A 56,481-nucleotide genomic window follows, 5' to 3' on the forward strand; every position below is an offset into this window, starting at 1 on the left:
ACCCGCTCATGCAGGGCGTCTTCCTGATCATCACGCTCTCCGTGCTCGCCGCGAACCTGCTGGCCGACATGGCCTACGCCCTCCTCGACCCCCGCACTCGTAAGGAGGCATGACGACCGTGTCCGTCACCGCCACCGACGTCGCCGTACTGGACGACCCGCCCGCCCCCGCCGCCGCGGGCCGGGTCAGGTTCCGCTTCCTGCGCGGGGGGAAGACCCGCACCGGCCTTCTGATCCTCGCGTTCTTCGTGGTCCTCGCCGTGGCGGGCCCCTGGCTCGCCCCGTACGACCCGGACGCGATGAGCGACCAGCTGCTGCGACCGCCGTCCTCCGAGCACTGGTTCGGGACCACCCAGACCGGGCAGGACGTCCTCTCCCAGATCCTGGTCGGCACCCGCGGGGTGCTGCTCGTCGGATTCCTCGCCGGCATCCTGGCGACCGTGCTGTCCGTGCTCATCGGGGTCAGCGCGGGGTTCCTCGGCGGAGCCGCCGACGAGATCCTCTCGATGCTCTCCAACGTCTTCCTCGTCATCCCGGGCCTGCCGCTGATCATCATCATCGCGAGTTTCGTCGAGGACACCGGGGACCTGCTGATAGCCGCCGTCATCGCCCTCACCTCATGGGCCTGGGGGGCGCGCGTGCTGCGCGCCCAGACCCTGTCGCTCCGGCGCCGCGACTACGTGGAGGCGGCCCGCGCCACCGGTGAGTCAACCTGGCGGATCATCCTGTTCGAGGTCATGCCGAACCTCACCGCCGTCATCGCGTCCGGCTTCGTCGGCACCGTCATCTTCGCGGTCCTCTCGGAGATCACCCTCGCCTTCATCGGCGTGGCCGACATCTCCCACTGGAACTGGGGGACGGTGCTCTTCTGGGCGCAGTCCAACCAGGCCCTGGCCCAGGGTGCGTGGTGGTGGTTCGTCCCGGCCGGCCTGTGCATCGCCCTGCTGGGCACCGCGCTCTCCCTCATCAACTTCGGCATCGACGAGTTCGTCAACCCGCGCCTGCGCACCGCGACCGGCTCCTCCCGGAAGGTCCGGATGCGGGTCGGCTTCACCCCCGTGGTCCGCACCGCCGGGCCCCTGTCGCCCGGTGCGTCCGAGCCGCCCGCGTTCACCCCGGTGGTCCGCGACGGCGCGACCCGGCCGCCCGCGCCGGCACCGCCCGGCGCCGCGGCGCCCGACGCCCCCGATTCGCCGGGCACAGCCAGCAAGGAGCACAGCGCATGACCGCCGAGCCGATCCTCACCATCAGCGGCCTGAACGTCGACTACGGCACCGGCGCGGCCGGCGTCCACGCGCTGCGGGACATCGACCTCACCCTGCACCGCGGGGAGGTCCTCGGCCTGGCGGGCGAGTCGGGCTCGGGCAAGTCCACCCTGGCGTACGCCGTCACCCGGCTGCTCTCCCCTCCCGGGGTGATCACCGGGGGCGACGTCCACTACCACCGGCCGGGCGGTGACGCCGTCGACATCCTCGCCCTGAGCCCGGACGAGCTGCGCGCCTTCCGCTGGCAGGAGCTGTCGATCGTGTTCCAGGGTGCGATGAACTCGCTGAACCCGGTGCACACCGTCCACAGCCAGCTCACCGACGTGCTCACCGCGCACCGCCCCGGCATGCGGGCCGCCGAGCGGACCGCGCGGGCGGAGGAGCTGCTGCACCTCGTCGGCATCTCCACCGACCGGCTCGCCGCCTACCCGCACCAGCTCTCCGGCGGCATGCGCCAGCGTGTGATGATCGCGATGGCGCTCGCGCTCGAACCCGAGATCGTCATCATGGACGAACCGACCACCGCACTCGATGTGGTGATGCAGCGTCAGATCCTGCGCCGGCTCGTCCAGCTGCGGGAGGAACTCTCCTTCTCCGTCGTGTTCATCACCCACGACATCTCGCTGCTGATCGAGTTCTCCGACCGCATCGCCATCATGTACGGCGGCCGCATCGTGGAGCAGGCGGACGCCGCCGAGATCTACCGCGACCCCCGCCACCCCTACAGCGCCGGCCTGCTGCACTCCTTCCCCGCGCTGCACGGCCCCCGCCGCGAACTCACGGGCATCCCCGGCTCGCCCCCGCACCTGTCCGCGATGCCCGCCGGCTGCGCCTTCCACCCCCGCTGCGGCAAGGCCTTCGAGCCGTGTGCCGAGCGGGTGCCGGTCCTGGCCCCGCCGGCCGCCGCCCAGGACCGCGAGGTCGCCTGCTGGCTGCACCACTGACCCGATCCGCCCCTCGTCCACCGCCCCCACGGCACACCGGAGTTACGGAGACCCATGAACCTCGCCACGCCCCGCAGCAGCCTGCAGCCCGTCGCCGTCCAGGGACTCCCCGCCGGCTTCCGCTGGGGCGTCGCCACCTCCGCGTACCAGATCGAGGGCGCCGCCTCGGAGGACGGCCGGACCCCGTCGATCTGGGACACCTTCTGCCGGGTCCCGGGTGCGGTGCACCACGCGGAGCACGGAGACGTGGCGTGCGACCACTACCACCGGATGCCCGAGGACGTGGAGCTGATCGCCGGGCTCGGCGTCGACACCTACCGCTTCTCGCTCGCCTGGCCGCGCATCCAGCCGGGCGGCCGTGGCCCCGCCAACGCCAAGGGCCTCGACTTCTACAAGCGGCTGGCCGACGAGCTCAGGAGCCGGGGCATCACGCCCTGGGTCACGCTCTACCACTGGGACCTGCCGCAGGAACTGGAGGACGCGGGCGGCTGGCCGGCCCGCGACACCGCCCTGCGCTTCGCCGATTACGCCATGCTCGCCCACGAGGCACTGGGGGACCGCGTCGAGCACTGGACCACCCTCAACGAGCCCTGGTGCTCGGCGATGCTCGGATACGCCTACGGGGTGCACGCCCCCGGCCGCAGCGACATGGGCGACGCCATGGCGGCCGTGCACCACCTGCTCCTGGGCCACGGCCTCGCCGCCCGGCGGATGCGCGAGGCGGCGGGGAGCCGCCCGCTGGAGCTCGGCATCACGCTCAACCTCGGCACCGCCACCCCGGAGACCGGCAGCGAGGCCGACCGGGAGGCCTGCCGCCGGGCCGACGGCATGGGCACCCGCCTCTACCTCGACCCGGTCGTCCACGGCCGCTATCCCGGGGACGTCGTGGACGACCTCGCGGCGCAGGGCATCGAACTGCCCGTCAGGGACGGCGACCTGGAGGCCATCGCGACGCCCCTCGACGTCCTCGGCGTCAACTTCTACCGCGGTGCCCTGTTCTCCGGAGTGACCGAGGACGGGTCGCCGACCGACGCCGAAGGACTCCCCGTCGTACGCGGCGTCGAACGCGACCTGCCCCGCACCGCCATGGACTGGGAGATCACCCCCACCGAGCTCACCGACCTGCTGCTGCGGCTCCAGCGCGACTACGCGCTGCCGACCGTCATCACCGAGAACGGGGCCGCCTTCGACGACACCGTCGCCGCCGACGGCTCCGTACCCGACACCGACCGCACCGCCTATCTCGCCGACCACATCGCGGCGGTGTCCGAGGCCCGTACGCGGGGGGCCGACGTCCGGGGCTACTTCGCCTGGTCGCTGATGGACAACTTCGAGTGGGCCTACGGCTACGACAAGCGGTTCGGCATCGTCCGCGTCGACTACGACACCCAGCGGCGGACGCTCAAGGACAGCGCCAAGTGGTACCGCGACACGATCCGGCTCACCCGGAACGCCCGCACCGACTGACGTCACCGCACCGACCCGTCACCGGACCAGAGAAGAGCCCCACATGCCCAGCACGCCGCACCACCGCCCACGCCACCGCGCGAGACCGGTCACGGCCGCGCTCGCCGCCGCCACCGTGCTCGCCTCCCTGCTCGCCGGGGCCGTCCCCAGCGCGGCGGCCGACGCCGACGAGCCCGCACCGGTCCTCGTCGACCGCTTCGAGGGCGAGGTCCCCCTCGGCAACCCGCCCGCCGACTCCCTGTTCACCTGGGGCGGCGACGCCGACGACCACCCCGCCCTGACGTTCGAGGAGCGCGCCGACGCCCCCGAGGGCGACAAGGTCCTCCAGGGCACCTACGACATCAGCGCCTGGGGCGGACTCAGCCACGAGTTCGCCGTCGACCAGCCCCCGAAGGACTGGACCGCGCACAAGGGCATCCGCTTCTGGTGGTACGGGCAGAACACCGCGCCCCTGCCGCCCGGTTCGGGCAAGCGGATCAACTTCGAGATCAAGGACGGCGGGGCCAACGGCGGCGCCTCCGAGCTGTGGACCACGTCCTTCACCGACGACTGGGAGGGCTGGCACCAGGTCGAGATCCCCTTCGCGGACTTCGTCTACCGGACCGACTACCAGCCCGTCGGCGGCATCGACCAGGTCCTCGGCCTGAACGAGATGTGGGGTTACGCCGTCACCCTCCCGACCGGCGCCCCCGGTTCCTTCGCCATGGACGCGGTCGAGCTCTACGGGAAGGCCGACCCGGCCCTGAAGTCGAGCGTCGCCGTCGACTCCGCCGTCCACCCCGTCAAGGAGGGCGGCCGGGCGGACGTCAGGATCTCCGTCGCCACCACCGGCTCCCTGCCCACCGAGGAGCCCGTCACCGTCGCCTGGGCCACCAGGGGCGGCAGCGCGGAACCCGGCAAGGACTACACGCCGGCCACCGGCACGCACACCTTCCCCGCCGGCACCGCCTCCGGCACCGCGCACACCGTCACCGTGGTCACCACCAAGGACCGGGGAGCCGAGCCGGCGGAGACGATCCCGCTGGAGCTCACCGTCACCGGCGCCAAGGCGCCGAAGGAGAACCCGCAGGTCGTCATCGACGCCCACGGGCTGCCCTACCAGGACGCGAAGCTCCCCGTGAAGAAGCGCGTGGCGGACCTGCTGTCCCGCATGTCCCCGGCCGAGAAGGCCGGGCAGATGACCCAGGCCGAGCGCAACGCGCTGAAGGCGCAGGGCGACATCGCCACGTACGACCTCGGCTCGCTGCTCTCCGGCGGAGGCTCCGTGCCGACCCCGAACACGGCGGCGGCCTGGGCGAAGATGGTCGACGCCTACCAGTTGCGGGCGCAGGCGACCCGCTTCCAGATCCCGCTGATCTACGGCGTGGACGCCGTGCATGGCCACAACAACGTGGTCGGGTCGACGATCATGCCGCACAACATCGGCATCGGCGCGGGCCGCGACCCGGAGCTGGCCGGGAGGACGGGCGCCGTCACCGCGAACGAGGTACGCGCCACCGGCATCCCGTGGGACTTCGCCCCCTGCGTCTGCGTCACCCGTGACGAGCGCTGGGGCCGTTCCTACGAGGCGTACGGCGAGGACCCCGCCCTGGTCGAGGCCATGGAGACGGTCATCACCGGCATGCAGGGCAGCCCGTCGGGCAAGGACCTCGCCCGCAACGACAAGGTCCTGGCCAGCGCCAAGCACTTCGTCGGCGACGGCGGTACGGAGTTCGGCTCGTCCACCACCGGCTCGTACACCATCGACCAGGGGATCACCAAGGTCACCCGCCAGGAACTGGAGGCCGTGCACCTCGCGCCCTTCGCCGAGTCGGTGAAGCGCGGCGTCGGAACGGTCATGCCGTCCTACTCCTCGCTGGACGTCATCGGCGACGACGCCGGCCCGGGCAAGATGCACGCCAACGCCGAGATGATCAACGGTGTGCTCAAGGACCGGATGGGCTTCGAGGGCTTCGTCATCAGCGACTGGCAGGCCATCGACCAGATACCCGGTGACTACGCGAGCGACGTCCGCACCTCCGTCAACGCCGGTCTCGACATGATCATGGTCCCGACCGCGTACCAGGACTTCACCAGGACGCTCCAGGACGAGGTCGCCGCCGGACGGATCGGCCAGACCCGGATCGACGACGCGGTCTCCCGGATCCTCACCCAGAAGTTCCGCCTCGGCCTCTTCGAGAAGCCGTACGCGGACACGTCGAACCTGGACGACGTCGGCTCCGCCGCACACCGCGCGGTCGCCCGGGAGGCGGCGGCGAAGTCCCAGGTGCTCCTGAAGAACGACGGCGCGGTGCTCCCGCTCAAGGCCTCGCAGAAGGTGTACGTCGCCGGCTCCAACGCCGACGACCTCGGCAACCAGGCCGGCGGCTGGACCGTCAGCTGGCAGGGCGCCTCCGGCGCGACCACCACGGGCACCACGATCCTCAAGGGCATCGAGAAGAACACCTCCTCGGCCACCTTCTCCAAGGACGCCTCCGCCCCGACCGAGGGCTACGACGCCGGAGTCGTCGTCGTCGGCGAGAAGCCCTACGCCGAGGGCATCGGCGACGTCGGCAACGGACACGACCTGGAACTCACCGACGCCGACAAGAAGGCCGTCGACACGGTCTGCGCCGCGATGAAGTGCGCCGTCCTCGTCGTCTCCGGCCGCCCCCAGCTCATCGGGGACCGGCTCGGGGACATCGACGCCCTGGTCGCGTCCTGGCTGCCCGGGACCGAGGGCGACGGCGTCGCCGACGTCCTCTACGGCAAGCGCGCCTTCACCGGGCAGCTGCCCGTGACCTGGCCGAAGTCCGAGTCGCAGCTGCCGGTGAACGTCGGCGACGCGACGTACGACCCGCAGTTCCCCTACGGCTGGGGACTGACCACCCTGCGGAAGGTGCCGTCCGGCGGCGAGGCGACGCTCACCGCGCTCGCCGTCGCCGCGCAGATCGCCGAGCACGCGGGCCTCGGGAAGACCCCGGCGGGCAAGGCGATCGTGGACCGGGCGAGGCTGCTGGTCCAGCAGAGGGCCGGCGGAAGGCCGGCAGCGGCGGTGTCCAAGCCGTTCGCCGAGGCCGACCACCTGCTGCTCACCGGTGACCTGACCGGCGCCGTGGCGAAGCTCCGCACGGCGTACCGCGCCGCGTAACCGCACGAGGGCGACCCGGGCGGGCGACGCATTCGTCGCCCGTTCGGGTTACTTTCGGAGTATGCGGAAGAGGCTGTTCGCCCCCTTGTGGGCCGTCCTGCTGCTGTTGCTCTCAGCGGCCGTGCTGGCCCTGTCCCCGGCCGCCCAGGCCGCCACCTCCACCATCGACGACGCGGCCCGCGCGCTGCGCCAGGGCCCCGTCTACGTGGACCCGGCGGCGGCGAGCCAGCTGTCGGCCTCGCAGGAGGCCGCCCTGGAGAAGAAGATCAAGGACGCCGACAAGCCGGTCTTCGTGGCCGTGCTGCCCGCGACGTCCCAGTTCCCGCCCGACAACCTCCTGCGGAACCTGCGCAGCGACACCGGGATCACCGGTGTCTACGCCGTCCGCCTCGGCGACGGGTTCAGCGCGGGCGCCGACCCCCAGGTGATGCCGACCCGGGCGGTGCAGAACCTCACCACGGCCGTGAAGGCCCCCGGGACGGACACCGACGCCGCGACCCAGTTGAACGCCTTCGTCGACAGCGCGATCGACCAGGCCCGGGGCAGCGCCCCCGCCTCCTGGTCCGGCGGCGGTGCCGGGGACGGCGCGGCGAGCGGAGCTCCGGCGGCCGGCCTGATCGTCCTCGGCGGTGTCGTCGTGGCAGGCGGGGCCATCGCGTTCACGGTCGTCCGCCGGAACCGCAAGCGCAAGGAGGAAGAGGAGCGGGTCGCTCTCGAAAGGCTCCGGGTCGTCGTGGACGAGGACATCACCGCGTACGGCGAGACGCTCGACCGGCTGGACTTCAAGCCGGGGGAGCCCGGCGCCGACGACGCGATGCGCGCCGACTACGAACGCGCGCTGGACTCCTACGAGGACGCCAAGTCCCGCATGGGCAACGCCCGCCACCCCTCCGACGTGCGCGGAGTCACCAAGGCCCTGGAGGACGGGCGGTTCTCCCTCGCCGTCCTGGACGCCCGGCGCACACACCGTGAACTGCCGGCCCGCCGGCCGCCCTGCTTCTTCGACCCGCGCCACGGCCCCTCGGTCGCCGACGTCATGTGGACGCCCGCCGGCGGTGCGGCGCGCGAGGTGCCGGTCTGCGGCGCGGACCGGACGCGGCTGCGGGAGGGCGACGACCCGATGAGCCGCACGGTCGACGTCGGCGACGGCCGCCGCCGTCCGTACTGGGAGGCCGGCCCGGCCTACGGCCCCTGGGCCGGCGGCTACTTCGGCGGCGGCCTGCTGCCCGGCCTCCTGATCGGGACCGTGCTGGGCTCCGCCCTCTCCACCCCGGCCTACGCGGCCGAATACGGCGGAGGCGACTTCGGCGGCGGTGACTGGAGCGGCGGAGACGTGTCCGGGTCCGACTTCGACTCCTCCGGCTTCGGCGGGTTCGGAGACGGCGGCGGCTTCGGTGACGGCGGAGGTTTCGGCGGAGGCGGCGGCTTCGACGGCGGCGGCGGGTTCTGAAGGCGGCCCGCCCGCGCTCCCCGGGGCCGCCCCGCTCTGTCCCCGGGGGGCAGCTCACCGAGAGGCGGCTTTCCGGGCGGGCCGCTCCTCCCACGTCTCGGGCGACCACACGCCCGAACGCTTGAGCGATGCCGGGCAGTGCAGGTATATCTCGTCGATGTCCACGACCAGGGCGAGGTCGGGGCGCCGGCCCTTGACCTTCATCTCGTCGAAGACCGGGGCGTCCGTGAGGATCCGGGCCCGGCCGTTGATCCGCAGCACCGTCATGGCGCCCGGTATCAGGTACAGCAGGCCCACGTGCGGGTTGGCCAGGATGTTGTGGAAGCTGTCCCCGCGCCGGTTGCCCGGCAGGTCGGGCATGACGATCGTCCGCGCGTCCAGGACCCGGGTGAAACCGGCCTCACCGCCGCGCGGGGAGGTGTCGCAGTTCCCGTCGGCGTCCGAGGTGGACACGGCGCAGAACGGCGAGCGGGCCAGCAGGTCGACATCGGCCTCGGTCAGCGCGTCATGGACCTTCTCGATCACGATGGGCCACGGTTCGCCCATGATCTCGCGCAACTGCTCGGCGGACTCCAGGGGTACGGCTCCGGCCAGTGGGTCCGTGGTGCCGGCGGGGGCGGCCGGGATGGTCTCGGTCGCGGCGTTCGACAAGGGATTCTCCGTACCTCGTGAGGGCGCGGCAGCGGGGCGCTGACCTGGCATTGTTAGGCTCACCTTACTTGTGCTCACCGGTGCGTCCGGTCCCGGGGGTGTGCCCGCCGCGGCCCGTGCGCCGCCCCGGCATCACCTGGTGGCGCACGGCGCGATCGGGTGACAGGCTTGACCGGTGGACCGTGACCGGGTGGAGAAGCAGCTGCTGGACGGCCTGACCGTCGACACGAGCAGGCCGGAACAGCCCGTCCTGCTCGACGACGCGGGCAGGCCGATAAGGACCTGGCGCGAGAACTACCCCTACGACCGCAGGATCCGGCGCAAGGAGTACGAGCGCACCAAGCGCATCCTGCAGATCGAGCTGCTGAAGCTCCAGCGGTGGACCAAGGACACCGGCGCCCGGGTCGTCGTGGTGTGCGAGGGGCGTGACGCGGCCGGCAAGGGCGGCACCATCCAGCGGTTCACCGAGCGCCTCAACCCGCGTGGCGCACGCATCGTGGCCCTGGACAAGCCCACGGACCGCGAGCGGGGGCAGTGGTACTTCCAGCGCTACGTGGCGCACCTGCCGGGCCCCGGCGAGCTCGTGTTCTTCGACCGCTCCTGGTACAACCGGGCCGGAGTCGAACGCGTCATGGGCTTCTGCACCCAGCCCGAGTACGAACTCTTCCTGGAGCAGTGCCCGGCGTTCGAGAAGATGCTCGTCGACGACGGGGTCATCGTCGTGAAGTTCTGGTTCTCCGTCTCCCGCGCGGAACAGCGCACCCGCTTCGCCATCCGGCAGGTCGACCCCGTGCGCCAGTGGAAGCTGTCACCCACGGACATCGACTCGCTCGACCGGTGGGACGACTACACGACGGCGAAGATCGACATGTTCCGGGCGACCGACACCGTGCACGCACCGTGGACCGTCGTCAAGAGCAACGACAAGCGCCGGGCCCGCCTCGAAGCCATGCGCAGCCTCCTGGCCCGTGTCGACTACGCGGCGAAGGACTCCGACGTCGTCGGCAAGCCGGACCCCCTCGTCGTGGGCGCCGCCGCCACCCTCCTGGAACCGGGCGAGGAGGACACCGCTCTCTCGCCCACACGGCTCGCGCCCCACGCCGACGGCCCGGGGCAGCACCCCTAGGAGGGCCCGGCGGGCACGGCGTCGTGGAACGGCCCGGAGGTTCGTCTACCCGGCGGTGAGGCCGGCGAGGACGAGGTCGATGCCGGCGAGGAACTGCTCGTGGTCGTCGTGGTCACGCAGTCCGCTCGCGGCGGCCCGGGTGAACGGGTAGTCCTCGGGGTCGAGTTCCTCCCACGCCCTCGCCACGCTGTCGAGGAACTCGGGCCGGTCCACGCCGGGTCCGAGCGCGCGGCCGCTCGCGATGTTCGCGGCGTTCTGGCCGGCGGCGCCGAGAATGTAGTGCACCAGCACCGAGGTCGCCGTGAACCAGCCGGCCTCGGGCACGCCCAGCGCGCGGACGTGCCGGCCGATGCTCTCGAAGATCCGCGGCGTCACCCGCCCCCAGGGGCTCCGGGCGAGCTGGGTGGCGAGCTGGGCGGCGAGCCACGGATGCTTCCCGACCGCGTCGAACAGGCCGAGCCCGACGGCACGGATCCCGTCCTGCGGCGACTCCGCGGACGCGCGGGAGTCGGGGGAGTCGGCGGCCGTCTCGGAGGGGGCGAGGGCCAGGGCGGCGGCGAGGACCCCCTCCGTCGCGGCTCCCAGCAGCTCCTCCTTGTTCGCCACGTGCCAGTAGATCGCCCCTGGTCCGGTGGCGAGCCGTTCCGTCAGGGCTCGGAAGGTGAGCCCGCCCTCGCCGACCGTGTCGAGCAGCTCGACGGCGGCGTCGACGATCCGCTCCCGGGAGAGGGCCTCCGTGCGCCGTGACGACCGGCGGGTGCTCGTTGCCATGACGCCATTTTGACATATCTGGAGCGCCGTTCCAGCATGGATGGAACAACATTCCAGAGCGGGCGGTCCCGGCTCGGCCCGAGCCGGGACCGCCCCGTTGCGAAGGAGCGTCGATGCACACCCCCGTCACGATCATCGGAGCCGGACTCGGCGGGCTCACCCTCGCCCGGGTCCTGCACGTCCATGGCGTCCCCGCGACGGTCTACGAGGCCGAGCCCTCGGCCCGGGCCCGCACGCAGGGCGGTCAGCTCGACATCCACGAGAACAACGGGCAGGCGGCGCTCGAAGCGGCCGGTCTCGCCGACGCCTTCCGCGCGATCGTCCACGAGGGTGGTGAGGCCCTTCGGGTACTCAGCCCGGACGGCGCCGTCCTGTTCGACGCGCCCGACGACGGTGCGGGCGGACGCCCGGAGGTGCTGCGCGGCGACCTGCGCCGCGTCCTGCTCGACTCCCTTCCGGACGGCACCGTCCGCTGGGGCCGCAAGGTCACCGGCGTCCGGTCCCTCGGCGACGGCCGCCACGAGGTGTCCTTCGCCGGCGAGCCGGCCGTGACCACCGGCCTGCTCGTCGGCGCGGACGGTGCGTGGTCGAAGGTCAGGCCGCTGCTGTCCGACGCCCGGCCCGCGTACGTCGGCACCTCGTACGTCGAGACCTACCTGTACGACGGCGACACCCGGCACCCCGCCTCCGCGAAGGCAGTGGGCAGCGGCTCACTCTTCGCGCTCGCGCGGGGGAAGGGGATCCAGGCGCACCGCGAGAGTGGCGGCACCCTCCACACCTACGTCGCGCTCTCCAAACCCCAGGACTGGTTCGCGGGCATCGACTTCACCGACTCCGCCGCCGCCACGGCGCGCATCGCCGAGGAGTTCGACGGCTGGGCGCCCGAGCTCACCGCGCTGATCACCGACGGGGAGACCGCGCCGGTGCTGCGTCCGCTCCACACCCTGCCGGACGACCACCGCTGGGACCGGGTGCCGGGGGTGACCCTGCTGGGCGACGCCGCCCACCTCATGATCCCGTCCGGTGAGGGCGCCAACCTGGCCATGTACGACGGCGCGGAACTGGGCCGGGCCATCGCGGCGCGCCCCGACGACATCGAGGCCGCGCTCACGGCCTACGAGGAGGCCATGTTCCGTCGCAGCTCCGAGGAGGCCGGCGAGGCCGTCCTCCTGCACGAGCGCATGTTCGGCGCCGACGCACCCCACGGCCTGATCGGCATGTTCACCGGGTGAGCGGGAGGGGTACGGGGGTGCCGGTTACGCCGGGAAGCGGCCGGCGATGCTCAGGAACGCGGCCCAGGCGGCCGGAGGCACGGTGAGCTCGGGGCCGTCGGAAACCTTGGAGTCGCGGATGTGCACGGCGGCGGGATGGGCGGAGACCTCGACGCAGGTGCCGCCCTGATCGCTGCTGTAGCTGGGCTTGTGCCAGTCGTAGGCGACTTCGAGGCAGGCGCCACCCTGGTCGCTGCTGTGGCTGGACTTGAACCACGAGAGATGTGTGCCGTGTGCCACGCGAGTCATGACGCTCCAAGCAGGTCGTCCAGTAGGCGCGCACTGTTCTCGACGGAAAGCGCCTGCGAACGCAGCATCCCATATTTCTGGTGGAGGACACTTACGGTGTCCGGATCGTCATGGAGCACGCTGGTCAACTGCGCTTCCACGTAAGCCAGATGATCGTGATCCGGTGTCTCCAGCAGGACCACCGGTCCGGCCAGACCGGCGTGTTTGGGGAGCTTCATGGGCATGATCTGCAGTCCCAGGAAGGGCAGTTCCATGCTCTCGCGCAGGCGTCGGATCTGGTTCTGCCGCATGGCGGGGGGTCCGATCTCGCTGCGCAGGACGCTCTCCTCCAGGATGAAGTGGAGCATGGGGCGCGGCCTGCGTTCGAGGAGTCGCTGCCGGTCGATCCGGGCGACGACCCACTCCTCGCGTTGCTCCTCTTCGAGTGGCGGATAGAGGCAGGAGAACAAGAAGCGCGCGTAGTCCTCCGTCTGGAGAAGCCCCGGAACGACCTGGTTCTCGTACCACAGCAGCGTCACCGCCTCCTGCTCGTACTCCACGAAGTCCTGCACGAACGCCGGGAACCGCTCCTTCTGCGGCACCTTCGACACGGCGACCCGCAACACGCCCTTGGTGTCCAGCAGTTCGTCCAGCTGTGCCGCGAAGTCCGCCTGGAGCGCCCGTCGCCCCTGCTCGATCGAGGCGATCGTGTCCTCGCCGACACAGAACCGGTCGGCCAGCGACGTCTGCGTGTGCCCGGCCGCCCGGCGGAAGGCGGCGAGCTGCGCGCCGATGAGGTGCCAGGACGTGACCCGCTTGTTCTTCTTCGCCGAGTGCATGAAGTGCCTCTCCCCGTACGTGAACCCCGCCGGACCCGTCAGCGCCCGTACAGAAGCGGTGTACGACCTGACGCGGTGACCCACAGTAGTGACGTTCTGTGACAGTCGTCCCGTGAATCAATCAACGCAACCCGTCCCCTTCCGCGAGGCGTTCTACCGCCGTGAGCGCAGGTCCGTCCCCCTCGCGCGCCAGTTCGTCCGTGAAGCCCTGGCCGACTGGGCGTGCGGGGTGGATCCCGACGACGTGCTGCTCTGTGTGAGCGAACTCGCCACCAACGCGCTGGTCCACGGCGTCCCGCCAGGGAGGGGGTTCCGCGTGCAGCTGACCTGGAAGGACGCGCTCCGGATCGAGGTCCACGACAGCGGGGGCGGCGAGGTCCGCGAGGAGCCCGGCCCCGCCCCCTGCGCGGAGTACGGACGTGGCCTGCTGCTCGTCGGAGCGCTCGCCGACGCCTGGGGGGTGGGGGAGCGGAGTCCGGGCAAGACGGTCTGGTGCGAGTTTGCCGGATCGGCAAGCAAGTTTGTCGGATCGGGACGCCGGGCGCACCATCTCCCGTAACAGGAGGTGATTCGCATGAGCGAGACGAAACAGCGGTACGACGTCGTGGTCGTCGGCGGCGGGGCCGCCGGGCTGAGCGGAGCCCTGGCCCTGGCCCGGGCGAGACGCTCCGTGCTCGTGATCGACTCGGGCAGCCCGCGCAACGCCCCCGCGTCCCACGTGCACAACTACCTGGGCCGGGAGGGCACCCCGCCCTCGGAGCTGCTGGCCATCGGCCGGACCGAGGCGGCGGAGTACGGCGCCGGGATCGTCCGGGGCGAGGTCGTCTCGGCCGAGAGGCTGCCGGGCGGCGGATTCCGTGTCGTGCGGGCGGACGGGGAAGCCGTCGAGGCCCGTCGTCTGCTGGTGACCACGGGGATCGTCGACGAGCTGCCGCCGGTGGAGGGCCTCGCCGAGCGCTGGGGCGACGAGGTGCTGCACTGCCCGTACTGCCACGGCTGGGAGGTGCGGGACCGGCCGGTCGGCGTGCTGGCGCTCAGCCCCATGGCCGTCCACCAGGCCCTGCTCTGGCGGCAGTGGACCGACGACGTGGTGCTGTTCCGCCACGAGCGGCCCGACTTCACCGACGAGGAGTACGAGCAGCTCGCCGCCCGGGGTGTTGCGGTGGTGGAGGGCGCGGTGGCCGGTCTTGAGGTGACCGACGGCCGGCTCACCGGTGTGCGGCTGGCCGGAGGCGCGGTGATCCCCCGGGAGGCGGTCGTCGTCCAGCCCCGGTTCACCGCGCGGTCGGCGGTCCTGGAGAGCCTCGGGCTGGTGCCCACCGACATGCTGATGGGCGACCACGTCGTCGGCAGCTACATCGCGGCCGACCCCTCCGGAGCCACCGATGAGCCCGGGGTATGGGTGGCCGGTAACGTCGCCAACCTCATGGAACAGGTCGTCGGCGCGGCCGCAGCCGGGCTCAAGGCCGCATCGATGATCAACATGGACCTCGTCACCGACGACACCGCCCGCGCGGTCGAGGCACGCCGCACCCCCTTCTCGGCCGAGGCCGAGCGCCAGGTCACCGAGCGTGTGCTCGGGGACCGCCGTCACGGACTGCAGGAGACGCGATGACCACCGACAGCACCAGGACCGACGCCGAGATGTGGGACGACCGGTACCGCGAGAGCGACCGGATCTGGAGCGGGAAGCCCAACACCGTCCTGGTCCGTGAGGTCGAGGACCTGAAGCCGGGACGCGCCCTCGACCTCGGCTGCGGCGAGGGGGCCGACGCGGTCTGGCTCGCGCGGGGCGGCTGGCAGGTCACCGCGACCGACATCTCACGCGTCGCGCTGGAGCGGGCGGCGGTGCACGCGGCCGACGCCGGTGTCACGGACCGGGTCGACTGGCAGTGGCACGACCTGGGGGCCACGTTCCCGGCGGGGGAGTACGACCTGGTCTCCGCGCAGTTCCTGCACTCCATGGGGGACCTGCCGCGCGAACGGATCCTGCGGCAGGCCGCGGCGGCCGTCGCACCCGGTGGCGTGCTCCTGATCGTCGGGCACGCGGGCTTCCCCTCCTGGGACCACGGCCACGCGGACATGGAGCTGCCCACGACGGACGAGGTGCTCGCCTCCCTCGAACTCCCGGACGGGGAGTGGGAGGTGCTGCTCAGCGGGGAGCACGAGCGGGTCCAGAACGACCCGGACGGCAACCCCACCACGCGCACGGACAACGCGCTGAAGGTCCGCCGCGCGGGGTGAGTCCCCGCCGGCCGGGCGCGTGATCCGGCCGTCGTCGTCCCGTGCACGCCGAGCGCCCGCCGTCCTCCCCCGGAGGGGAGGGCCGGCGGGCGCGCTCGGTTCGGACGGATCAGGCCTGCGGGGCGGCCTTGATGGCGGAGATGTCGAAGTTCAGCTTCACCTTGTCGCTGACCATGACACCACCGGTCTCCAGGGCGGCGTTCCAGGTCAGGCCCCAGTCGGACCGCAGGATGTCGGCGCTGCCCTCGAAGCCGACGCGCTCGTTGCCGTAGACGTCGGTGGCGGACCCGTTGAACTCCAGGTCGATGGAGAGCGGACGGGTGACGTCCTTGATCGTCAGGTCGCCGGTGATCCGGTAGGAGTCGCCGCCGAGCTGCTCGGCGTGCGTGGAGCGGAAGCTCATGAGCGGGAACTTCTCGGCCTCGAAGAAGTCGCCGCTGACCAGGTGGCCGTCACGGTCGGCGATGCCGGTGTCGACGCTGGAGATCTGGACGTCGATGGAGGCGGAGGAGGCGGCCGGGTTCGCGCCGTCCAGGGTGAGGGTGCCCTCGTGCTCACCGAAGGAGCCCCGCACGTTCGTGACCATGGCGTGGCGCACGGTGAAGCCGATGCTGCTGTGGCTGGGGTCGATCGTGTAGGTGCCGGTCAGTGCGGCCAGCGCGGGGTCCACGGCGAGGGTGGCGGTGGTGGACGGGGCGGCGCTCTTGCGGTTGAACAGGGCCATGGCTTCTCCTCGGGGCGGTTTCCGACGTGTTCGGTACGACAAACCGTCGACGGTTCGGTCGATCCGGTTTGGTTTAACCTTCAACGAGATTGACTGTAGCGGCTTTTTGTTCAATGTTCAACATCAAGGGTCCAGGCCGGTCCGAAAGTCGCTGGTCCGTGTCGCGAACCCGCCCCTGCCCCCTGGCGGACGCGCGTAGAGCTCGGGCACTATCTCCCTGCCCCGATAATTGTCATGAGCAGGAGGATCCCCCCATGCTGACCCGTCCCAGACTCCGCTCGGCCCTGACCGCCCTGGCCCTCGTCCTCGGCGCCCTCTTCGCGCCCGGCGTCGGCGTGCTCGGCGGCGGTGCGACCGAGGCGCACGCGGCCACGAAGCTCACCCACTCCCAGGCGACCTCCCGCTTCAGCTCCTCCGGCATCACGTGGTCGTCCTCGGGCGGGTGCTCCAACCGGAACGTCTCCACCTGCACGTCCTTCGACCAGCTCAACCTCGCCACGGCCCAGGGCGCCCAGACCCTCAAGAGCGCCACGGGCTGCGCACTCAACATCACCGGGGGCACCGAGACCGGCCACGCCGGCGGCACCTACTCGCACTGGAACGGCTACAAGCTCGACTTCGGCAAGACCACCTGCCTGACGAACTACGTGAAGGGCGTGTTCAGCTACATCGGCCTGCGCGGCGACGGAGCACCCCAGTACAAGTCCGGTTCGGGCAACATCTACGCGGACGAGGGCAACCACTGGGACGTGACGTACTACAACTGCGGCGGCTGCTGACGCACTCCCGCACGACGGCGCCCCCGCTCCGGCCCGGTGGCCGGGGCCGGGGCTGCGCCGGTTCCGGCCGTCCGGTGCCCGGGCGGCCGGGGGTCAGCCCAGGAGCGCGGGGAGGAGACCCGTGCCGAGGACACCGGCCCGGTCGACGGCGATCCGGCCCTCCTTCACGACCGCGAGGATGTGGGACGGCTCGCCCAGTGCCGCGATGTCGGTCAGGGGGTCGACGTCCGTGACCACCAGATCGGCGGCCTTGCCCGCCTCCAGCGTGCCGGTCAGCGCGTCGACCCCGCACAGCCGGGCGGCGTCACCCGTCGCCGAGACGATCGCCGCCATCGGGGTCAGCCCTCCGAGGTCCACCAGAAGCGCCAGTTCCCCGAGGTTCCGGCCGTGCCCCACCGCCAGGCCGCTGTCCGTACCCATCGCGATGCGGACGCCCGCCGCGGCCGACCGTGCCACCGACTCCTGGGCGATCCGGTGCCAGCGCACCCCCTTCTCGTACGCCGAGGGAGAGGTGCGCGCCGGGTCGAGATCCTGCGTCGTCTCCAGCAGGGTCGGCACGAGGTACTGGCCCCGGTCCACCATCTCCGCCCGCAGCTCGTCGTCCAGGGCGTAACCGTGCTCGATGCTGGTGACCCCCGAGCGCACGGCCGCCTCGATGCCGGGACGCCCGATGGCGTGCGCGGCGACCGGGAGGCCGCCGTAGGCCCGCGCCTCCTCGACCGCCGCCCTGATCATCTCCGGCCGCAGGCCCAGCCAGTCGGGCTGGTCGTGGGGCGAGGTGACGCCACCGCTGGTGGCGAGCTTGACGCAGTCGGCGCCCGCCGCGACGAGGTCGCGGACCCTGGCCCGCATGTCGTCGACGGACCCGACCAGGCTGGGCGGCGTCTCCGGGAAGCTGACGGCGACCGCCAGTCCGTCGATCCCCGAGGCGAGGGTGAAGTCGGCGTGACCGGCCCGCTGGCTGAGCATGGTGACGGACACCAGCAGCCGGGGCCCGGCGATCATCCGCTCCGCGACGGCCTGCCGGAACCCGGCGTCCAGACCCATCAGGTCCCGCGCGGTCGTCACCCCGTTCTCCAGGGTGACGCGCAGCCGGTCCAGCACCTTCAGCGTGCGGTAGGTCGGCAGCTCGTACAGGCCCTGGAGGGGATTGCCGGCAGGACCCGGCAGGGCGAAGTGCACATGGGTGTCGATGAAGCCGGGACACACGGTCCGCCCGCCCAGGCCCAGCCGCCGGGCCGGCGCCGGGTCCGCCGGCAGCAGCGCGGCGGGGCCGGCCCACCGGACCGTCGCCCCCTCGATCAGCAGCGCGGCATCCGGTACGGGCGCGGCCCCCGTTCCGTCGATCAGGCGCAGGTCCCGGAGGAGCACCAGGTCACGGGTGTCACCGGGGGGCGGTTCGGCGGGTGAGGGCATCTCACCACGATCCGCCCCGCGGTCCGGCCCCGCAGGCCGGACTGGGCCGCACGGGTGCCGGACACGGCCGGGGGGCGGGGTGCCGCGGATGCGCGGCGCCCCGCCCCCGGCGTCACGTGGCCGGTCAGGAGCCGACGCTCACCGTGAAGCGGCGCGGGTTCCCGTCGTGCGCGGCACCCGAGACGTCCGGCTCACCGTCGGGGCGCACGTCGTCGTAGGGGAACGCGTATCCGATGGGGGAGTTCGCGTGGACGACGCGTGACCAGTGGTTCGTCACGCCGCCCTTGTAGTAGTCCGCGACCGTGGTCCCGTTCGGCTGCTGCGGGTGACTGAGCATGATCGACCGGTTGAAGCCGGCCGCGATCCTGGCGAGCAGGGCCTTCTTGTCGTCGGAGTCACCCGGGTTGTTCGTGAAGGGCCCGTGGTTGCAGGTGAAGACGTCCTTGGACGTCGGCTTCACGAAGGTGTGCCCGCCCTCGAAGGTCAGCGTGTCGCCGCTGACCCGGCCCGCCAGGGTCCCCCGGCCGCCCTGCAGGTCGATCCGCAGATCCGTGGAGCGGTACTTCTCCCAGACCTGGTCGATCTGCGCGGTGAACAGGTCGCGGAAGGGCATCTGGTCGGGCCGGTCGAAGAACGGCGCCATCAGGTTCTGCGGGGAGACGACCCGCAGCACCTTGCCGTCCTGGCCCCGGGTCACCAGCTTGTCCCACGGCTGCCCGTCGGCCGCCGCCTGTGCCGTCAGGTCGTCCGCGATGCGCTGGACCGCGCCGTCCGGGAGCGGGGCCACGGTGTGCGTGGCGTCACCCTCCAGGGTCAGGCCGATCGGCAGCGCCGTCACCAGGTCGACGTAGCTGATGTTGGCGTAGAGCTGCTGGGGGTTGAAGGTGAACTCGCAGAACGACCAGGTGCGCCCGTAGTTGGGGTCCGTCGCCGTCGCGAAGGCGGGCTCGACCAGGGACGGGCCGGGGTTCAGGTAGAAGTCCAGCTTGTCGTCCCGCACGAAGTAGACCCGTGCCCCGTACATCTGCGGCAGCGTCAGGACGACCGGTCCGGCGCCCGCGGCCTTCAGCGGGATGGAGCAGTCGACCGGCAGGGGCGTCTGCGGGGCGCCGGGGGAGTCGGGGCGGTAGACGCCGCCGTCCGGGCGGAGCAGCACCCAGCGGTCGGTGCCCTGTTCGTGGCCGGTGACGTACGCACGCACGTTGCCGGGCAACGAGCGGTTCTCCAGGACCAGTTCGCAGGTCGCCGGAGCGGCCGACGTGCGCGGGCTGAGGGCGCTGCCCCAGACCGGATAGGTGAGCGCGGTCGCGGATGCGGCGGCGCCCGTCAGGAACATTCTGCGTGAAATCACGAGGGAACTCCCGGGATGTGGGGGGCCGCAGACAGGGCTGTGGGGGGTGGAGCGGGGGAAGCGGCCGTGGTTCGTCTGCGGTGCGCACTACTTTCGCGACGCCTCCCGCAAGCGTCAAGAGTTATGACTGAGAGCGCTCTCAAGAACGAGCCTTTCTTTACAACTCGACGTCTCCGAACGGGATTTCGCGACTCCTGGTCCTGGTTCGGATGCGTATGGTGAACAGGATCCGAACGCGCACCCGGTACGCCGACGGGACGTGGCGGCGGGCTCGACGGCGCGTCGGCGGGCGCGGATGCCGGGGGCGTGCGCCGGTGGGCGGGCCGCGCGGCGGGCGCAGGGGCACCCGGGCGGGCCGGCGTCGAGGGGCGGCTGGGGGCGGCCCATGGGTGGGACCCGTGGCCCGCCGTGCGCCCCGCGCCGACGATGCGGGACGTCACCTGTTCGAGGGGTGGCGCGCCGGACCCGCACCGGGTCGGGCCTCTGCCATTCTGGTGTCACCGGTCGGCCGCTTCGGTGGATCCGCGGCGTGGCGCGCGGGCCCCGATGTGTCCGGGGCCACATCGGGGGGTTTGTCGAGGCCCTACAAAGCGACAGCCCGCCGAGCTGGGGGATGGCCTGCATGGTGGGCGGGTTCTGTCAGGTGTTACCAGGAAACCGGGCAGGAGACTGTGTGGAGTGGACGGCTGTTTTGTGCTGTCGACTTCGTAGGGTCGATACATGACCGTTGTGGACGAAATCCAGGGCGAGCCGAGTGACACCCGTGGCCGTGTGGCCGAACTGCTGTCGCTGCGCGAGCAGGCCCGGCGTGGACCGAGCGACCGGGCGACCGAGGCGCAGCACGCCAAGGGCAAGCTGACGGCCCGCGAGCGCATCGCGCTCCTGCTGGACGAGGGATCGTTCAAGGAGGTCGAGCAGCTGCGCCGGCACCGGGCGACCGGATTCGGCCTGGAGACCAAGAAGCCGTACACCGACGGTGTCATCACCGGCTGGGGCACGGTCGACGGCCGGACGGTGTTCGTCTACGCCCACGACTTCCGCATCTTCGGCGGCGCGCTGGGCGAGGCCCACGCCACGAAGATCCACAAGATCATGGACATGGCCATCTCGGCCGGTGCCCCGCTGGTCTCGCTGAACGACGGCGCGGGGGCCCGCATCCAGGAGGGCGTGTCCGCGCTCGCCGGCTACGGCGGGATCTTCCAGCGCAACACCCGCGCCTCCGGTGTCATCCCGCAGATCTCGGTGATGCTCGGCCCGTGCGCGGGCGGCGCCGCCTACAGCCCGGCCCTCACCGACTTCGTCTTCATGGTCCGTGAGACCTCGCAGATGTTCATCACCGGCCCGGACGTCGTCAAGGCGGTCACCGGCGAGGAGATCACCCAGAACGGCCTCGGCGGCGCCGACGTGCACGCCGAGACCTCGGGCGTCGCGCACTTCGCGTACGACGACGAGGAGACCTGCATCGCCGAGGTCCGCTACCTCATCGGGATGCTGCCCTCCAACAACCGGGAGAACCCGCCGGTCCACCCGAGCGACGACCCGGCCGACCGGCGCGGCGACGTCCTGCTGGACCTGGTCCCCGCCGACGGCAACCGCCCGTACGACATGCACAAGGTCATCGAGGAGCTCGTCGACGACGGCGACTTCCTGGAGATCCACGAGCGCTGGGCCCGCAACATCGTCTGCGCCCTGGCGCGGCTCGACGGCCAGGTCGTCGGCATCGTGGCCAACCAGCCCCAGGCCCTCGCGGGTGTGCTGGACATCGAGGCGTCCGAGAAGGCCGCTCGTTTCGTCCAGATGTGCGACGCGTTCAACATCCCCATCGTCACTCTGCTGGACGTACCCGGCTTCCTGCCCGGCGTCGATCAGGAGCACGGTGGGATCATCCGCCACGGTGCGAAGCTCCTGTACGCGTACTGCAACGCGACCGTGCCGAGGATCTCGCTGATCCTGCGCAAGGCCTACGGAGGCGCGTACATCGTCATGGACAGCCAGTCCATCGGTGCGGACCTCACCTACGCCTGGCCGACCAACGAGATCGCGGTGATGGGCGCGGAAGGTGCCGCCAACGTCATCTTCCGCCGCCAGATCGCGGACGCCGAGGACCCCGAAGCCATGCGTGCCCGCATGGTCAAGGAGTACAAGGCCGAACTGATGCACCCCTACTACGCGGCCGAGCGCGGCCTGGTCGACGACGTCATCGACCCCGCCGAGACCCGCGAGGTGCTGATCGCCTCGCTCGCGATGCTCCGCAACAAGCACGCCGACCTGCCGTCCCGCAAGCACGGCAACCCGCCGCAGTAGTCGCGGCCGCAGCGGCCACCCCGCCCACGCCCGCGACCACCTGCCCAGAAGACGGAGACACCATGAGCGCCACCCCCGCCGATTCGGTCCTGCGCGTCGAGAAGGGCCACGCCGGCCCCGAGGAACTCGCCGCCATCACCGCGGTCCTGCTCGCCCGTGCGGCCGGCCGCACCGACGCACCCGTCCGCCACGGCCGTGACACGGCCGGATGGCGCCGGCTGGAGCGCACCCCTGGGTTCCGTGCTCCGCACAGCTGGCAGGGCTGAGAACGGCCGCTGAGGCCCGTCCCGAGGGCTCGGAAGAGTCCCTGACGCACGAAAGGCCCCGTACTCCTCAGGAGTACGGGGCCTTCGCCGTGCGGCGGCGGGATCAGCGCAGGCGGGCCATGAGGGCGTGCTCGACCAGGGTGATCAAGGCGCTCTTGGCGTCCGCGCGGTGGCGGGCGTCCGTCGTCAGGATCGGAGTGTCCGGGCCGATCTGGAGTGCTTCGCGTACTTCGTCGGGGGTGTAGGGCTGGTGTCCGTCGAAGCCGTTGAGGGCGATGACGAAGGGGAGGCCGCTGTTCTCGAAGTAGTCGACGGCGGGGAAGCAGTCGGCGAGGCGGCGGGTGTCGACGAGGACGACGGCGCCGATGGCGCCGCGGACCAGGTCGTCCCACATGAACCAGAAGCGGTCCTGTCCGGGGGTGCCGAACAGGTAGAGGATCAGGTCCTGGTCCAGGGTGATGCGTCCGAAGTCCATGGCCACCGTGGTGGTGGTCTTGTCCCCGGTGTGGGTCAGGTCGTCGATGCCCGCTGATGCGGACGTCATCACGGCTTCGGTGCGCAGCGGGTTGATCTCCGAGACGGCACCGACAAACGTGGTCTTACCCACGCCGAAGCCCCCTGCCACCACGATCTTCGCCGAGGTAGTGGAGCGGGCTGCTCCGCCGCTAGAGCTTGCGAAGTCCACTGAGCACCCTTTCGAGCAGTGTCACGGCTGGTTGGCCGCCGGCGGCCTCGTCGCCGCCGGGCTGATGAATAGCGACGAGTCCGGCCTCTGCCAGGTCGGCGACGAGGATCCGGGCAACGCCGAGGGGGATCGAGAGCAGGGCCGAGATCTCGGCCACCGACTTGATCTCGATGCAGAGCCGGCAGATCCGCTGGTGCTCGGGCAACTGCCCTTGCAGCCGGGCCGGATCGGCCGTGGTGCTGACCAGCGCCTCGATGGCGAGCTGGTAACGCGGCCGGGTCCGGCCGCCGGTCATGGCGTACGGACGGACCAGCGGGTTGTGCGCCGAGGGCTTCGCAGGCGCGGGCGCCTGCCGCTGGACCGGCTGGATGCGGGGCGGCGGTGCCTCGAACCGCTGCGGCGGCCGCTGTTCGTGCTGCGGCTGCTGCTGATACGGAGGCTGCTGCTGCGGCCACCCGGGATCGGGCTGCTGCTGCCACTCGCCGCCCTGCTGGGACTGCTGGTAGGGCTGATACGGCTGGTAAGGGTCTTGCGGACCCTGTCTGCCGGGCATGGAGGGGGTGTTGTAGCGGTTGTCACCCTGCTCACCCGGGACCCGCTGACCGCCCTCGTACGGGTGTCCGCCTGTGGGTGTTGCCACGTTTCCTCCTCCGACTGCCGGTCGCCATCCCAGTGGTGCCGCGCCACCGCACCTTATGGCGCGGTGACGAGAAACGCACTGTCTGTCTATTAGTTAAGAAGACTTCCCTGCAGCTCGGCGCGGAGATCCGGGGTGAGGACACTTCCTGCACGGTCTACGAGAAGTGCCATTTCGTACCCAACCAGGCCGATGTCGGCATCCGGGTGGGCGAGAACGGCGAGTGACGAACCGTCGGAGATGGACATGAGGAAGAGAAATCCTCGCTCCATCTCCACAACGGTCTGATTCACGGCACCGCCTTCGAAGATCCTGGAAGCACCCGCCGTCAGCGACGTCAGCCCGGAGGCGACGGCCGCCAGCTGATCGGCGCGGTCACGCGGGAAACCTTCGGACATCGCCAGCAGGAGTCCGTCGGCGGAGACCACCACCGTGTGGGACACCCCGGGGGTGCTGTCCACGAAGTTGGTGATCAACCAGTTGAGATTCTGCGCCGCCTGGCTCATCGGGCTCACACTAACGCTCCTGGTTGTAGGTATTACTTGTGTCCGACCCCGCGGTACGTCCCCGCAGGACCCCGCGCCGCAGGTTGCTCAACCTGCCGCGCACGTCCTCCGGAGCGCGGGAGACCTGGGGGCCGCCCTGCTGGGTCTGCTCCGCAGTGCCCTCGACCAGATTGGCCTTGGGCACGCGCCGGGGGAGTCCGGACGGGGTGACCCCGCCCGCCTTCGGGTCCCGGAGCTTCTCGGCCCGCTCCCAGCGCTCGTCGTTCGCCGAACGCCAGTCGTCGCCGTTGTCGTCGGAGGCCTCCGCCTGCCGCTGCGGAGCCTCCGGCCGCTGCCGCTGTTCCGGCACCGCGGGCTGATCGTTTCCGCGGCCGGTCGGCTGCCAGTGCTGCTGGCCCGCGCCACGCCGCGGGAGACCCGCTTCGGTCAGGTCGTGACCGGCGCTGGGGGTGGGGCCCGGGCGGTCGAAGCCTACGCGCTCCGCCTCCTCGGCGGGAGCGCTCGGCGCAGATTCCGTTTCGGACTGCACCTGAGGCTCGTACGAACCCTGATAGGAACTCTGAGCTGCCCATTCACCTTGCTGGGACTGATCACCCAGCGGTGCGAACTGCTCGGAGTACTGTCCCTGCGGGCTGTCCTGGGCCGGGTAGCCGGATTCCGCATAGCCGTTCTGCTGCGGCTCCTGATACCCGTTCCCCGCGGCGTACGGCTCGAAGCCGGCCTCGTAGGCGGGCTGTGCGTACTCCTGCTGCCCCTGGGCGTACTGCTCGGGCGCGTACTGCTCCTGGGCGTACTGGCCCTGGACCTGTCCCTGGCCGTACTGCTCCTGCGGGAAGCCCTGCTGCTGCGCGTCCTGCTGGGGGAAGCCCTGCTGTGCGGCGCCGCCACCCTGGAAGTCCGGGCGCTCGCCGCCGGTCTGCGCCTCCAGAGCGGCACGCCGCTCCTCCCGCATCAGCGAACGGTTGACCGGGTCCAGCTGCGGGGAGTCCGCCGCCGGGGTGTCGTAGCGGGAGTCGTCGAAGCCGAGCTCCGCCGCCGTACGCATCGGGAGCGGCTGCGGCATCGGGTCGAACGCGGCCGCCTGCTGCTGCTCGGGGATGATCGAGGAGACCGTGAAGTCCCCGTCGGCCGAGGAGTCGCCACCGCCACCGTGGGTGATGGGGTCCGGCAGCATGACCAGCGACGTGGTGCCCGCCTGCTCGCCCGAGGGGCGCAGCTGCACACGGATGCCGTGCCGGTCGGCGAGCCGGCCGACCACGAACAGACCCATGCGCTGGGACACCGCCGCGTCCACGGTCGGCGGGTTGGCCAGCTTGTGGTTGATGTCGGCGAAGTCCTCGGCGGTGAGGCCGATTCCCTTGTCGTGGATCTCGACCATGACACGCCCGTCGGGCAGCCGGGTCGCGGTGACGCGGACCTTGGTCTGCGGCGAGGAGAAGGTGGTCGCGTTCTCCAGCAGCTCGGCCAGCAGGTGCACGAGGTCGGTCACGGCCTGGCCGTGGATCTCGCTCTCCGGTACACCGGTGAGCTCGATGCGCTCGTAGGACTCGACCTCGGACGAGGCGGCGCGCAGCACGTCGACCAGCGGAACCGGCTGGTTCCAGCGGCGGCCGGGCTCCTCGCCCGCGAGGACGAGGAGGTTCTCGCCGTTGCGGCGCATGCGGGTGGCCAGGTGGTCCAGCTTGAAGAGGCTCTCCAGCTGGTCCGGGTCCGCCTCGTTGTTCTCCAGGTCGGTGATGAGGGTCAGCTGGCCCTCGATGAGCGACTGGTTGCGGCGCGACAGGTTGGTGAAGATCGCGTTGACGTTGCCCCGGAGCATGGCCTGTTCGGCCGCGAGCCGTACCGCCTCGCGGTGCACCTGGTCGAAGGCGCGGGCGACCTCGCCGATCTCGTCCTGGCTGTTGATCGGGATGGGCTGCACCCGGGTGTCCACCCGGCCGGGCTCGGTCCGTGACAGCTGGTCGACGAGCATCGGGAGCCGCTGCTCGGCGATGCCGAAGGCGGCCGTACGCAGCTGGCGCATGGAGCGGCTCATCTGGCGGGCCATGAGCCCGGCGATGATGAAGGCGGCCAGCAGCGCGACGATCACGATCGCGGCGTTGAGGATGGCGTCGTTCCTGGCGTCGGTGGAGATCTCCGCCGCCTCGGTCACCGCCTTGTCGACGAGCTCGTTCTCGACGGTGGTGTAGCCGTCGAACTTCGCGGTCGCCGCCGCCATCCAGGTCTCGGGCGTGATGCCCTTGGCCTTCAGCTCGTCGGGCTGCTTGCCCTGGCCGATCTGCTGGGCCATGCCGTCGAACACCGAACCGTCGATGCTTGGGGGTGAGACGAAGGGCTTCCCCGCGGCCTTCGCCTGGGCCTTGGCGGCCTTCAGCTGCTCGGCCCCCTCGGCGGCCTTGCCGGCCATGACCTCCTTGAGGCGGGCCGCGTCCGCGCCGGTGCCTCCGGAGACGAACTCACCGAGGGCGATCTGCTCCAGGTAGTTGTACGAGCTGAACGCCGTGACCTGGCCGTTGAAGTTACGTTCCTCCTGGCTCGGCCGGACCAGCAGGTGCATGCCGATCGAGCGCTGAAGCGATTCTGCGGCCTTGGCCAGCTCGATCGCGTACACGGTCCGGCCGTAGCTCGTGATGTTGCCGGTGCCCAGGCCGAGCTCGTTGGAGAACTCCATGAGCGAGTGCTGGACCTTGGTGTAGCCCTCTTCCGTCTTCACCGGGTCCATGGCCTCGGCGTAGGCGGCCTTGCGCAGTTCGGGGAGGAGCGGCTCCTCCACCTTGAACAGCTTCAGGCGGCGGTCGAGGCCTTCCTTGTCCGGCATGTTCTGCACGGCCGCGTCGAACTTCGCGGCGGCGGCGTCGGTCGTGGCCCGCACCTCCTCGACCTCGGAGGCGGTGCGCTTGTTGGACAGCAGCGGCTGGGCGGTGAGGTCACGCTCGTTCAGCAGCGCCTGTCCGTACGCGGCGGCCGCTCGGACGACCAGGGCCGTCTTCTCGGCGTCCTGGGCTTCGTTCCAGGTGTCGACCGACCCCTTCACCTGGAAGCCGCCCATGACCAGGCCGACCAGCGCGGGTATCAGGAGAATCGCGTTCAGCCGGGTGGGGACCCGCCAGTTGCGCGGTGACAACCGGCTCGTGCTGCCACCCGCCGGCTCCGCCTCGGACGTGTCCGAAGGCGACACCGCGGCGCGCGGCGGGGTGAAGTTGCCCCGCTCCGGCTGCGCTGCGGAGCCCTCGTTGCTTCGCCTCACTCGACCAACAACCTCTCGGCGTCGGCACCTACGTTGTGCCGGATTATCGTTCAGGGGGCCGTACTACTCGGTAGTTCGAGGCATTGCAGCACGCGGACGGGTCGCGTTCCAAACAGTCGGAATCTTTAATTCCGAGTGACCTCCGCCAAAGATAAAACGGGCATAAAGAGCGAGCCCCGTCAAAAGGCGGGGCTCGCGTGCGCGCAGCGGCACCGGGCGTACGCGCCGGGTGGCGATGGCGGGGCAATTCACTGTCGAAATGTTATGAACGCGGGGGCGGATCGTGTCAAAGGACACAGCCCGCCCCCGTGCGCCTACAGCAACTTCCGTAGATCAATACGGACTTACGGCTACTTCAACCGGGCCATGAGGGCGTGCTCGACCAGGGTGATCAGGCCGCTCTTGGCGTCCGCGCGGTGGCGGGCGTCCGTGGTGATGATCGGAGCGTCGGGGCCGATCTGGAGTGCTTCGCGTACTTCGTCGGGGGTGTAGGGCTGGTGTCCGTCGAAGCCGTTGAGGGCGATGACGAAGGGGAGGCCGCTGTTCTCGAAGTAGTCGACGGCGGGGAAGCAGTCGGCGAGGCGGCGGGTGTCGACGAGGACGACGGCGCCGATGGCGCCGCGGACCAGGTCGTCCCACATGAACCAGAAGCGGTCCTGTCCGGGGGTGCCGAACAGGTAGAGGATCAGGTCCTGGTCCAGGGTGATGCGTCCGAAGTCCATGGCCACCGTGGTGGTGGTCTTGTCCCCGGTGTGGGTCAGGTCGTCGATGCCCGCCGATGCGGACGTCATCACGGCTTCGGTGCGCAGCGGGTTGATCTCCGAGACGGCACCGACAAACGTGGTCTTACCCACGCCGAAGCCCCCTGCCACCACGATCTTCGCCGAGGTGGTGGCGCGGGCCGTACCGCCGCTAGAGCTTGCGAAGTCCACTGAGCACCCTTTCGAGCAGTGTCACATCCGGCGCGCCGCCGGCCTCTCCATTGCCCGGCTGGTGGATGGCCACCATGCCGGCTTCCGCCAGGTCCGCCACGAGGATCCGCGCCACACCCAGGGGCATGGAGAGGAGGGCCGAGACCTCGGCCACCGACTTGACCTCACGGCAGAGGTGGCAGATCCGCTGGTGCTCGGGGAGCAGCGTCCCGAGGTGGGCGGGGTCTGCCGTGGTGCTGACCAGCGCCTCTATGGCGAGCTGGTAACGCGGCCGGGTCCGGCCGCCGGTCATTGCGTACGGACGGACCAGCGGCTGGTCGCCTTCACCGTCGTACGACGCGTGGTGCAGTGCGCCGTACGGATCCGGTGAGGCGGGTGGCGGGGTCATAAATCCTCCGGGCGTGACAGCAGGGGGTCGGCCTGCGGTCTGAAGGTGGCCGGTGGGGGGCTCGTGCGGCCGGATGGGTGAGGGTTTTGAGTAGTACCTGGGGGGATCGTGTCAGGCGTCTGCCGCATGGCCGGCTAGTGGAGCAGACTGCCTTGTAGCTCGGCGCGGAGATCCGGGGTGAGGACGGTCCCCGCGCGGTCGACGAGAAGGGCCATCTCGTAGCCGACCAGACCGATGTCCGCGTCCGGGTGGGCGAGGACGGCGAGTGACGATCCGTCGGAGATGGACATGAGGAAGAGGAAACCCCTCTCCATCTCCACGACCGTCTGGCTCACGGCGCCGCCTTCGAAGATCCGGGAGGCCCCCGCCGTCAGCGACGTCAGCCCGGAGGCGACGGCCGCCAGCTGATCGGCGCGGTCGCGCGGGAAACCTTCGGACATCGCCAGCAGCAGGCCATCCGCGGAGACCACCACCGTGTGGGACACCCCTGGGGTGTTGTCCACGAAGTTGGTGATCAGCCAGTTCAGATTCTGCGCGGCCTGACTCATGGGGCTCAACTAACGCTCCTGCTGGTGAGTGGGGCCGAGATGGAAACTGCCGGTAGACGAGCCGTTGTTGGCCTGTCGTCCCTGCTGGATGCCCCGGCGGAGATTGGTCAGACGGCCGCGTACGTCATCGGGCGCACGCGAAACCTGGGGTCCGGACTGATGATTCTGCTGCTGAGCGGTGCCCGGTACCAAATTGGCACGTGGGACCCTGCGGGGCAGCCCGGACGTGGTGATCCCGCCCGCGGCGGGCTTCTTGACCCGCTCCGCCTGCCGCACGAGCTCGTCGTTGGGCGAAGCGCGCCAGGAACTTGTGACGCCCGGGTCGGCGGCACCACGCCGCGGCATGGGCGGAGCCGGGTTGCCGACCGGCTGCTGGGGAACGGCCGGTGCCTGCGGCTCGGCGGCGGGCGGCTGCTGGCCACCCTGCTGCGGGCCGTGGAACCAGTTCGTCTCCAGCGTGTCGAACAGCGGTGTACGACCGTCACCCGGACCGGCGGGCGGCAGTACCTCGTGCTGCTGCGGGAGCGCCGGACGCTGCGGCAGTTCACCGGCGTGAGGGGCCGGGTGCCGCGGTGCGCCGAAGCCGGCGTCGTCCTGCCGCTGCGGCGCGGGCATCTGCGGAGCCTGGGCGCCGTAGCCCTGGCCCTGCGGCATCGGCGCGTCGAAGTCCGGGCGGGCGAACTGCGCGGTGCTCGCCGCGTCCGGGACCTGCGGCGCCTGCGGCGCGGAGAAGTCCGGGCGGGCGAACTCGGCCGTGGCGCCGTATCCCTGACGGTCGTTCACCGGCGGGTGCTGGTGCTGCGGGCTGAACTGCTGGTTCGGGGCGGCGCTGCCCGGCCGCGCGAAGCGCCCGGAGTCCGCGTCCTCGTGACCGCGCGGGACGTCCGGCTGCGGACGCCGCGGGGCGCCCTGCTCCTCGACGCCCCAGTTCGGGGTCTGCGGCTGCTGGTTGCCGCCGGGCAGCTCGGCCCGCGGTCCACCGGACGGCGGGAGCTGGCGGCCGGGGCCACCGGGCTGCTGCGGGGCGCCCTGGCCGAACTGGGCCTGCTGCGGCTGCGGAGCCTGCCGGGCGGGCGGGCCGCTCTGCTGGCCCGTCTGCGATCCGGAGTGACCGAAGAGGTTCGGCCGGTTCGGGTCCGACCCCGCCTGTCCGTCCTGCGGTCCGCGTGCGCCCATGCGGGCGCCGCCGCCGAAGGCTCCGGAGAGTCCGCCGCCCTGACGCGGTGCCTCGGGGCGGCCCTGGTTCGGCATGCCGGGGGGCTGCTGGTTGCCGAACTGCTGACCGTTGCCCTGCTGCGGCTGGCGGGGTCCGCCGTCACGCGAGGGCAGCGCGGCCCGCGGGCCGGAACCCGCGCCGACCTGTCCGAGCGGAGCGGACGAGCCCAGGCCCTTGGCGGGAGACCCCGAGGGGCCCGCGAGGCCGGGGCGCTGTCCGCCGCCGGGAGCACCGCCGGCGAGGAGGCCGCCGGGTGCGCCGCCCTGCTGGCCGTTGCTCTGCTTCGGCGGCTGCTTGCCGCCGTGCGCGACCTCCATGGGCAGCATGACGAGCGCGGTCGTGCCACCGGAGTCGGAGGGGCGCAGCTGGATCCGGATGCCGTGTCGCAGGGACAGGCGGCCGACCACGAACAGACCCATGCGGCGTGACACCGAGACGTCCACGGTCGGCGGCGAGGCCAGCCGCTCGTTGATCGCGGCCAGGTCCTCGGGGGAGAGGCCGATGCCGGTGTCGTGGATCTCGACGAGCACACGGCCGTCGGGGAGGGCGTGACCGGTGACGCGGACCTTCGTCTGCGGCGAGGAGAACGACGTGGCGTTCTCCAGCAGCTCGGCGAGCAGGTGCACGAGGTCGTTGACGACGCGGCCGGCGACCTCGGTGGCGGGCACCGCGGCCAGTTCGATGCGCTCGTACTGCTCCACCTCGGAGGCGGCGGCGCGGAGCACGTCGACCAGCGGCACGGGACGCGTCCACCGGCGGCCGGGCTCCTCACCCGCGAGGACGAGGAGGTTCTCACCGTTCCGGCGCATACGGGTCGCGAGGTGGTCGAGCTTGAAGAGGGAGGACAGCTGGTCCGGGTCGGCCTCGCGGGACTCCAGTTCGGAGATGAGCGAGAGCTGACGCTGGATGAGGCCCTGGCTGCGGCGCGAGAGGTTGGTGAACATCGCGTTGACGTTCCCTCGCAGCAGCGCCTGCTCGGCGGCCAGTCGGACCGCCTCGCGGTGCACGTCGTCGAAGGCCGCGGCCACCTTGCCGATCTCGTCGCGGGAGTGGACACCGACCGACTCGACGGTGGTGTCGACCTCCTGCGGGTCCGTCTCGGAGAGCTGCCTGACGAGCTCGGGCAGACGGTCCTGGGCGACGCGCGTCGCGGTGTCCTGCAGGCGGCGCAGCGAGCGGATCATGGACCGCGCCACGACGAAGGCGCCGACCAGCGACACACCGAGGACGAGGAGGATGATCGCACCGTTGATGATGGCGTCGCGCTGCGACTCCTCACGGAGCTCACGGGCCTTGCTCTCCATGTCACCGAGGAGCGTCTCCTCGATGGTCTTCATGGCCTGGATCTTGTTGGAGCTCTGGTCGTACCAGTCCATGTAGGTACGCGGCTTGTTGCCGGCCATGCCCAGCGGGCTGTCGAGCACCTTCTTCGCGTAACTGTCGGCGGCCTTGATCTCGGGGTTGCCGTTGTCCAGCGGCGCGAGGAGATCGGTGGAGCTCTTGCCCGTCGACTCGTAGGTGGACTCGAACGTCTGGAGGGTCGTCTCGGCCTTGTGGAGCGCGTTACGGCCGAACGCCTGGTCGTTCGGCTCCAGGTGGCTCTCGTCGCTGTCACCGCCCGGGAGGGCCGCGGCGATGATCGCGCGCTCGACCGAGGCGTACTCCTTGGAGGAGGAGAAGGCGGCCAGGGCCCGGGTGCGCTTGATCATCTCCGGGTTGCTGGTGGCCTGCGCCATGTCCTGGGAGAGGCTCAGCAGGGAGGTGATCAGCTGGCTGTACTGGTCGATCGTGTTGAGGCTCGGCGAGCCCTTGGCGTACGCGTCCTTGCGGATGCTCGTGATGTTGCCGAGCTGGTTGCTGATCTGGCTGACGCTCGTGTGGATGCTGTCCAGTGCCGCGTCGCCCGGCGTGTTGCGGATCTCGTCGGTGGCCTCGAGGAAGGCCTGCTCGGCACGGTCGGTGCGCTTGCGGGGCTCGGTGACCTTGAAGTCGGTGGCCTTCACGCCGTTCGACAGCGGGCCGGCCGACTTGTCGCGCTCCTCCTGGAGCGCGATCGCGAGCGCGGTCGCCTGCTTCGTCATCTTGGTGAGCAGCTGCATGTGCTCCAGCTGGTCGATGTCGTTCATCGACTGGTTGATGCGCAGCCCGCCCAGGGTGGTCGCGGCGACCACGGGGAGGGCGAGCAGGGACACCAGACGCGTGCTGATGCGCCAGTTGCGCAGCGCCATGCGTGAGCCGGTGCTGCTGGGGCCGGCCGGCTTCACGGGCGACGTGACGTCCGCACCCGCGCCGTTCTGGTCCGGGTTCTGGGCGCCGGAGCGCTGTGCCCGGTCGCCGCCGTCACCGGCCGCGCCGGGATTCTGGGCGTGCTGGGGTGAGGCGCCGCGGTCGTTCCCGCCGCGCGGCTCCTGATCCGCCGGAGTTTCCCCTCGGCCCTGGCGGGGCTGGGGCGACCCCATGCCATCCCTCTTGAAACGTCCCTGCACTAGCGTCGCAACCTCTGGACCAGGCGTCCCTCCGCGCGTGGCGCGGCAGGACGGTGTCGGCGTCGTGGGGCGCTGGACGCGCCCCATGGTGGTCGTGAGTGACCGGCGTACTTCCCCCTCCCGCCGCCACTCGGCGCTGCGTTGCGCCCCTGCGCGCTGGGCCTGAAACCCGCGGCGGTGCGTGGAATTCCAGCACAGTGGAGGATCTCCAACAAGGCCCGTGTACCGGGCTGTGACCTGTATGACACGGTGTGATGGCCGGGTAACAAGGCGTGGATCGTGTTCAGGGTCAAAAGGGGTGAATGGGGGTGTCGTCGAGGGGGGTGAGGGGTGTCCCAGACGACATGATCGGGAGCGGAATGCCAGATTCAGTGACGGATTGTCCTCTTTGCCTCACGCGACCGGCTGTCCGCGATGAGCGGTTTGTCACTCACTTCGTGAGCAAACTCACATGATGATCGACGTCTCTTCCCGGCCCGGCCGGGGAATCGGATGTTTAGCCTGGCGCTTTACAGGGATAGCGAATCCGACAACCGGCGCCCCTCCCGGCGGCGCCCCGGCGGCAAGGGCCCATACGGCAGATGAAGACGACGATGACGTTCCGCAACATTGCCAACCCCCGGCGCACCACGCTGGCGCACCTCGACGGCGCCGGGGCACTGCACACGCCGGAACAGCCGGAGCACGCCGTCGACCTGCCGACGCAGACGGCCAACCCCCGCCGCACCATCCTCATGGAGGCCCCGGTCACGACCGCCGGCTGACGGGCCGCCCGACGCCGGCGCCGCCCGACCCGCGGTCACCGCGCCGGCACCCGTGCCCCCGTACCCGAGCCCCCGCAGCCCGGCTGCGGGGGCTCACGTGTGCCCGCGTCGGCCCGCCCCGGGCGGCGCCCGTAATGGGGGCAAAGCCCGCCGGGCGAGGCGATAGCCTGGAGCGTCAGTCTTCAGCCAGCAAGTGAGGGGCTACAGCTTCCCGTGCGCATCGCCAGGTTCTCCATCGACGGCAATGTCGCCTTCGGCGCGGTCGAGGGCGACAGCCCCGACAGCCTCGTCCTCGACATCATCAAGGGCATCCCGTACGCCGACTTCGAACTCTCCGGGACCAAGGTCCCGCTGAAGAAGGTCCGGCTGCTCCCGCCCGTGCTTCCGAACAAGGTCGTGGCCATCGGCCGTAACTACGCGGAACACGCCGCCGAGATGGGCAACGAGGTCCCGGACGTCCCCGTGACCTTCTTCAAGCCCACCACCTCGGTGATCGGCTCGGGCGACGCCATCGAGTACCCCTCGTTCTCCGACGAGCTGCACTACGAGGCGGAACTCGCCGTGGTGATCGGGCGCATGTGCCGCGAGGTTCCGCGCGAGCGGGTCAAGGACGTCGTCCTCGGCTACACCTGCGCCAACGACGTCACGGCCCGGGACGTCCAGCGGCGCGAGAGCCAGTGGGCCCGCGCGAAGGGCTTCGACACCGCCTGCCCCCTCGGCCCCTGGGTGGAGACCGACGTCGACCCCGGCAACCTGGCCATCCAGGCCACGGTCAACGGCGAGCAGCGACAGCTCGGCCGGACCAGCGACATGATCCGCTCCGTCGAGGACCTGGTCGTCCACATCACGGAGGCCATGACGCTCCTCCCGGGCGACGTGATCCTGACGGGGACCCCCGCGGGCGTCGGACCCCTGCACGTCGGCGACGAGGTCGCCGTCACCATCGAAGGCATCGGCACTCTCACCAACAAGGTGATCAAGCGTGGTTAACGGACCTGCCCCCAAGCTCTCAGCTCCGTCCGAGCAGGGGGTAACCCCTCGCGTACGTTTCTGTCCCTCCCCGACCGGCAACCCCCACGTGGGCCTGGTCCGGACGGCCCTCTTCAACTGGGCCTTCGCCCGGCACCACCAGGGCACCATGGTGTTCCGCATCGAGGACACCGACGCGGCCCGCGACTCCGAGGAGTCGTACACGCAGCTGCTCGACTCGATGCGCTGGCTCGGCCTCGACTGGGACGAGGGCCCCGAGACAGGCGGCCCGCACGAGCCCTACCGCCAGTCGCAGCGGATGGACATCTACAAGGACGTCGCCGAGAAGCTCCTGGCCGCCGGCTACGCGTACCCCTGCTACTGCACCACCGAGGAGCTCGACGCCCGCCGCGACGCCGCACGCGCCGCCGGCCGGCCCTCGGGCTACGACGGCCACTGCCGTGACCTGAGCGACGAGCGGAAGGCGGCGTACGAGGCCGAGGGCCGCACCTCGATCGTCCGCTTCCGGATGCCCGACGAGGCGATCACCTTCACCGACCTCGTCCGCGGCGACATCACCGTCCAGCCGGAGAACGTCCCGGACTACGGCATCGTCCGCGCCAACGGCGCGCCCCTCTACACGCTCGTCAACCCGGTCGACGACGCGCTGATGGAGATCACCCATGTCCTGCGCGGCGAGGACCTGCTCTCCTCCACCCCGCGCCAGATCGCCCTGTACCGGGCGCTCATCGAGCTGGGCATCGCCAAGGACACCCCGGCCTTCGGCCACCTGCCGTATGTCATGGGCGAGGGCAACAAGAAGCTCTCCAAGCGCGACCCGCAGGCCTCACTCAACCTGTACCGCGAGCGCGGGTTCCTCCCCGAGGGCCTGATCAACTACCTCTCGCTGCTGGGCTGGTCCATCGCCGAGGACCGCGACATCTTCGGGCGCGACGAGCTGGTGGCGGCGTTCGACATCGCGGACGTCAACGCCAACCCGGCGCGCTTCGACCTCAAGAAGGCCGAGCACATCAACGCCGAGCACCTGCGGATGCTCGACGTGAAGGCCTTCACCGAGGCGTGCGGCCCCTGGCTGAAGGCCCCTTTCGCGCCCTGGGCCCCGGAGGCCTTCGACGCGGAGCAGTTCGCCGAGATCGCCCCGCACGCGCAGACGCGCGTCACCGTCCTCTCGGACATCACGGCCAACGTGGACTTCCTCTTCCTGGACGAGCCCGTCCACGACGAGGCGTCCTGGACGAAGGCCATGAAGGAGGGCTCCGACGCCCTGCTCGTCACGGCCCGGGCCGAGCTGACCGCGGCCGAGTGGAACGCCGAGGCCCTCAAGACGGCGGTGCTGACCGCCGGTGAGAAGCACGGACTGAAGCTCGGCAAGGCGCAGGCCCCGGTCCGCGTCGCCGTCACCGGCCGCACGGTCGGCCTGCCGCTCTTCGAGTCCCTGGAGATCCTGGGCCGCGAGAAGACGATCGCCCGGATCGACGCGGCGCTGGCGAAGCTCGCGGCGTAGCGCCTCGCGGTGCCGCGGTGGGCGGCCACGGGTACTCCCGTGGCCGCCCACCGGCGTTTCCGGGACCGCCGGCGTTCATGACCGCGCCCGTGTCGTCCGGTCGGCCCGCATCGGAGGCACGGCGCGGGTAGGTTCGCCGGTATGGCCATCCGCGCGGTTCTCTGGGACGTCGACGACACGCTCTTCGACTACGCGGGCTCGGACCGCACCGGTCTCCTCGCGCACCTGCGGGCGGAGGGCCTGCCCGACGACGGCGAGGACCACCACGCCCGGTGGATGAGCATCGCGTCGGTCCACTGGGCGCGGGTCGCCGCCGGCGAGTCCGACTGGCACGCGCACTGCCGGGACCGGGTCAGGGACTTCCTCGGCCGGGACCTGGGCGACCGGGAGGCCGATGCCTGGTTCACCCGCTACACGGGGCACTACGAGCGCTCCTGGACGCTCTTCCCCGACACGCTGCCCGTACTGGACGCCCTGGCGGACACGCACCGGCACGCCGTGCTGTCGAACTCCTCGGTCGGCCACCAGGAGCGCAAGCTGCGGGCGCTCGGCGTGCGCGACCGCTTCGAGGTCCTGCTGTGCGCGCGGGAGCTGGGCGTCTACAAGCCGGACGCCAGGGCCTTCCTCGCGGCGTGCGAGGCGATGGAACTCGATCCGCACGAGGTGGTCTACGTGGGGGACGAGCCCGACATCGACGCCGCCGGAGCCGTGGCGGCCGGGCTGACCGGTGTCTGGCTGGACCGCGGGGGCAGAGGCGGACGGCCCGAACTCGTCCGGATCACGGGCCTCGGCGAACTCCCCGGGCTGCTGGCGGGCCATACCCGTTTTGGAGCGCCGGACACCTTCGGGTAATGTTCTTCCTGCGCCGCCCGAGCGGGACGGAAGTCCGGCCGGGAAGCGCAGACAGAAACAGAACCCTCAGGGGTTGCGTTTCAGTGGGCTATGGTGTAATTGGCAACACTACGGTTTCTGGTACCGTCATTCTAGGTTCGAGTCCTGGTAGCCCAGCGCAAGACCACGTAGCAAGCCCCCGTTGTGTAGCGGCCTAGCACGCTGCCCTCTCACGGCAGTAGCGCCGGTTCGAATCCGGTCGGGGGTACAGATCCTTCCCGCGAGAACATCTGGGTCGCACCCACGTTCTTGATGCAGGATCGCTAGGGCCCCCGTTGTGTAGCGGCCTAGCACGCTGCCCTCTCACGGCAGTAGCGCCGGTTCGAATCCGGTCGGGGGTACTTGTCACACCATGGGCTATGGTGTAATTGGCAACACTACGGTTTCTGGTACCGTCATTCTAGGTTCGAGTCCTGGTAGCCCAGCGCACGTCAGCAGTAACCACGCCCCCGTTGTGTAGCGGCCTAGCACGCTGCCCTCTCACGGCAGTAGCGCCGGTTCGAATCCGGTCGGGGGTACAACAGAGCAGCAGGAGAAGGGCCCTTCACTTCGGTGAGGGCCCTTTTTCATACCCGTACGCCGACGGCCTGCCGGCTTCCTCCGCAGCGTACGGCTTCGTCGCGCCCCGTCGTTGTGCCGCCATCTCCTCCACGGGAGAGGCGTCTTGGGTAGGGCGCCCGACCGCGCAGGGTGTCCGGGGCGGAGGAGGGCCGCGCCGAGGGGCGGTCAACGGGCTGGGCGCGGCGGAGAGTTCGCGTACGGGCGCGGAGGAGCGTCATGAACTCCGGGAGAAGGCACCGGAGGTTCCCGTACCGGGAGCGCACACCGGACTGGAAGGGGGCCGCCACGGCGCTGGGGCGGCCGGAGGAGAGGGAGTCGGACCCGGGAGGTCTCAGCCGGTGCGGCGCAGGGCCTCGCTCAGCCGTGCGGCCGAGTCGATGACGGCCTGGGCGTGCATCCGCCCCGGGTGGCGGGTGAGACGCTCGATCGGCCCGGAGACCGACACCGCGGCCACCACCCGGTTCGACGGGCCGCGGACCGGGGCCGAGACGGAGGCCACGCCCGGCTCGCGTTCGCCGATGGACTGGGCCCAGCCGCGCCTGCGCACACCCGACAGGGCGGTCGCGGTGAAGCGGGCACCCTGCAGGCCCCGGTGCAGTCGCTCCGGCTCCTCCCAGGCCATCAGGATCTGCGCGGACGAGCCGGCCTTCATGGTGAGCGTGGAGCCGACCGGCACCGTGTCCCGCAGACCCGACAGCCGCTCCGCGGCGGCCACGCAGATCCGCATGTCGCCCTGCCGACGGTAGAGCTGAGCGCTCTCGCCGGTGATGTCGCGCAGATGCGTGAGTACCGGGCCGGCCGTCGCCAGGAGGCGGTCCTCGCCGGCCGCCGCCGCGAGCTCCGACAGCCGGGGACCGAGAATGAAACGGCCCTGCATGTCCCTCGCCACCATGCGGTGGTGTTCGAGTGCCACGGCGAGTCTGTGTGCCGTCGGCCTTGCGAGCCCTGTCGCCGCGACCAGCCCGGCGAGGGTGGCCGGACCGGACTCCAGGGCGCTCAATACCAGAGCTGCCTTGTCGAGAACGCCGACGCCGCTAGAGTTGTCCATACGACGATACTCCCGTCTCACTCTGTGAAACGCAAGTTCAATTTTCCCCAGAAGTTGCGAACCTGTACGAGCGGCCTTACCTGGGCTCGCAGCCACCGCCCCGCTCGGGGGTCCGGACGGCGGCACCCGAATCTCTAGTTGGGCCGGCGAAGATGCCGGCCGGAGGGAAAGCGATGGGTAGGACACTCGCGGAGAAGGTCTGGGACGACCATGTCGTCCGGCGCGCCGATGGCGAGCCCGACCTCCTCTTCATCGATCTGCACCTGCTGCACGAGGTGACCAGCCCGCAGGCGTTCGACGGTCTGCGCCAGGCCGGCCGCCCGGTCCGGCGTCTCGACCTCACCATCGCCACCGAGGACCACAACACCCCGACCCTCGACATCGACAAGCCGATCGCCGACCCCGTCTCCCGCGCCCAGCTGGAGACCCTCCGCAAGAACTGCGCGGACTTCGGAGTCCGGCTGCACCCGCTGGGAGACGTCGAGCAGGGCGTCGTCCACGTGGTCGGCCCCCAGCTGGGCCTGACCCAGCCGGGCACCACCGTGGTCTGCGGCGACTCGCACACCTCCACCCACGGAGCCTTCGGCGCGCTGGCCTTCGGTATCGGCACCAGCCAGGTCGAGCACGTCCTGGCCACCCAGACGCTGCCCCTGGCCCGCCCCCGGACGATGGCGATCACCGTCGAGGGCGAACTCCCCGACAGCGTCACCGCCAAGGACCTGATCCTGGCCATCATCGCCCGCATCGGCACCGGCGGCGGCCAGGGCTACATCCTCGAATACCGCGGTCCCGCCATCGAGAAGCTCTCGATGGAGGCCCGGATGACGATCTGCAACATGTCGATCGAGGCCGGGGCCCGCGCCGGGATGATCGCCCCGGACGAGACCACCTTCGACTACCTGCGGGGCCGCGACCACGCGCCCGAAGGCGCGGAGTGGGACGCCGCGGTGGAGTACTGGAAGACGCTGCGCACCGACGACGACGCCGTCTTCGACGCCGAGGTCGTCATCGACGGCCCGTCGCTCGCGCCGTTCGTCACCTGGGGCACCAACCCGGGCCAGGGCGCGCCCCTGTCGGCCGCCGTCCCCGACCCGGCTTCGTACGAGGACGCCTCGGAGCGGCACGCCGCCGAAAAGGCGCTCGAGTACATGGGGTTGACCGCGGGCCAGCCGCTGCGCGAGATCAGCGTGGACACCGTGTTCGTGGGTTCGTGCACCAACGGGCGTATCGAGGACCTGCGCAACGTTGCCTCGATCATGGACGGCCGCAAAGTCGCCGACGGGGTACGGATGCTGGTCGTGCCGGGTTCCGTCCGGGTCGCCCTGCAGGCCGTCGAGGAGGGCCTGGACAAGGTCTTCACCGCCGCCGGCGCCGAATGGCGGCACGCGGGCTGCTCGATGTGCCTCGGCATGAACCCCGACCAGCTGGCCCCCGGCGAGCGCTCCGCCTCCACCTCGAACCGGAACTTCGAGGGCAGGCAGGGCAAGGGCGGCCGCACCCATCTGGTCTCCCCGCAGGTCGCCGCCGCGACCGCCGTGCTGGGCCACCTGGCCTCGCCGGCCGATCTGTCCGACGTCCGTACGCCCGCCGGAGTCTGAGAGCCATGGAAGCATTCACCGCACACACCGGCCGGGTCGTCCCGCTGCGGCGCAGCAACGTCGACACCGACCAGATCATCCCGGCCCACTGGCTGAAGAAGGTCACCCGCGACGGCTTCGAGGACGGACTCTTCGAGGCCTGGCGCAAGGACGGGGACTTCGTCCTCAACCGCCCGGAGCGCGAGGGCGCCTCGGTCCTGGTCGCGGGCCCCGACTTCGGCACGGGCTCCTCCCGCGAGCACGCGGTCTGGGCCCTGCAGAACTACGGTTTCAAGGCCGTCATCTCCTCCCGGTTCGCCGACATCTTCCGCGGCAACTCCCTGAAGAACGGTCTCCTGACCGTCGTCCTCGACCAGGCGGTCGTGGACAGCATCTGGGAGCTGACCGAGGCCGATCCGACGGCCGAGGTGACTGTCGACCTCGAGAAGCGCCAGGTGCTCGCCGAGGGCATCACGGCCGACTTCGAACTCGACGAGAACGCCCGCTGGCGGCTGCTGAACGGGCTGGACGACATCAGCCTCACCCTTCAGAACGAAGCGGACATTGCGACTTACGAGGCGGCCCGGCCGTCGCACAAGCCGCGCACGATCGACGCCTGAGCAGCGCTTTTCCCGAACTGCGCCCCCTGTCCCCGGACAGGGGGCGCAGTCGCTTGTTGAGACCCCCTCGGGCGACAACTCGCCCCAGATGGCACAATCGGTGCATGGAACGCGACAGCCAACTCGAGCTCTATGGACTCGTCGCCGACCGATTGAAGGAAGCGCACGCAAAGGTGCGCGCACTGCAAGTCCCGGAGGGCGTAAGGATGGCGCTGTCCCGGAAGCTGATGGTCGTCACGGCCGCGGCTAAGCACGATCTCCCAGGCGCGGCACGGCGTCTGGACCGGTTGATGAAGGACCTCGATGAGGGCCGATTCCCCGAAGGTGACTGACTCTGCGGACAGCGCAGCGGTCGACTTCGTTGCGGCACTAGGGTGATTAGCCCGTTTCGTGTTTGATTTGCGGTATATATCTGCCTAACGTGCGAAAAAGCCTGAACAGTTTCGTTCGGGCAATGTCTCCGAAGGGGAAGACGTGAACAAGGCGCAGCTCGTAGAAGCGATTGCCGACAAGGTCGGCGGCCGTCAGCAGGCCGCTGACGCGGTCGACGTGGTACTCGACGCGATCGTCCGCGCGGTCGTAGGCGGAGACCGTGTCTCGGTCACCGGTTTCGGTTCGTTCGAGAAGGTCGACCGCCCCGCCCGCTACGCCCGTAACCCTCAGACGGGTGAGCGCGTCCGGGTCAAGAAGACCTCGGTTCCCCGCTTCCGTGCGGGACAGGGCTTCAAGGACCTGGTGAGCGGCTCCAAGAAGCTCCCCAAGGGCGGCGAGGTCTCCGTCAAGAAGGCCCCCAAGGGCAGCCTCTCGGGCGGTTCTTCCACCCGCACGACGGCGAAGGCCGCTGCGAAGAAGGCCACCGCGAAGAAGGCCACGGCCCGCAAGACCACGGCCGCGGCGAAGAAGACCACGGCGGCGGCGAAGAAGGCGACGCCGGCGAAGAAGACCACCACGGCGGCCGCGAAGAAGACCACGGCGGCGGCGAAGAAGGCGACGCCGGCCAAGAAGGCCACCGCCACGAAGAAGGCCGTAGCGGCCAAGACCGCGCCCGCCAAGAAGACCACGGCGAAGAAGGCGCCCGCGAAGAAGACCACGGCACGCAAGACCACAGCCAAGAAGGTCACCGCACGCAAGAAGTGAGACCGGGCTCCGCTCGTACCTCACACGCGCCGGGCCGGGCTCCCCTCGGGGAGCCCGGCCCGCGGGCTGTCCGAGGGCGGCTCAGAGCGTCTGCAGCGTCACCAGGGTGATGCGCAGCGAAGCGCCCTCGCCCTCTGTCTCGATCCGCACCCGCTGCCCCGGACGGAGCAGCCGCAGCCCGCCCGCGTCGAACGCCGGAGCGTCGAAGTCCACCGGAGTGCCGTCGTCGAGGAGCACGCTGCCGCTGCGGGTCCCGGGGTCGTACGTGAACGAAGTCGCCTGCATGAGCGGCAGCCTATCGGTCCGCCGCAGGCACCACCGGGGCCGCCAGAGGCGCGGTGAACCGCCCGACGCCCAGGGCGAGCGCCGCCCGCAGATCTCCGCCCGTGTCCACGTCCCGGCGGACCGAATCGAGGCCGGACGGCGTGATCTCCACGGCGCCGGAAGCGAGATGCCGCGCCCTCGACGCACCGCCGAAGGCAGGGCGCAATTCCACTCCCGGGGCCGCGGAAAGAAATGTGGTTCCGATTCCCTGGGCATCGGCGACAAATGCGCGGGGAAATGCGGTCGCGAAATCGAGCACGCGAGCCAATTCGTGCGGACGGAGTGCGGGGAGATCCGCGTTGAGTGCCGCCACCGCCGCACCGCGTTTACGGCCGCGCACCGACCGCGCACCGTGTTCCAGGGCCGCGTTGAGCCCCGCGCCAGGGGTGTCGGCCAGCGTGCGGGCGCCGAGGGCCGACAGGGCCGCACCGGCCACCGGATCGTCCGTGACGACCACCACATCACGCACCGCGGGGCAGGCCAGCGCCGCGGCGACGGTGTCCTGCGCGAACGCCAGGGCCAGGCGGGGACGAAGCTCCCCGCCCACCGCGCGGCCCAGCCTGCTCTTGGCCCTGGCCAGCGGCTTCAACGGGACGACCAGGGACCAGGGGCCGGTCGGGTCGGTGTTCGTGGCGATCTCCCCCTCGTGACGCGTCAGCATTTATTCTCACCTGCCGGTACGACAACCCGGCGGTCCGCCCCCATACGTGAGGCGTACCGTGTTCCCCACACAGCAGGGGCCCGGGGCAGGGAGCATCGCCGCGAGCCGCGCAGCAGCTCAGTCCTGGAGGAAGGCATCCGAGTGTCCCGCCGCAGAATCGGCTTCTGGTACCGCCTGGCTGCGGTGATCGCGAAACCGCCCCTGGTGGTTCTGTTCAAGCGGGACTGGCGGGGGATGGAACACATTCCTGCCGAGGGCGGATTCCTCACCGCTGTCAATCACAACTCGTATCTGGACCCGCTGTCCTACGCGCACTACCAGTACAACACCGGACGTGTGCCGCGGCTGCTCGCCAAGGCGGCGCTGTTCAGGGCCCCGTTCGTCGGCATGATGCTGCGCGGCACCGGGCAGATCCCCGTCTACCGCGAGACGACCAACGCGCTCGACGCCTTCCGGGCCGCCGTCGACGCCGTCGAGCGGGGTGAGTGCGTCGCCTTCTACCCGGAGGGCACGCTCACCCGCGACCCCGAGATGTGGCCGATGGCCGGCAAGACCGGTGCCGCCCGCGTCGCGCTGATGACCAAGGCCCCCGTCATCCCCGTCGCCCAGTGGGGCGCCAACCTCGCGATGCCGCCCTACGCGAAGGAGAACAAGCTCCGGCTGTTCCCCCGCAAGACCCTCCGGGTGCAGGCCGGACCGCCGGTCGACCTGACGGAGTACTACGGCCTCGAACCGACGCCCGAGGTGCTGCGCCGGGCGACCGAGACCATCATGGCCGCGATCACCGCCCAGCTCGAGGAAGTGCGCGGCGAGACGGCGCCCACCGAGCTCTACGATCACCGCAAGGCCCGTGCTGAACAGCGGCGCAAGGCAGAGGGAAAGGGAACGACGTGACGCACCCCGCCAAGGCGGCCGTCTTCGGAACCGGCTCATGGGGTACGGCCTTCGCCATGATCCTCGCCGACGCGGGCTGCGAGGTCACCCTCTGGGGGCGCCGGGCGGAGGTCGCCGAAGCGGTCAACACCACCCGCACCAACCCCGGGTACCTGCCGGGGATCGAGCTCCCCGCCTCGATCCGGGCCACCACGGACGCCGCCGAGGCGCTGCGCGGCGCCGACTTCGCCGTCCTCGTGGTGCCCTCCCAGACGCTGCGCGCCAACCTCGCCGACTGGGCCCCCCACCTGGAGTCCGACACGGTCCTCGTCTCCCTCATGAAGGGCGTCGAACTCGGCACCGCCAAGCGGATGAGCGAGGTCGTCGGGGACGTCACGAAGGTGACCGCCGACCGCATCGCCGTCGTCACCGGCCCCAACCTCGCCAAGGAGATCGCCGAGCGCCGCCCCGCCGCCGCCGTCGTCGCCTGCGCCGACGAGAGCGTGGCCCAGCGCCTCCAGGCCGCCTGCCACACCCCGTACTTCCGGCCGTACACCAACACCGACGTGGTGGGCTGCGAACTCGGCGGCGCCGTGAAGAACGTCATCGGTCTCGCCGTGGGCATCGCCGACGGCATGGGCCTCGGCGACAACACCAAGGGCTCGCTCATCACCCGGGGCCTCGCCGAGACCACCCGCCTGGGCATCGCCATGGGCGCCGACCCACTGACCTTCTCCGGTCTCGCCGGACTCGGCGACCTCGTGGCGACCTGCTCGTCCCCGCTCTCGCGCAACCACACCTTCGGGACCAACCTCGGCCGCGGGATGACGCTCCAGGAGACCGTCGCCGTCACCAAGCAGACCGCCGAGGGCGTCAAGTCCTGCGAATCGGTGCTCGATCTGGCACGCAGGCACGGGGTCGACATGCCGATCACCGAGACGGTCGTCGGCATCGTCCACGAGGGCAAGCCGCCGGTGGTCGCTCTGAAGGAGCTGATGTCGCGCAGCGCCAAGCCCGAGCGGCGCTGACTCGGGCTCTACCAGCAGGTACGCTCATCGCGATATGAGCAGCCAGAACCTCCCCCAGAGCACCGAGAGCCCCCTCGGCTCCGAGCAGAGCTCCGAGCAGGGCCGCAAGCCGCGCGTGGCCGTCGTGTTCGGCGGCCGGAGCTCCGAACACGGCATCTCGGTCGTCACGGCGGGCGCCATCATGAGCGCCATCGACCGGACGAAGTACGACGTCCTGCCGATCGGTATCACCCGGGACGGACGTTGGGCCCTCACGTCCGACGACCCGGACCGGATGGCCATCACCGACCGGCAGGTCCCCGACGTGGACCAGCTGGCCGAGTCCGCCCGCGGAGTGGTGACGCTCTCCGTCGACCCCCGCAACCGCGACGTCGTCGTCGGTGAACCCGGCGCCGTCCCCACGGCGCTCGGCGAGGTCGACGTGGTCTTCCCCATGCTGCACGGCCCGTACGGCGAGGACGGCACCCTCCAGGGCCTTCTCGAGCTCTCCGGGGTGCCGTACGTCGGCGCCGGCGTCCTGGCCTCGGCCGTCGGCCAGGACAAGGAGTACATGAAGCGGGTGTTCACCTCCTTCGGGCTGCCGGTCGGCCCGTACGAGGTCGTCCGCCCCCGGGAGTGGGAGTCCGACCGCCCCGCCGCCCGCAAGCGCATCATGGAGTTCGCCGCCGAACACGGCTGGCCGCTCTTCGTGAAGCCCGCCCGCGGCGGCTCCTCCATGGGGATCACCAAGGTCGACGACCCCTCCGGACTCGACGAGGCGATCGAGGAGGCCCGCCGGCACGACCCCAAGTTCCTGGTGGAGTCCCTGCTGCGCGGCCGCGAGATCGAATGCGGTGTCCTGGAGTTCGAGGACGGACCGCGCGCGAGCGTGCCCGCCGAGATCCCGCCGGTCACCGCGCACGACTTCTACGACTTCGAGGCCAAGTACATCGACTCGGCGGCCGGGCTGGTGCCCGCGCCGCTCACCGACGAGCAGACCGCCGAGGTGCGGCGGCTCGCCGTCGACGCCTTCGAGGCCGCGTCCTGCGAGGGCCTGGTGCGCGCCGACTTCTTCCTCACGGAGGACGGCACGTTCGTCATCAACGAGATCAACACCATGCCGGGCTTCACCCCGATCTCCATGTACCCGCGCATGTGGCAGGAGAGCGGTGTGACCTACGGGGAACTCGTCGACCGGCTGATCCAGGCCGCGCTGAACCGCCCCACCGGCCTGCGCTGAGCCCTCCGGGGCCGTCTCCCCGCAGCGGGACGGCCCCCGGAAGCCCTCAGAGGCTGTCGGGCACCGTCTTCGCGACCGGCGTGGCGAACGCCGACAGCGGGGTGACGTCGTGCGTGTACTCCGGGCCGAGCGTCACCTCGACGTACGCCTTGCGATAGGTGGTCGTGAACCGCGGGCCGTCGCCGTCGCGCTGCTCCAGCAGCCAGTTGACGCCGTCCGCCTCCACCGCCTTGGACTGGGAATCGTCCATCCTCGCGGGCCGGGGGACACCGCAGCGCAGTACGATCGCCCCGTCCCCCCAGCCGGCGGTCAGATCCGACTCCGGTGAGGGGTCGCTCCGTTCCAGACCGGCGACCGTCTCCGGCAGTTCCCCGTGCAGTGCCTCGCAGTACCCGGCTGCCTCCGACGACGGAGCGGGTACCGCCACGGACGGCTGGGAACCGCCGGCGGAACAGCCCGCCGCGGCCAGGACGAACAGGGCGGCGGACGCGGAGAGAACACGGGGTCCGGGAAGCGGGCGGCGGGTGCGGGTCACCGGGCCAGCGTAGACAGGGGTCAGAGGTGGACGACCGGGCAGGTCAGGGTTCGCGTGATGCCGTCCACCTGCTGGACCTTGGCGACCACCATGCGGCCGAGCGCGTCGACCGTGTCGGCCTGCGCGCGCACGATCACGTCGTAGGGGCCTGTGACGTCCTCTGCCTGGATCACTCCCGGGAGCTTTGCGATGGTCTCGGCGACGATCGACGCCTTGCCCACCTCGGTCTGGATGAGGATGTACGCCTGTACCACGGAACCTCCAGGGCGGCCACGAGGATCATGTGGGGGAAAGGGACGCCACGTTATCGCGTCGCCGCGGGCCGCGGGGAGACCTACGGGCCGGTTGACGCCCAGAGCGTGGCGTACGCACCACAGAAGTTGACGTATCTCTTGACGGTACCGACAGCAGTTGGGGCTCGCGACCGCAAGCCCACCGGGGCGGAAGGGGGACGGTGATGCCCGCACGACCCGGGGCCTCCGGTATCGCCGGGCCGTTCGTCCACGGCCCGGACACCCGGCCGCTGAAGCAGCCCGGACAGGTGTCCGGTGCGATACATGAGAGGTGAGACTCGGTGAAGGGAACCGTGGGCGAGTTGGGGGAGTTCGGGCTCATCAGAGAGCTCACCTCCCGGCTCACCACCACTCCGGCGGTACGGCTGGGACCCGGCGACGACGCCGCGGTCGTGGCCGCTCCCGACCGCAGGGTCGTGGCCAGTACGGACGTCCTCCTGGAAGGGCGGCACTTCCGCCGCGACTGGTCCACCGCGTACGACGTCGGCCGCAAGGCGGCCGCCCAGAACCTCGCCGACATCGCGGCCATGGGAGCCGTGCCCACCGCGCTGCTCCTCGGCCTCGTCGTACCCGCCGACCTCCCGGTCACCTGGGCCGCCGAGCTGATGGACGGGCTGCGGGACGAATGCCAGGTCGCCGGCGCGGCGGTGGTCGGCGGGGACGTCGTCGGCGGTGACACCATCACCGTCGCGATCACCGCGCTCGGTGACCTGCGCAACCACGAACCCGTCACCCGCTCCGGGGCCCGGCCCGGCGACGTCGTCGCCGTCACCGGCTGGCTCGGCTGGTCCGCCGCTGGATTCGCCGTGCTCTCCCGCGGGTTCCGCTCGCCCCGCGCCTTCGTCGAGGCGCACCGGCGCCCCGAACCGCCGTACCACGCGGGACCGGCGGCGGCCGGACTGGGCGCCACCGCCATGACGGACGTCAGCGACGGGCTCGTCGCGGACCTCGGGCACATCGCCGAGGCCAGCAAGGTCCGCATCGACCTGCGCTCCGGACTCATCGACATCCCCTCCCAGATGTCGGACATCGGGCAGGCCGTCGGGGTCGACCCCCTGCAGTGGGTGCTCACCGGGGGAGAGGACCACGCGATCGTGGCGACGTTCCCCGCCGACGTGAAGCTCCCCGCCCGCTGGAAGGTGATCGGCGAGGTCCTCAACCCGTCGGCGCTGCCCCAGGTCACGGTCGACGGAGCCCCCTGGACCAGCAAGGGCGGCTGGGACCATTTCGGGTCCATCGAGGACGCTTAGGGCGTGCTTGGGAAGTCCCGCCCACCCGGCGGCCGGACGGCGCTCCTTCCCAAGCACGCCCTAGTAGATTCCGGGGCATGACCGCACCTGCCCCGATACCGCCCCGTGTCCTCACCGTCGCCGGATCCGACTCCGGCGGCGGTGCGGGCATCCAGGCCGACCTGAAGACGATGCTCGCCCTCGGCACCCACGGGATGAGCGTGCTCACCGCCGTGACCGCCCAGAACTCGCTGGGTGTGCAGGGCGCCTGGGAACTCCCGGTGGACGCCGTGCGCGCCCAGTACCGGAGCGTCGTCGACGACATCGGCGTCCAGGCTGTGAAGACGGGCATGCTGGCGTCCGCCGCACTCGTCGAGACCGTCGCGGAACTCGTCGCCGGCACCCGGGCCCCGGTCGTCGTCGACCCCGTCGGGGTCTCCAAGCACGGCGACGCCCTGCTCGCCACCGAAGCGCTCGAATCCGTACGCACGAAACTGCTGCCCGTCGCCACGGTCGCCACCCCCAACCTCGACGAGGTGGCCCAGCTCACCGGCCTCACCGTCACCGACGAGGCCTCGATGCGCAGAGCCGCCGCGGAAGTCCTCGCCTACGGACCCCGCTGGGTCGTGATCAAGGGCGGCCACCTGCCCGGCGACGCCGTCGACCTGCTGACCGACGGGACCGAGGAGCACTGGCTGCGCGCACCGCGGCACGACAACAGCCACACCCACGGCACGGGCTGCACCCTCGCCTCCGCCATCGCGTGCGGACTGGCCCGCGGGCAGGACGTGCCGACGGCCGTGAAGGGCGCGAAGGAGTACGTCACCGGCGCGATCCGGGCCGGCTTCGCGCTGGGCGGCGGCATAGGCCCCGTCGATCACGGCTGGGCGCTGCGCACCGCACGGTGAGGGGCGGGGCGCAGCGGCCCGCACGGTGAAGGACAGCAAAAAGCCGGTCCACCGAGGTGGACCGGCTTTTTGGGCAACCGGAAGGCTGCGCTACGACGGGGACGTCAGCGCGCGACCTTGCCGGCCTTGATGCACGAGGTGCAGACGTTGAGCCGCTTCGGCGTCCGACCGACCACGGCACGCACGCGCTGGATGTTGGGATTCCAGCGACGGGACGTACGGCGGTGCGAGTGCGAAATGCTGTTGCCGAAGCTCGGCCCCTTGCCGCAAACGTCGCAGTTGGCAGCCACGGGTCACTCCAAAGACTTCAGATGCACTTACAGTGAATTCCGGCGCGCCGGAATCATTTTACTGAAGTGGCGGTACCGGAGGAATGTCCCGACTTTCGTCGGGCAACCGAAGCAGCATACAACGCCTGCGTCGGAGATACGAAACTACCACGGCTTCCCGGGCCCTCCTCCCCGCACCTGTGCCCGCCGGACCTGCGGGCGAGGACTACTCTGCGGTTCAGCCAGCCCCCCACGGCCGCCCCAAGGAGGACCAACGGTGCCGCAGTCCCACGACGTTCTGGACGCCGTCGCGGTGCGCACCTGGTGCTCGCTGAGCCTGGAGGCCCTGGGCCGGGAGCGTTCGGCGATCGACGCCATCAACGTCTACCCCGTCGCCGACGGGGACACGGGCACCAACCTCTACCTGACCGTGGAATCCGCGGCGGCCGCGGTCGAGGCGGTGTTCGCCGCCCACGAGACCGGTTCCACACTCCCGGCGCCCGCCGACGTCGTACGGGCCATGGCGCACGGGGCACTGATCGGCGCCCGGGGGAACTCCGGCACCATCCTGGCGCAGTTGCTGCGGGGCATGGCCGGAGTACTGGCCGAGGCGGGTGACGCACCTCACCTGCGGACCGCCCTCGCGGAGGCCGCCGCCGCCGCGCGCAAGGCCGTCGCCCACCCCGTCGAGGGCACGATGCTGACCGTCGCCGCGGCAGCCGCCGAGGAGGCCGGAGCCACGCCCGCCGGCGCGGGCCTCACGGACGTGCTCGACGCGGCGTACGCGGGCGCCCTGGCGGCCCTGGCCGCCACCCCCGGCCAGCTGGCCGCCCTCGGCCGCGCGGGCGTCGTGGACGCGGGCGGACAGGGGCTGGTCGCCGTGCTCGGAGCCCTGCTGGAAGCCGCCGGCGGGCGCCCCGCGGAACGCGCCGTCCCCCCGGCACCCGGCCCGCCGGCGGGGACCGGGGACTGCGGCGACGCGGACCCGGACGGCGGCGCCGCCTTCGAGGTCATCTACCTGCTGGAGGCCACCGACGACGCCGTGGCCGGGCTGCGGAGCCGGCTGGACGCCCTCGGGGACTCACTCGTCGTGGTCGGCGGCGACGGCCTGTGGAACGTCCACGTCCACGTCGACGACGCCGGTGCGGCCGTCGAGGCCGGTGTCGAGGCGGGGCGGCCCTACCGGATCCGGATCACCCACTTCGCCGCCGACCGGATCCGCGCCCACCGCGAACCGGTCCAGCGCGCGGTCGTCCTCGTCGTACCCGGCGACGGACTCTCCGGCCTGTGCACCGACGCCGGTGCGACCACCGTCCTGGCCCGCCCCGGCGAGCCGCCCGCCAGCGGCGAACTGGTCGACGCGATCCGCCGGGCCCACGCCCGCGAGGTCGTCCTGCTGCCCAACGACGCGCAGCTGCGGCACACGGCGGCGGCCGCCGCCGAGCAGGCCAGGACCGAAGGCATCCGCGTCGCCCTGGTCCCCACCCGCGCCGCCGTCCAGGGCATCGCCGCCCTCGCCGTCCACGAACCGGGCCGCGGCTTCGACGAGGACGTCGTCGCCATGACCGCCGCGGCCGGCGCCACCCGGTACGCCGAACTGGCCGTCGCCGAGCGCCAGTCGTGGACGATGGCGGGCATCTGCCAGGCCGGCGACATCCTCGGGCTGATCGACGGGGACGTCGCCGTCATCGGGGAGGACGTCCCCGCCACCGCCCGCACCGTCCTCGACCGCATGCTGTCCTCCGGCGGCGAACTCGTCACCCTGGTCCTGGGGGAGGACGTCCCCGACACCCTCGCCGACGCCCTGGCCGCGTACGTGCGCGAGGCTTACCTGGCCGTCGACACCGTCGTCTACCGGGGCGGCCACCAGACCGCGCCCCTGCTCATCGGCGTCGAGTGACACCCTGGCCCGCGCCGTGCCCGGCGACATCTGTCGGTGCCGTGGTGTGCAATGGAGCGCGTGTCCGCTTTTGATGAACCCCTGAAGAAGCTGCTCGGCGGAGCCACCGCGAAGGTGATGGCCGAACACCTCGGCCTGCACACGGTCGGTGACCTCCTCCACCACTACCCGCGACGGTACGAGGAGCGCGGCCGGCTCACGGCGCTCACCGACCTCCCGCTGGACGAGCACGTCACGGTCGTCGCCCAGGTCGCCGACGCGCGGATCATGATGTTCAACAACGGCCGGGGCAAGCGCCTCGAAGTGACCCTCACCGACGGCAGCGGCAGGCTCCAGCTCGTCTTCTTCGGGCACGGCGTCCACAAGCCCCACAAGGAGCTGCTGCCCGGGCGGCGCGCCATGTTCGCCGGCAAGGCCTCCGTGTTCAACCGGAAGATGCAGCTCGCCCACCCCACCTACCAGCTCCTCGACGCGCAGGACGGCGACGAGGAGGCCGGCGTGGCCGAGGCCGTCGACGCCTTCGCGGGCCGGCTGCTGCCGATCTACCCCGCCTGTAAGCAGCTCGACTCCTGGCGCATCGCCAAGGCCGTCGACACCGTCCTGCCCAGCGCGCAGGAGGCCGTCGACCCGCTGCCCGGGTCGCTGCGCGAGGGGCGCGGCTTCGTCCCGCTGCCCGAGGCGCTGCTCAGGATCCACCGCCCGCAGACCAAGGCGGACATCGCGGCCGCGCGTGACCGGCTGCGCTGGGACGAGGCCTTCGTCCTCCAGGTCGCCCTCGCCCGCCGCAGGTACGCCGACACCCAGCTTCCGGCGGTGGCCAGGAAGCCCGTGCCCGGAGGGCTCCTCGACGCCTTCGACGCCACGCTCCCCTTCACCCTCACCGAGGGCCAGCAGAAGGTCACCGAGGAGATCTTCGGCGACCTCGCGACGGAACACCCCATGCACCGGCTGCTCCAGGGCGAGGTCGGCTCCGGCAAGACACTGGTCGCGCTGCGGGCCATGCTCCGGGTCGTCGACGCGGGCGGACAGGCCGCGATGCTCGCCCCCACCGAGGTGCTCGCCCAGCAGCACCACCGCTCGATCACCGAGATGATGGGCGCGCTGGCCGAAGGAGGCATGCTGGGCGGCTCCGACCTCGGCACCAAGGTCGTCCTGCTCACCGGCTCCATGGGCACGGCCGCCCGCCGTCAGGCACTCCTCGACCTGGTCACGGGCGAGGCGGGACTCGTCATCGGCACCCACGCGCTGATCGAGGACAAGGTCGGCTTCCACGACCTCGGCCTGGTCGTCGTGGACGAGCAGCACCGCTTCGGGGTGGAGCAGCGCGACGCCCTGCGCTCCAAGGGCAAGCAGCCCCCGCACCTGCTCGTCATGACCGCCACACCCATTCCGCGCACGGTTGCGATGACGGTCTTCGGCGACCTGGAGACCTCCGTGCTCGACCAGTTGCCGGCCGGGCGCTCCCCGATCGCCAGCCACGTCGTGCCCGCCAAGGACAAGCCCCACTTCCTCGACCGCGCCTGGGAGCGGGTCCGCGAAGAGGTCGCCAACGGCCACCAGGCGTACGTCGTCTGCCCGCGCATCGGCGACGAGGCGGACGAGGCGGCGGAGAAGAAGGGCAAGGGGGCCAGGAAGCCGGCCGCCCCCGCCGAGGACCCCGAGAAGCGCCCGCCGCTCGCCGTGCTGGACATCGCCGCGCAGCTCGCCCGGGGCCCGCTGAGCGGTCTGCGTATCGAGGTCCTGCACGGCAGGATGGCGCCGGACGACAAGGACGACGTCATGCGGCGCTTCGCCGCCGGCCAGGCCGACGTCCTCGTCGCCACCACGGTCATCGAGGTCGGTGTGAACGTCCCGAACGCCACCGCGATGGTGATCATGGACGCCGACCGCTTCGGGGTGTCCCAGCTGCACCAGCTCAGGGGCCGCGTCGGCCGCGGCAGCGCCCCCGGCCTCTGCCTGCTGGTCAGCGAGGCCCACGAGGCGAGCCCCGCCCGGGCCAGGCTCTCCGCCGTCGCCGCGACCCTGGACGGCTTCGAGCTGTCCCGCATCGACCTCGAACAGCGGCGGGAGGGCGACGTCCTCGGCCAGGCCCAGTCCGGCGTCCGCTCCTCCCTGCGGGTGCTCAGCGTCATCGACGACGAGGAGGTCATCGCGGCGGCCCGCGAGGAGGCCGTCCGGGTCGTCGCCGACGACCCGGACCTCGACCGGCTCCCCGAGCTGCGCATCGCGCTGGACGCGCTGCTGGACAAGGACCGGGAGGAGTACCTCGACAAGGGGTGACGGGGGTGACCGGGCGGAAACCCGGGGACGCCATATCGTGGGGAGCACGGCGCACGTCCCGTCCGGTGCGCCGCCCGCGACCCGAGGACCAGACACCCATGACCCGCGTGATCGCCGGCACGGCCGGCGGACGCCGCCTGGCCGTCCCGCCCGGCACCGGCACCCGCCCCACATCCGACCGTGCGCGCGAGGGCCTGTTCTCCACCTGGGCGGCGCTCCTCGGCACCATCGACGGCATCCGCCTCGCCGACCTGTACGCCGGCTCCGGCGCCGTGGGCCTGGAAGCCCTCTCCCGCGGCGCCGTCCACGCGCTGCTCGTGGAGGCGGACGCCAAGGCCGCGCGCACCGTCCGCGACAACATCCGGACCCTCGGTCTGCCCGGTGCGGAGTTCCGTGCGGGGCGGGCGGAACAGGTCGTCGCGGGGCCCGCGCCCTCGGAGCCGTACGACGTGGTGTTCCTCGACCCGCCGTACGCCGTCACCGACGACGATCTTCGGGAGATCCTGCTCACACTCCGTGCCCAGGGCTGGCTCACGGGCGACGCCCTCGTCACGGTGGAACGGAGCACGAGAGGCGGCGAATTCGGCTGGCCCGACGGTTTCGAGCCGCTACGGGCCCGCCGCTACGGCGAGGCCACGCTTTGGTACGGTCGCGCCGCCTCTACGTGCGAAGACGCACGATGACCGCACCGGAGAGCGAGGGAACCACGTTGCGCCGCGCCGTCTGTCCGGGGTCGTTCGACCCCATCACCAACGGACATCTCGACATCATCGGTCGAGCCTCGAAGCTGTACGACGTCGTGCACGTCGCCGTGATGATCAACCAGTCCAAGAAGGGCCTCTTCACGGTCGACGAGCGGATCGAGATGATCCGCGAGGTCACGGCGGACTTCGGAAACGTCGAGGTCGAGTCCTTCCACGGGCTGCTCGTCGACTTCTGCAAGCAGCGCGACATCCCCGCGATCGTGAAGGGGCTGCGGGCGGTCAGCGACTTCGACTACGAGCTGCAGATGGCCCAGATGAACAACGGCCTCTCCGGTGTCGAGACGCTGTTCGTGCCGACCAACCCGACCTACAGCTTCCTCTCGTCCTCCCTGGTCAAGGAGGTCGCCACCTGGGGCGGCGACGTGGCGCACCTGCTGCCGCCCACGGTCCACCGCGCACTCACCGAGCGTCTCAGCGAGAAGTGATGCGCTGACCGTCCGTCACCAGGTGTCGGACGGGAGGCGACTGGCCGTACAGTCGTCCCGTCCGTCTCCAACAGCGGCAGAGAGTGGCGAGCACACGGTGGACGTGCAGAAGAAGCTCGACGAGATCGTCGAAACGGTCGGCAGCGCCCGGTCCATGCCCATGTCGGCGTCCTGCGTGGTCAACCGGGCCGAACTGCTCGCGCTGCTGGAGGAGGTGCGCGAGGCGCTGCCCGGCTCGCTCGCGCACGCCCAGGAGCTCATCGGCGGCCGGGAGCAGCTCGTGGAGCAGGCCCGGCAGGAGGCCGACCGGATCATCGAGTCCGCCCACGCCGAGCGCGGCTCGCTGATCTCGGGCACGGAGGTGGCCCAGCGCTCCCAGGCCGAGGCCGACCGGATCCTGTCCGAGGCCCGCAGGGAGGCCGACGAGGTCCGCGCGGAGGCCGACGAGTACGTCGACAGCAAGCTCGCCAACTTCGAGGTCGTCCTCACCAAGACCATCGGGTCCGTCGACCGGGGCCGGGAGAAGCTGCTCGGGCGCGGCGAAGGACTCGACGAGCAGGGCTACCAGGACCCCGACTTCGCCGAGGCCCCCGAGCGCAGTGCCGACCCCGACACGCTCAGGCGGCGCGCGGACGACTACGTGGACACCAAGCTCGGCGCCTTCGAGGCCGTGCTCGCCAAGACGCTGGAAGCCGTCGGCCGGGGCCGGCAGAAGCTGCACGGGCGGGTCGCCACCGACGACCTCGGCGCGCACATGGCCGCCCAGGACGCGGCCGGCGGCCGGCAGCACACCAGCGACGAGGACCACTGGGCGGGCCTCGCGGAACTCGCCACCCCCGAGCCGCAGCAGATCCCCCGGCAGCCGGACTACGCGGAACCGGTCCACCAGCCCTACGCGGAGCCCGTCCAGCAGGACTACGCGCCGGTGGCCGGCTACCAGGACCCCGCGCAGACGGCCTTCCCCGCCCAGCCCGGAGCCGAGCCGCAGTACGCGCAGTACGGCTACCAGGACCAGCAGCAGCTCCAGGACGGCTACGGCTACCCGCAGCAGCAGGCCGACCCGTACGCGTACCAGCAGCAGGCGTACGACCCCGGCGGGCAGCAGGAGTACTGGCCGCAGCAGGGCCAGGTGCCCGGGCAGCAGGGCGAGAGCGCGCTCGACGAGACCAGTCTCTTCGACACCAGCATGATCGACCTGGAGCAGCTGCGCCGCTACGAGCAGGGCCGCTGACCGGAGCGGACCGTACCGGATTGGGAGCTGGGCGGTACGTCCAGTATCCTGGCTGTTCGGTCGCGCGTATGTCCGCGATCCCGGCTGCCCTCATTCCGTCCGGACAGGGGTGGCCCTCCCGAAGCCGCACCACGCACATGATCTCGAAAGCAGGAAAAGCCCTGAACGGCCACCTCGACCACCGCAGCCCTCTCGTGTTCGATACGCGCGAGCTGGGCCGGCGTCCGGGTACCCAGAAGCGGCTGACCCGCACGGCGGAAGCACCGAAGGACCTCGGCATCGACGGGGTCGTCGGAGTTCCGGAGAACGCGCCCCTGGCGCTGGACCTCCGCCTCGAATCGGTCATGGAAGGGGTGCTCGTCACAGGCACCGCCCGTGCGACGGCCGAGGGGGAGTGCGTAAGGTGTCTGGAGCCGCTGACCCTCGAGGTCGAAGCGGACTTCCAGGAGATGTTCTCGTACCCTGACGCCGATGACCGGAACCGCAGCAGGACCGCGGACCCGGTCGACGACGCCGAGGACGACGAGGACAGGTTTTTCCTCGAGGACGATTCGTTCGACCTCGAGCCTGTGCTGCGTGA

Annotated in this window: 54 protein-coding genes and 5 tRNA genes (2 of these 59 cut by a window edge); 38 read left to right on the forward strand and 21 right to left on the reverse strand. The window is 71.1% G+C overall.

The window, feature by feature from the left end; translation table 11 throughout:
• The 6 genes from OHT61_RS23060 to OHT61_RS23085 all read left to right on the forward strand — a co-directional run.
• Positions 1–113, forward strand: the 3' end of a protein-coding gene (locus OHT61_RS23060) for an ABC transporter permease (protein WP_329040832.1). 868 nt of this gene lie to the left of the window's left edge; the window shows 113 of its 981 coding nt (coding positions 869–981); its start codon lies beyond the left edge, outside the window; the stop codon is at positions 111–113.
• Between the two features lie 5 nt (positions 114–118).
• On the forward strand, positions 119–1,225 hold the full coding sequence (locus tag OHT61_RS23065; RefSeq protein WP_443049624.1) for an ABC transporter permease: 1,107 nt from the start codon (positions 119–121) through the stop codon (positions 1,223–1,225).
• Positions 1,222–2,208, forward strand: a complete 987-nt coding sequence (locus OHT61_RS23070; protein WP_329040833.1) for an ABC transporter ATP-binding protein — start codon at positions 1,222–1,224, stop codon at positions 2,206–2,208. The genes OHT61_RS23065 and OHT61_RS23070 overlap by 4 nt, the downstream gene beginning before the upstream one ends.
• A gap of 54 nt (positions 2,209–2,262) precedes the next feature.
• Positions 2,263–3,675, forward strand: coding sequence for a GH1 family beta-glucosidase (locus OHT61_RS23075; RefSeq protein WP_329040834.1), 1,413 nt, complete (start codon positions 2,263–2,265; stop codon positions 3,673–3,675).
• A gap of 43 nt (positions 3,676–3,718) precedes the next feature.
• A complete protein-coding gene (locus OHT61_RS23080; RefSeq protein WP_329040835.1) occupies positions 3,719–6,805 on the forward strand; it encodes a glycoside hydrolase family 3 N-terminal domain-containing protein in 3,087 nt (1,028 codons plus the stop codon).
• Between the two features lie 61 nt (positions 6,806–6,866).
• Positions 6,867–8,255 carry a hypothetical protein gene (locus OHT61_RS23085; protein WP_329040837.1) on the forward strand — a complete coding sequence of 463 codons (1,389 nt, stop codon included), beginning with the start codon at positions 6,867–6,869 and terminating at the stop codon, positions 8,253–8,255.
• Positions 8,256–8,309: 54 nt separating this feature from the next.
• On the opposite strand, the gene OHT61_RS23090 is transcribed toward OHT61_RS23085, so the two are convergent.
• The gene (locus OHT61_RS23090; protein ID WP_329040838.1) at positions 8,310–8,906 is read right to left on the reverse strand and encodes an MSMEG_1061 family FMN-dependent PPOX-type flavoprotein; all 597 of its coding nucleotides are present in this window, start codon (positions 8,904–8,906) and stop codon (positions 8,310–8,312) included.
• Positions 8,907–9,081: 175 nt separating this feature from the next.
• Here OHT61_RS23090 and ppk2 point away from each other — a divergent pair, with 175 nt between their 5' ends.
• Positions 9,082–10,032, forward strand: coding sequence for a polyphosphate kinase 2 (ppk2, locus tag OHT61_RS23095; protein WP_329040839.1), 951 nt, complete (start codon positions 9,082–9,084; stop codon positions 10,030–10,032).
• A 45-nt stretch (positions 10,033–10,077) separates the two neighbouring features.
• Here ppk2 and OHT61_RS23100 read toward each other — a convergent pair whose 3' ends face one another.
• Positions 10,078–10,803, reverse strand: coding sequence for a TetR/AcrR family transcriptional regulator (locus tag OHT61_RS23100; protein WP_329040841.1), 726 nt, complete (start codon positions 10,801–10,803; stop codon positions 10,078–10,080).
• A gap of 113 nt (positions 10,804–10,916) precedes the next feature.
• Here OHT61_RS23100 and OHT61_RS23105 point away from each other — a divergent pair, with 113 nt between their 5' ends.
• Complete coding sequence (locus OHT61_RS23105) at positions 10,917–12,035, forward strand: FAD-dependent oxidoreductase (protein WP_329040842.1); 1,119 nt, start codon at positions 10,917–10,919, stop codon at positions 12,033–12,035.
• 24 nt (positions 12,036–12,059) lie between these two features.
• Here OHT61_RS23105 and OHT61_RS23110 read toward each other — a convergent pair whose 3' ends face one another.
• Entirely contained in the window at positions 12,060–12,323 is a 264-nt protein-coding gene (locus OHT61_RS23110; RefSeq protein WP_329040844.1) for a DUF397 domain-containing protein, read from the reverse strand.
• Positions 12,320–13,141 carry a helix-turn-helix domain-containing protein gene (locus OHT61_RS23115; protein WP_329040845.1) on the reverse strand — a complete coding sequence of 274 codons (822 nt, stop codon included), beginning with the start codon at positions 13,139–13,141 and terminating at the stop codon, positions 12,320–12,322. The genes OHT61_RS23110 and OHT61_RS23115 overlap by 4 nt, the downstream gene beginning before the upstream one ends.
• A gap of 112 nt (positions 13,142–13,253) precedes the next feature.
• Here OHT61_RS23115 and OHT61_RS23120 point away from each other — a divergent pair, with 112 nt between their 5' ends.
• Genes OHT61_RS23120 through OHT61_RS23130 form a run of 3 tightly spaced genes read left to right on the forward strand, consistent with a single transcriptional unit; the run spans position 13,254 to position 15,385 of the window.
• Positions 13,254–13,700 (forward strand): ATP-binding protein, encoded by a 447-nt coding sequence (locus OHT61_RS23120; protein WP_329040847.1) that lies wholly within the window; start codon positions 13,254–13,256, stop codon positions 13,698–13,700.
• Between the two features lie 15 nt (positions 13,701–13,715).
• Entirely contained in the window at positions 13,716–14,756 is a 1,041-nt protein-coding gene (locus OHT61_RS23125) for an NAD(P)/FAD-dependent oxidoreductase (RefSeq protein ID WP_329040849.1), read from the forward strand.
• A complete protein-coding gene (locus OHT61_RS23130; protein WP_329040851.1) occupies positions 14,753–15,385 on the forward strand; it encodes an SAM-dependent methyltransferase in 633 nt (210 codons plus the stop codon). Before OHT61_RS23125 ends, OHT61_RS23130 begins: the two co-directional genes overlap by 4 nt.
• 109 nt (positions 15,386–15,494) lie before the next feature.
• On the opposite strand, the gene OHT61_RS23135 is transcribed toward OHT61_RS23130, so the two are convergent.
• A complete protein-coding gene (locus OHT61_RS23135) occupies positions 15,495–16,109 on the reverse strand; it encodes a YceI family protein (RefSeq protein ID WP_329040853.1) in 615 nt (204 codons plus the stop codon).
• Positions 16,110–16,363: 254 nt separating this feature from the next.
• Here OHT61_RS23135 and OHT61_RS23140 point away from each other — a divergent pair, with 254 nt between their 5' ends.
• Positions 16,364–16,888, forward strand: a complete 525-nt coding sequence (locus OHT61_RS23140) for a hypothetical protein (RefSeq protein ID WP_329040855.1) — start codon at positions 16,364–16,366, stop codon at positions 16,886–16,888.
• Between the two features lie 93 nt (positions 16,889–16,981).
• On the opposite strand, the gene OHT61_RS23145 is transcribed toward OHT61_RS23140, so the two are convergent.
• Positions 16,982–18,304 carry a metal-dependent hydrolase family protein gene (locus tag OHT61_RS23145; RefSeq protein ID WP_329040856.1) on the reverse strand — a complete coding sequence of 441 codons (1,323 nt, stop codon included), beginning with the start codon at positions 18,302–18,304 and terminating at the stop codon, positions 16,982–16,984.
• Positions 18,305–18,428: 124 nt separating this feature from the next.
• Positions 18,429–19,640 (reverse strand): glycoside hydrolase family 64 protein, encoded by a 1,212-nt coding sequence (locus tag OHT61_RS23150; protein WP_329043373.1) that lies wholly within the window; start codon positions 19,638–19,640, stop codon positions 18,429–18,431.
• Positions 19,641–20,375: 735 nt separating this feature from the next.
• Between OHT61_RS23150 and OHT61_RS23155 the strand changes: the two genes are divergently transcribed.
• Both OHT61_RS23155 and OHT61_RS23160 read left to right on the forward strand, forming a co-directional pair.
• Complete coding sequence (locus OHT61_RS23155) at positions 20,376–21,959, forward strand: acyl-CoA carboxylase subunit beta (protein ID WP_329040857.1); 1,584 nt, start codon at positions 20,376–20,378, stop codon at positions 21,957–21,959.
• Positions 21,960–22,021: 62 nt separating this feature from the next.
• Entirely contained in the window at positions 22,022–22,225 is a 204-nt protein-coding gene (locus OHT61_RS23160; RefSeq protein ID WP_329040859.1) for an acyl-CoA carboxylase subunit epsilon, read from the forward strand.
• A gap of 103 nt (positions 22,226–22,328) precedes the next feature.
• Here the strand turns inward: OHT61_RS23160 and OHT61_RS23165 are convergent, their stop codons facing one another.
• From OHT61_RS23165 to OHT61_RS23200, 8 genes are all read right to left on the reverse strand, one after another.
• The gene (locus OHT61_RS23165) at positions 22,329–22,910 is read right to left on the reverse strand and encodes a GTP-binding protein (protein WP_014048542.1); all 582 of its coding nucleotides are present in this window, start codon (positions 22,908–22,910) and stop codon (positions 22,329–22,331) included.
• Positions 22,891–23,550: a DUF742 domain-containing protein gene (locus tag OHT61_RS23170; RefSeq protein WP_329040860.1), complete on the reverse strand. Its 660-nt coding sequence runs from the start codon at positions 23,548–23,550 to the stop codon at positions 22,891–22,893. The genes OHT61_RS23165 and OHT61_RS23170 overlap by 20 nt, the downstream gene beginning before the upstream one ends.
• Positions 23,551–23,639: 89 nt before the next feature.
• The gene (locus tag OHT61_RS23175; RefSeq protein WP_327114137.1) at positions 23,640–24,053 is read right to left on the reverse strand and encodes a roadblock/LC7 domain-containing protein; all 414 of its coding nucleotides are present in this window, start codon (positions 24,051–24,053) and stop codon (positions 23,640–23,642) included.
• A gap of 10 nt (positions 24,054–24,063) precedes the next feature.
• On the reverse strand, positions 24,064–27,300 hold the full coding sequence (locus tag OHT61_RS23180) for a nitrate- and nitrite sensing domain-containing protein (RefSeq protein WP_329040862.1): 3,237 nt from the start codon (positions 27,298–27,300) through the stop codon (positions 24,064–24,066).
• 350 nt (positions 27,301–27,650) lie between these two features.
• Positions 27,651–28,232 (reverse strand): GTP-binding protein, encoded by a 582-nt coding sequence (locus OHT61_RS23185; protein ID WP_015611636.1) that lies wholly within the window; start codon positions 28,230–28,232, stop codon positions 27,651–27,653.
• Positions 28,213–28,620 (reverse strand): DUF742 domain-containing protein, encoded by a 408-nt coding sequence (locus OHT61_RS23190; RefSeq protein WP_003966010.1) that lies wholly within the window; start codon positions 28,618–28,620, stop codon positions 28,213–28,215. The genes OHT61_RS23185 and OHT61_RS23190 overlap by 20 nt, the downstream gene beginning before the upstream one ends.
• A 134-nt stretch (positions 28,621–28,754) precedes the next feature.
• The gene (locus OHT61_RS23195; protein WP_006127850.1) at positions 28,755–29,168 is read right to left on the reverse strand and encodes a roadblock/LC7 domain-containing protein; all 414 of its coding nucleotides are present in this window, start codon (positions 29,166–29,168) and stop codon (positions 28,755–28,757) included.
• 9 nt (positions 29,169–29,177) lie between these two features.
• Complete coding sequence (locus OHT61_RS23200; RefSeq protein ID WP_329040863.1) at positions 29,178–32,843, reverse strand: nitrate- and nitrite sensing domain-containing protein; 3,666 nt, start codon at positions 32,841–32,843, stop codon at positions 29,178–29,180.
• Between the two features lie 608 nt (positions 32,844–33,451).
• Here OHT61_RS23200 and OHT61_RS23205 point away from each other — a divergent pair.
• The 9 genes from OHT61_RS23205 to OHT61_RS23245 all read left to right on the forward strand — a co-directional run bounded on the left by OHT61_RS23205 (position 33,452) and on the right by OHT61_RS23245 (position 37,537).
• Positions 33,452–33,634 (forward strand): hypothetical protein, encoded by a 183-nt coding sequence (locus tag OHT61_RS23205; protein WP_329040865.1) that lies wholly within the window; start codon positions 33,452–33,454, stop codon positions 33,632–33,634.
• Between the two features lie 213 nt (positions 33,635–33,847).
• A complete protein-coding gene (locus OHT61_RS23210; RefSeq protein WP_329040866.1) occupies positions 33,848–34,624 on the forward strand; it encodes a fumarylacetoacetate hydrolase family protein in 777 nt (258 codons plus the stop codon).
• Entirely contained in the window at positions 34,617–36,128 is a 1,512-nt protein-coding gene (gltX, locus tag OHT61_RS23215; RefSeq protein WP_329040867.1) for a glutamate--tRNA ligase, read from the forward strand. Before OHT61_RS23210 ends, gltX begins: the two co-directional genes overlap by 8 nt.
• 141 nt (positions 36,129–36,269) lie before the next feature.
• Positions 36,270–36,980 (forward strand): HAD family hydrolase, encoded by a 711-nt coding sequence (locus OHT61_RS23220; protein ID WP_329040868.1) that lies wholly within the window; start codon positions 36,270–36,272, stop codon positions 36,978–36,980.
• 84 nt (positions 36,981–37,064) lie between these two features.
• Positions 37,065–37,136, forward strand: a tRNA-Gln gene (locus tag OHT61_RS23225).
• Positions 37,137–37,154: 18 nt separating this feature from the next.
• Positions 37,155–37,227, forward strand: a tRNA-Glu gene (locus OHT61_RS23230).
• Positions 37,228–37,287: 60 nt separating this feature from the next.
• Positions 37,288–37,360: transfer RNA gene (locus OHT61_RS23235), tRNA-Glu, on the forward strand.
• Positions 37,361–37,372: 12 nt separating this feature from the next.
• Positions 37,373–37,444: transfer RNA gene (locus OHT61_RS23240), tRNA-Gln, on the forward strand.
• Between the two features lie 20 nt (positions 37,445–37,464).
• Positions 37,465–37,537: transfer RNA gene (locus OHT61_RS23245), tRNA-Glu, on the forward strand.
• A 374-nt stretch (positions 37,538–37,911) separates the two neighbouring features.
• Here the strand turns inward: OHT61_RS23245 and ndgR are convergent.
• Positions 37,912–38,628 carry an IclR family transcriptional regulator NdgR gene (gene ndgR / locus OHT61_RS23250; protein ID WP_003966003.1) on the reverse strand — a complete coding sequence of 239 codons (717 nt, stop codon included), beginning with the start codon at positions 38,626–38,628 and terminating at the stop codon, positions 37,912–37,914.
• A gap of 173 nt (positions 38,629–38,801) precedes the next feature.
• Between ndgR and leuC the strand changes: the two genes are divergently transcribed.
• The 4 genes from leuC (at position 38,802) to OHT61_RS23270 (ending at position 41,962) form a co-directional block, all read left to right on the forward strand.
• Positions 38,802–40,226: a 3-isopropylmalate dehydratase large subunit gene (gene leuC / locus OHT61_RS23255; protein ID WP_329040869.1), complete on the forward strand. Its 1,425-nt coding sequence runs from the start codon at positions 38,802–38,804 to the stop codon at positions 40,224–40,226.
• Between the two features lie 5 nt (positions 40,227–40,231).
• Entirely contained in the window at positions 40,232–40,825 is a 594-nt protein-coding gene (gene leuD / locus OHT61_RS23260) for a 3-isopropylmalate dehydratase small subunit (protein ID WP_329040871.1), read from the forward strand.
• Positions 40,826–40,929: 104 nt separating this feature from the next.
• On the forward strand, positions 40,930–41,157 hold the full coding sequence (locus OHT61_RS23265; protein ID WP_329040872.1) for a hypothetical protein: 228 nt from the start codon (positions 40,930–40,932) through the stop codon (positions 41,155–41,157).
• 142 nt (positions 41,158–41,299) lie between these two features.
• Positions 41,300–41,962 carry an HU family DNA-binding protein gene (locus OHT61_RS23270; protein ID WP_329040873.1) on the forward strand — a complete coding sequence of 221 codons (663 nt, stop codon included), beginning with the start codon at positions 41,300–41,302 and terminating at the stop codon, positions 41,960–41,962.
• 81 nt (positions 41,963–42,043) lie between these two features.
• On the opposite strand, the gene OHT61_RS23275 is transcribed toward OHT61_RS23270, so the two are convergent.
• The gene (locus tag OHT61_RS23275; RefSeq protein WP_329040874.1) at positions 42,044–42,247 is read right to left on the reverse strand and encodes a hypothetical protein; all 204 of its coding nucleotides are present in this window, start codon (positions 42,245–42,247) and stop codon (positions 42,044–42,046) included.
• A 10-nt stretch (positions 42,248–42,257) separates the two neighbouring features.
• Positions 42,258–42,947, reverse strand: a complete 690-nt coding sequence (cofC, locus tag OHT61_RS23280) for a 2-phospho-L-lactate guanylyltransferase (protein WP_329040876.1) — start codon at positions 42,945–42,947, stop codon at positions 42,258–42,260.
• A gap of 141 nt (positions 42,948–43,088) precedes the next feature.
• Between cofC and OHT61_RS23285 the strand changes: the two genes are divergently transcribed.
• From OHT61_RS23285 to OHT61_RS23295, 3 genes are read left to right on the forward strand one after another with little or no spacing between them, the layout of a single operon-like run.
• Positions 43,089–43,841: a lysophospholipid acyltransferase family protein gene (locus OHT61_RS23285; RefSeq protein ID WP_329040877.1), complete on the forward strand. Its 753-nt coding sequence runs from the start codon at positions 43,089–43,091 to the stop codon at positions 43,839–43,841.
• Complete coding sequence (locus tag OHT61_RS23290; RefSeq protein WP_329040879.1) at positions 43,838–44,848, forward strand: NAD(P)H-dependent glycerol-3-phosphate dehydrogenase; 1,011 nt, start codon at positions 43,838–43,840, stop codon at positions 44,846–44,848. Before OHT61_RS23285 ends, OHT61_RS23290 begins: the two co-directional genes overlap by 4 nt.
• A 34-nt stretch (positions 44,849–44,882) precedes the next feature.
• Complete coding sequence (locus tag OHT61_RS23295; RefSeq protein ID WP_329040880.1) at positions 44,883–46,067, forward strand: D-alanine--D-alanine ligase family protein; 1,185 nt, start codon at positions 44,883–44,885, stop codon at positions 46,065–46,067.
• A 46-nt stretch (positions 46,068–46,113) separates the two neighbouring features.
• On the opposite strand, the gene OHT61_RS23300 is transcribed toward OHT61_RS23295, so the two are convergent.
• Positions 46,114–46,602, reverse strand: a complete 489-nt coding sequence (locus OHT61_RS23300) for a DUF3515 domain-containing protein (protein WP_329040882.1) — start codon at positions 46,600–46,602, stop codon at positions 46,114–46,116.
• 20 nt (positions 46,603–46,622) lie between these two features.
• Positions 46,623–46,856, reverse strand: coding sequence for an Lrp/AsnC family transcriptional regulator (locus tag OHT61_RS23305; protein WP_056791028.1), 234 nt, complete (start codon positions 46,854–46,856; stop codon positions 46,623–46,625).
• Positions 46,857–47,176: 320 nt separating this feature from the next.
• Between OHT61_RS23305 and OHT61_RS23310 the strand changes: the two genes are divergently transcribed.
• Together OHT61_RS23310 and thiD are read left to right on the forward strand one after the other, a co-directional pair.
• Positions 47,177–48,145 (forward strand): thiamine-phosphate kinase, encoded by a 969-nt coding sequence (locus OHT61_RS23310; RefSeq protein WP_329040883.1) that lies wholly within the window; start codon positions 47,177–47,179, stop codon positions 48,143–48,145.
• A 77-nt stretch (positions 48,146–48,222) separates the two neighbouring features.
• On the forward strand, positions 48,223–49,032 hold the full coding sequence (gene thiD, locus OHT61_RS23315) for a bifunctional hydroxymethylpyrimidine kinase/phosphomethylpyrimidine kinase (RefSeq protein ID WP_329040884.1): 810 nt from the start codon (positions 48,223–48,225) through the stop codon (positions 49,030–49,032).
• Positions 49,033–49,136: 104 nt separating this feature from the next.
• Here the strand turns inward: thiD and rpmB are convergent, their stop codons facing one another.
• Positions 49,137–49,322: a 50S ribosomal protein L28 gene (rpmB, locus tag OHT61_RS23320; protein WP_003965989.1), complete on the reverse strand. Its 186-nt coding sequence runs from the start codon at positions 49,320–49,322 to the stop codon at positions 49,137–49,139.
• A 256-nt stretch (positions 49,323–49,578) separates the two neighbouring features.
• Between rpmB and OHT61_RS23325 the strand changes: the two genes are divergently transcribed.
• From OHT61_RS23325 to OHT61_RS23350, 6 genes are all read left to right on the forward strand, one after another.
• A complete protein-coding gene (locus tag OHT61_RS23325; RefSeq protein ID WP_329040885.1) occupies positions 49,579–51,201 on the forward strand; it encodes a DAK2 domain-containing protein in 1,623 nt (540 codons plus the stop codon).
• Between the two features lie 51 nt (positions 51,202–51,252).
• Entirely contained in the window at positions 51,253–53,481 is a 2,229-nt protein-coding gene (gene recG / locus OHT61_RS23330; RefSeq protein WP_329040887.1) for an ATP-dependent DNA helicase RecG, read from the forward strand.
• A 98-nt stretch (positions 53,482–53,579) separates the two neighbouring features.
• The gene (gene rsmD / locus OHT61_RS23335) at positions 53,580–54,164 is read left to right on the forward strand and encodes a 16S rRNA (guanine(966)-N(2))-methyltransferase RsmD (RefSeq protein WP_329040889.1); all 585 of its coding nucleotides are present in this window, start codon (positions 53,580–53,582) and stop codon (positions 54,162–54,164) included.
• A 26-nt stretch (positions 54,165–54,190) separates the two neighbouring features.
• Positions 54,191–54,670: a pantetheine-phosphate adenylyltransferase gene (gene coaD / locus OHT61_RS23340; protein WP_329043374.1), complete on the forward strand. Its 480-nt coding sequence runs from the start codon at positions 54,191–54,193 to the stop codon at positions 54,668–54,670.
• A gap of 97 nt (positions 54,671–54,767) precedes the next feature.
• Positions 54,768–55,901 carry a cell division initiation protein gene (locus OHT61_RS23345; RefSeq protein ID WP_329040891.1) on the forward strand — a complete coding sequence of 378 codons (1,134 nt, stop codon included), beginning with the start codon at positions 54,768–54,770 and terminating at the stop codon, positions 55,899–55,901.
• A 137-nt stretch (positions 55,902–56,038) separates the two neighbouring features.
• Positions 56,039–56,481 carry the 5' portion of a YceD family protein gene (locus OHT61_RS23350; RefSeq protein WP_103760344.1) on the forward strand. The gene runs 223 nt beyond the window's last position, so 443 of the gene's 666 nt are visible here — the first part of the coding sequence; its start codon is at positions 56,039–56,041; its stop codon lies beyond the right edge, outside the window.

The sequence above is a fragment of the Streptomyces sp. NBC_00178 genome, assembly GCF_036206005.1.
Classification (GTDB): Bacteria; Actinomycetota; Actinomycetes; order Streptomycetales; family Streptomycetaceae; genus Streptomyces.

What these genes read in the sequence shown, in the direction of transcription:
- OHT61_RS23135 (WP_329040853.1), bottom strand. Translation starts at nt 16,109, where the DNA reads ATGGCCCTGTTCAACCGCAAGAGCGCCGCCCCGTCCACCACCGCCACC.
- OHT61_RS23205 (WP_329040865.1), top strand. Translation starts at nt 33,452, where the DNA reads ATGAAGACGACGATGACGTTCCGCAACATTGCCAACCCCCGGCGCACC.
- leuD (WP_329040871.1), top strand. Translation starts at nt 40,232, where the DNA reads ATGGAAGCATTCACCGCACACACCGGCCGGGTCGTCCCGCTGCGGCGC.
- ndgR (WP_003966003.1), bottom strand. Translation starts at nt 38,628, where the DNA reads ATGGACAACTCTAGCGGCGTCGGCGTTCTCGACAAGGCAGCTCTGGTA.
- OHT61_RS23115 (WP_329040845.1), bottom strand. Translation starts at nt 13,141, where the DNA reads ATGCACTCGGCGAAGAAGAACAAGCGGGTCACGTCCTGGCACCTCATC.
- OHT61_RS23295 (WP_329040880.1), top strand. Translation starts at nt 44,883, where the DNA reads ATGAGCAGCCAGAACCTCCCCCAGAGCACCGAGAGCCCCCTCGGCTCC.
- OHT61_RS23080 (WP_329040835.1), top strand. Translation starts at nt 3,719, where the DNA reads ATGCCCAGCACGCCGCACCACCGCCCACGCCACCGCGCGAGACCGGTC.
- recG (WP_329040887.1), top strand. Translation starts at nt 51,253, where the DNA reads ATGGAGCGCGTGTCCGCTTTTGATGAACCCCTGAAGAAGCTGCTCGGC.
- leuC (WP_329040869.1), top strand. Translation starts at nt 38,802, where the DNA reads ATGGGTAGGACACTCGCGGAGAAGGTCTGGGACGACCATGTCGTCCGG.
- OHT61_RS23140 (WP_329040855.1), top strand. Translation starts at nt 16,364, where the DNA reads ATGCTGACCCGTCCCAGACTCCGCTCGGCCCTGACCGCCCTGGCCCTC.
- OHT61_RS23075 (WP_329040834.1), top strand. Translation starts at nt 2,263, where the DNA reads ATGAACCTCGCCACGCCCCGCAGCAGCCTGCAGCCCGTCGCCGTCCAG.
- OHT61_RS23110 (WP_329040844.1), bottom strand. Translation starts at nt 12,323, where the DNA reads ATGACTCGCGTGGCACACGGCACACATCTCTCGTGGTTCAAGTCCAGC.
- OHT61_RS23175 (WP_327114137.1), bottom strand. Translation starts at nt 24,053, where the DNA reads ATGAGCCAGGCGGCGCAGAATCTCAACTGGTTGATCACCAACTTCGTG.
- OHT61_RS23100 (WP_329040841.1), bottom strand. Translation starts at nt 10,803, where the DNA reads ATGGCAACGAGCACCCGCCGGTCGTCACGGCGCACGGAGGCCCTCTCC.
- OHT61_RS23160 (WP_329040859.1), top strand. Translation starts at nt 22,022, where the DNA reads ATGAGCGCCACCCCCGCCGATTCGGTCCTGCGCGTCGAGAAGGGCCAC.
- thiD (WP_329040884.1), top strand. Translation starts at nt 48,223, where the DNA reads ATGACCGCACCTGCCCCGATACCGCCCCGTGTCCTCACCGTCGCCGGA.
- OHT61_RS23125 (WP_329040849.1), top strand. Translation starts at nt 13,716, where the DNA reads ATGAGCGAGACGAAACAGCGGTACGACGTCGTGGTCGTCGGCGGCGGG.
- OHT61_RS23085 (WP_329040837.1), top strand. Translation starts at nt 6,867, where the DNA reads ATGCGGAAGAGGCTGTTCGCCCCCTTGTGGGCCGTCCTGCTGCTGTTG.
- OHT61_RS23070 (WP_329040833.1), top strand. Translation starts at nt 1,222, where the DNA reads ATGACCGCCGAGCCGATCCTCACCATCAGCGGCCTGAACGTCGACTAC.
- OHT61_RS23150 (WP_329043373.1), bottom strand. Translation starts at nt 19,640, where the DNA reads ATGTTCCTGACGGGCGCCGCCGCATCCGCGACCGCGCTCACCTATCCG.
- OHT61_RS23220 (WP_329040868.1), top strand. Translation starts at nt 36,270, where the DNA reads ATGGCCATCCGCGCGGTTCTCTGGGACGTCGACGACACGCTCTTCGAC.
- rsmD (WP_329040889.1), top strand. Translation starts at nt 53,580, where the DNA reads ATGACCCGCGTGATCGCCGGCACGGCCGGCGGACGCCGCCTGGCCGTC.
- OHT61_RS23275 (WP_329040874.1), bottom strand. Translation starts at nt 42,247, where the DNA reads ATGCAGGCGACTTCGTTCACGTACGACCCCGGGACCCGCAGCGGCAGC.
- OHT61_RS23145 (WP_329040856.1), bottom strand. Translation starts at nt 18,304, where the DNA reads ATGCCCTCACCCGCCGAACCGCCCCCCGGTGACACCCGTGACCTGGTG.
- OHT61_RS23130 (WP_329040851.1), top strand. Translation starts at nt 14,753, where the DNA reads ATGACCACCGACAGCACCAGGACCGACGCCGAGATGTGGGACGACCGG.
- OHT61_RS23200 (WP_329040863.1), bottom strand. Translation starts at nt 32,843, where the DNA reads ATGGGGTCGCCCCAGCCCCGCCAGGGCCGAGGGGAAACTCCGGCGGAT.
- OHT61_RS23155 (WP_329040857.1), top strand. Translation starts at nt 20,376, where the DNA reads ATGACCGTTGTGGACGAAATCCAGGGCGAGCCGAGTGACACCCGTGGC.
- OHT61_RS23105 (WP_329040842.1), top strand. Translation starts at nt 10,917, where the DNA reads ATGCACACCCCCGTCACGATCATCGGAGCCGGACTCGGCGGGCTCACC.
- OHT61_RS23195 (WP_006127850.1), bottom strand. Translation starts at nt 29,168, where the DNA reads ATGAGTCAGGCCGCGCAGAATCTGAACTGGCTGATCACCAACTTCGTG.
- OHT61_RS23190 (WP_003966010.1), bottom strand. Translation starts at nt 28,620, where the DNA reads ATGACCCCGCCACCCGCCTCACCGGATCCGTACGGCGCACTGCACCAC.
- OHT61_RS23265 (WP_329040872.1), top strand. Translation starts at nt 40,930, where the DNA reads ATGGAACGCGACAGCCAACTCGAGCTCTATGGACTCGTCGCCGACCGA.
- cofC (WP_329040876.1), bottom strand. Translation starts at nt 42,947, where the DNA reads ATGCTGACGCGTCACGAGGGGGAGATCGCCACGAACACCGACCCGACC.